This window comes from Streptomyces sp. NPDC059224, assembly GCF_042754285.1.
Classification (GTDB): domain Bacteria; phylum Actinomycetota; class Actinomycetes; order Streptomycetales; family Streptomycetaceae; genus Streptomyces.
In genome coordinates, this window is record NZ_JBHZAN010000018.1 from 114,100 (window position 1) to 171,770 (window position 57,671).

Consider the following 57,671-nt stretch of genomic DNA (forward strand, 5'->3'; position numbering starts at 1 on the left):
TACGCAGAGGGATCGGTATCGGCCGGTCCAGGGTTACCGGAGCCTGGTCCGCAGGGTGGTGAACAGGTAGGCACAGAGCAGCGCGGTCAGCGACAACGCCATTGCCCCGCCCACGGGTTGGGCCAGCACACGAACCGCCGCGAGCAGATAGCGCTCACCTCCGAAGGGCCACTGCAGCAGCAACGTCTCCCGCATCCGCATCGGAAGTCCGGCGGCCATCCGTACACCCGACCCTTGCAGCGCCTTGTGTACGACCGGCACGACGAGTACGGGTACGGCGAGCACCGCGGCGAGACCGGCCGTGGTGGACCGGAAGACGCCTGCCGCCAGCACGCCGGCCCAGGCACAGCCGACGACCAGTCCGAACCAACTGGCGGTCATCGAAAGCCAGTCCGACGGAACTCTCGCGAGTTCCCGGCCGTAGACGAGATAGAGCATTTCGGCGTCGCAGCCCAGGGTGAGGAACGAGAGCAGCACGGCGGTGGCGCCGGAGACCGCCAGCTTGGCGGTGAGCAGCCCCAGCCGCCTGGGCACCGTGCCGCGGTCCGCCGCCAGCGCAGGATGGCGGAACTCGTCTCCGAAGGCCAGCGCCCCGAGCAGTCCCGCACCGAGCGCCGCGGGCGGCAGCGGCAGCTCCCGCGGCCATGCGGCGAACAGCCGGGCCTGCGGGGTGTGCCCGAGCCGGGCGAGCAGGACGGCGATGACGGCGGACACCGCCAGGACAGCACCGCAGGTGACGAACCCGGCTCCGATCCCGGCGGCCCGGCGGAATTCGTAGCGCAGGGGGCGGAGGGGGCTGGGGGCGGAGCGGACGGCGATGGGGGGCGGGAGCGGTGACGAGTGGTCGAGAGCGGCGGCTCGAGACCGCCGCACGTGCCCGGCCGGAGTGGTGGCGGGCACGCCACCGACCGCCGCGGGGTCGCTTGGCTGCGACCTCCCGCCGAGTTGCCCGGCGGAGACCTCGGCGGTCGAGGCCGCACCGGACTGCGGCCGGTCGAGGGGGAGCTGGGTGGCCGGCGCCTCGCCGGACGCGGCACGCGTCGAAGGCTTGGTGGGATCGTCCGGAAGGGGACGGGGGGACGGCTGGGGGGATACGGCGAAGGTCTGCGGTTGGCCGGGGGCGGCCGACGCCTGTGGCCGGGCCGAGGCGGTGACCGCCGACGGGTGGGCGGACGGGGCGGCGGACGGCTGGGCCGAGTCGGCAGTGGACGGCGGCTGGGCGGGGACGGTGGCGGAGATCAGCTCGGGGGCCGCGGCTTGGCTCGGCGACTCGGCTGGGGTGGCCGGAGACGGTGCGGACGCGGTGCCGGCCGACGCCGGCCGGGCGACCGCGGAGGCGCCTGCGGACCGGGCCGAGAGCGCTGCGGCCGGAGTCTCGGTGCCGCTGGTGCCGCCCGGAGGTTCGGCGTGCGGAGACCCGGCCGGGACCGCCGGCCCTTCGGCACCCGCTCCGGTTGATTCGTGCCGCTGCTCGGCCGTGGCGGAGTGCTCCGCCGTCTTCGCGGGCAGGTCCTCGCCCGGCTCCTGGTCGGCGGTGCACGACTGACTCACCGACCTCCGTCCGGCCGACGTCCGAGGCTGCGGGGTGACCGGAGAACCACTCGCGTCCGGACGTCGATCGACTCCGGGTGTGTCCCGCCGGCCGGCGGCCGGTGCTCCGTCGGCCGCCTGCTGCCCCTCCGCCGCCGGCTCGTTCGCGTCCCGCTGCCGTCGTACGGCGTCCGTCGGCGGCTCCGTTCCCGCGCCCGCGCCCATGTCGCCGACCTCGTCAGCGAGTTGGTGGACGAGGATGCCGTGGCGGAACGCGGCCTCGCCGACCTCGGCCGTCGTGCTGCCGTACACCGACAGGCGGTTGCCGCCTTCGCTGACGACCTCCACCGAGCGGTGGGCCGTGCGGGCCTCCTTGGTGAGGAGCGCGGCGAGCCGCGCGGCGTGAGGGCTGCGGACGGCTACGCGTGGCCGCAGCCGGGTGCGGGCGAAGTCGCTGGCCTCCTGGTCCGCGACGAGCCTGCCGGCCTCCAGGGTGACCACGCGGTCGGCGGCGCGGGCGGCTTCCTTGGGGTCGGAGGTGGCGAACAGAACCGTGCCGCCCTGCGCGGCGTGCGCCTGGAGCATGCGGTGCAACCACTGGCCCTCACGGGCGGAGAGACCGTGCGCGGGTTCGTCCAGGACGAGGGTGTGCGGGTCGGGGAGCAGCGCGCAGGCCAGGCCCAGCCGGCGGTCCATGCCGCGCGACAGCGTGCCCAGGCGCTCCTCGCGCAGGCTGACGAGCCCGACCGCTTCGAGCACTTCGTCGGCACGCCGGACCGGGACCCCGGTCGCCGCGCACAGCATGCGCAGATGCCCGCGTACGGAGCGGGCCGGGTGACCCGGAACGTCACCGAGGAGGACGCCGACCTCACACGAGGGGTGGGCGATGCGGTGCAGGGGGCGGCCCTTGAAATAGGTGAGTCCACGGCCCTGTTCGAGTTCGAGCATCAGCCTGAGCGCCGTGGTCTTGCCCGCGCCCGCCCCGCCCAGGAGTGCGGTGACGCGACCCGCGCACGCTTCGAAGGTCACGTCGTCGACGGCGGGCGGGTGCGCCTTACGGGCAGTGCTGGTCAGTCCGAAGGCCTCGATCACCTTAGGGAAGATAGCGCGGAATGACCGTTTTTCCAGGTATAGAAGGGTTCAATCTCGGCGGTGTTCGCGCTGTCGGGCGGTCAGACCTCCGGTCGCAGCATCGGCGGGTTGAGGAGGGTGGCACCACCGGCGCGGAAGAGCTGGGCCGGACGGCCCCCCTGCCGGGTGGTCGTGCCACCGGTGGGGACGAGGAAGCCGGGCGTGCCGGTCACCTTGCGGTGGAAGTTGCGCGGGTCGAGCGCCACGCCCCACACCGCCTCATAGACCCGGCGCAGCTCACCGACCGTGAACTCGGGCGTGCAGAACGCGGTGGCCAGGGACGAGTATTCGATCTTGGAGCGGGCGCGCTCCACCCCGTCGGACAGAATCTGGGCGTGGTCGAAGGCGAGCGGGGCGACAGGTTCGCCGTCCCGGCCGTACCCGCCCTGCGCGAGCAGTTCCTCCACCGGTGCCCAGCGCGCGTTACTGGCGTCGCCGCCGGCCCGAGGTGCCGGGAGGTCGGGAGCGAGGGCGAGGTGGGCGACGCTGACCACGCGCATCCTGGGGTCGCGCTTGGGGTCGCCGTAGGTCGCCAGCTGCTCCAGATGGGCTCCGCCGTCCTGGGCGGGGGCGTCGGGGACGTGCGCGCACAGCCCGGTCTCCTCCGCGAGTTCCCGCGCCGCCGCCTGCGACAGATCCTCGTCGGCCCGCACGAAGCCGCCCGGCAGCGCCCAGCGCCCCTGGAACGGCTGCTCGCCTCTGCGTACCGCCAGCGCGCACAGGGCGTGGCGGCGCACAGTCAGCACGACCAGGTCCACGGTGACGGCGAAGGGCGGAAAGGCTGACGGGTCGTAGGGCATGCGGTGATCATAGTCGTCTGCCTGACGATAAACACTCCCTTCGTCGCCCGCTTCGACTGCTGATCCACTTCGCGCCGATACACGCCGCCCGGCGGTCCGTCCCGGCGCGCGTCCGACGTCCGGCAACCCGTTCGTCACGCCGATGACGTCGCCCGTCCTCGCCCGGGCGTCCCGGCCGCCACGCCCCCAACTGCAGGCCGCTCGCGGCCTCCTCGACCATTGCCAGGCCGAGCCGGCTGACCCGTATCGAGAAGGGTGCGCCCGCCACCCGCAGGCCTGTCAGACCCAGTTCGCCCAGGGGCGCGCTGTGGACGGGCCGCAGCGTGACGGTCCCGGACTGGGCATCGGGGCGGATACCGGCGAGCGTGGTGAGGAGCAGCACCCCGGAGGCGGCCGCCGTGGCTGCCCGACGGCAGGCTGCGGGGTGCGGAAGGGGGGCGCTCCCGTCGGTGCGCTGCTCGCCTGCGAACATCTCGGGCAGTCGGTAACCGAAGTGTTCGGCCGCCGCCAGCAGGCCGCGCAGCAGCCCGCCCGCCTCCTTCTCGTAGCCCGCGGAGGCCAGCCCGGCGACGGCGAGTGCCGTCTCCTGGACCCGGACGGCTCCGGCCCGGTGCCCGAACGGGTTGTGTCCCGCCTCCTTGACCCCGAGTCCGCGCAGCCCCCACCCCGAGTCCATGACCGCACCGCCGAGCAGCCGGGCGAGCTGCTCCGTCCGCACCTTGTCGAGCAGACCTACGGCCGGTCTGCCGCCGCCGAGCAGGCCGGTGTCGAGCAGGTGGACGGCGGCGGAGCCGAGGTGGGTCAGGGGTCGGCCGTCCGGAGTCAGCGCCGCCGCCGGAGGGCCGCCGCTTCTGTCCTCGGTCCAGAAGTCCGACTGGAACGCCGCCCTCAGCTCCCCCGCCCACTGCCGCAGCCCGGCGCCGCCGGGCCGGTGGTACGCGTCGAGGAGGTCCGCGCCGAGCAGCGCGGCCCGGTGGGCGTGAGCCTGGGTCTCACTGCGTGCTGGGCCGCCCGGCTGGGGGTCGCAGAGATAGGTGTGGTCGCCCACCGTGGTGCGCAGCCAGGTCAGGCAGCGCTCGGCCGCGGGCAGCAACTCCCGGATCTCCTGGTCCGGTAGCCCCCAGCGGCGGGCCTCCGCCAGCAGTGCGGGGAAGAGCAGGGTGGCCTCGGTGCCCGTGCAGCCCGGGGCAGATGTGCGCCGGCGTCACGGCGTGGGCCGGGGATCATGCCCGCGTGCGGTCCCGGACCTCGCAGTTGGGTGCGGGCGAGGGTGCGCAGGGTGCCCGCGGCGAGGCGGGTGCCGAGGGGCAGGGTCATCCGGGCGGCGGCGAGCGCCTCGGCCGGAGCCAGGCCACAGCGCCAGGGTGCCCCGGCCCCGAGGTAGGTGTCGGAGGGATGGGCAGGGTCACGGAGCAGCAGCGCCTGGAGATCCTCGATGCTGGTCCTGAGCAGCGCCGCGGCTCTCGGATCGTCACCCGCGGCCCTGGCGGGTGCCAGCGGGCTGGTCGCGGTGCGTCCCACGGCACGCAGGGGGCCCGTGCTGTCCGGACGCACCTGTAGTTCCACGCTCACCGTCGCGCCCGGGGCCAGTTCGAACTCCCAGCGCAGCAGCCCCGCGGAGGCCAGCGCGTCGGTGGGGGGCGGGTCCGCCGTGACCGACGAGCTGCCGGTGGGGGTGGTCCAGCGCAGCCCGGAGTCGGGGACGTTGGCCGGGAGTTCGGGTCCGGGGCTGCCGGAGGCGATGGCGCTCAGCTCCGCAAGGTCGGTGCCGAGCGCCACCTCCAGTGCGAGACGCAGCGGACGGCGCGCGGAGCTGCGCAGGGTGATGCGCTCGGTGCCGTCGGCGTGCCGGGCCCGTTCCACGACGACGTCCGGATCCGGGCCGGCTGCCGGGGAGGCCCGCAGGGTTCCCACGAAGTGTGCGCAGTCCGCCCCGGCCATCCGCGCCTGCACGGGGAGCGGTTCGCGGCCGGCAACCCGGACCTGACAGCGTGCGAGCAGCCGCCGGCCCGCCCGGTAGAACCCCTCCAGGCCGGCGCCGGTCAGCTGACCCTGCTCCGCGGAGATGGCGAGGCCGGGCAGTGCGACGCACATCAGCGCGGTGTGCGTGGGCGGCAGCCCACCGATGGGCCCCGTGCCCTTCGCCCCGGCGTCGATCGTGAGGGCGTGACCCGAGGCGTGCGGGTGCGTGGCTGCCCCGACGGGCCTTCCGGCCACGGGAGCCAGGCTGGGGGGCCGTCCCGGAGACGACGGTTGTCGTCGGCGGTGGAGGGCGGGCTCGGCTGATGCATGGCAGGCACCTCCTGCGCTCGGTGCGCCTGGGACGTGCTCGGCGCCGGATGAGAGGTTCCGGAGGGACAGGGGGCGTGGACGGGCGGCGGCACGACCCGTCCAGGCGTTCCGCCACTCAGGTGAACGGAGGAGGGCTCCTCCTGGTCACGCCCCCGTCCGTCGAACCCGCCGGACAACTGCGCGAGGAGACACCGTGCGGGCTGGTCGGCCCGCACTTCCCGGCACCGAAGAACTGCTGGCCGATGCGGCGCAGGCGGGCAGGCGGGCAGGCGGGCAGGCGGGTCCGGAACCGTTCCGGTCCGGTGAGGTTTCCTGTCCAGTGGCGGACAGCGCCTGCCCACGCCCGTCCGCATGCCGCCGCTGCCCGGCCCTCGTTCATTCGTCACCCTCGGCGTGGCCCTTCCGGGCGGGTGAGTCCGCCCGCGCCGCCCGACCGCCTCGGGTGTCGGTCTTCTGCGTCGCCCGGGTGCGTGTGCCGTCACCGGGCCTGGACGCACCCGGGCGGGTCCGGGCGCGACCTGAGCCCGTCGGACGGGTGCCCTCCGCCCGAGGCCGCCGCGGGTCGGGACTGTCTTCCGTGCGCGGACGGCGGCGACGCCTGACTTCGGAGGCGGCGGTCGGCTCGTGGCTGTCGCCCGCGTCGGCCGGGGCGCCGTCATCGGCGGCTTCCGCGTCGACCGCCGGCTCGTGCCCCGTGCGCCCCGTGCGCAGGCATCGGCGGATCGACTCGGGGTCCAGACCCTCGTTGCAGGCGTGGTGCAGCAGCCTGGCGAAGAGGTACTCGGGATCCGCGCCCAGGGCCATCGCCAGTGCCTCCCGCGCCTCCAGGTCGTCACCGGTCGACCAGGCGACCCAGCCGGCCAGCGTCAGGGGCGCGGCGGCGTGTTCGCCGTACGCACCGACGCAGCGGCGGGCGAGGGCGCGCCACAGGCGCAGGGCGGGTCCGGCCTCGTCGCCCTCCATCCAGGCGGCTGCCCGATCGCGGGTGGTGCGGTCCTGGAGTCCGAGGATCAGCAGCGCGGCTTCGCTGTGGGTGATCAGGGCGTCGTCGCGGAGGTCCGCCTGGTGGATGCCGGACACGGGGATCGCCGCGGCGTACCGGCTCATGACCTGCTCGGCGAGGGCGAGTGTCTCGTCGGCCACGTCCGCCCGGGAGGCGTCGTGGAGGATGCGGGGCACCATGGCGCTTCCCGCGCGGTCCAGGGCGGTCTCCTGTTCCAGCGCGGCACCGGATTCCCGGGGCTGCAGCCTGGCCCGCAGCTCGCGCAGGGTGCCGCGCACCTGGATGCCGGCGTAGGTGGCGGCCGCCGCGAGCACGGAGGTGCCGGGCAGGCCCATGGGGGCGCCCTCGGGAGGACAGCACTCGTCCGCCGGGCAGCAGTACGACCAGAATCGGCCCTCCGAGACGCACAGCGCCTCGATCACCGGCACGTCGAGGCGGCCGCACTCGGTGCGCAGCAGCTGGGCCAACGGAGCGAGCCGGCGCATGACGTCCCGGCCCGTCTCGCCGGGTGCGGGTTCCTGACAGACGTAGGCGACCATCTGCTCGGGGCGGCTTCCGCGGCGTTCGCTGCCCGTCATCAGGCCCTGCGCCAGCTGACGGGCGGCCGATTCCCAGTCGTCCGTGTGCGCCGGGATGCCGAGCCGGGCCCGTCCGCCGAACCGGCCGCGGCCGCCCCGGTCGTGCAGGGCGACCAGCACCATGCTGTCCTCGGGCCGGTACCCGAGCAGATAGGGCAGCGCGTCGGCCAGTTCGGCCGGGGTGCGCAGGGTGATCTGGGTGTCGTGGGCGGGACGGCCGAGCGGCTCCCCGCCTCCCGTGATGTCGCCGTTTTCGGAGGGTCCGGTGGTTTCGCTGTGATTCGTCATGCGCCGACGATCCCGCGGATATCGTGATTCCGGTTTTCCTGTGGATAAGTCCAATCAGGGACACACCAACGCCGTCCCGCCCGTCCACAGCCCGCCCGGCTGTCGGTCCCGTCCTGTTGTATGGACGCATGGAGCACACGAACAACGCGGAACTCCGGACGCGGGCGGATGCCGTCCTCGCCCGTCTCGTCGGCGACGACACGGGCACGGCCCGGTTGCGCGAGGACCAGTGGCGGGCCATCGAGGCGCTGGTCGCCGACCGGCGCCGGGCCCTGGTGGTGCAGCGCACCGGCTGGGGCAAATCCGCGGTGTACTTCGTGGCGACCTCGCTGCTGCGGGCCGCGGGCAGCGGTCCGACGGTCATCGTCTCCCCCCTGCTGGCGCTCATGCGCAACCAGGTGGGCGCCGCGGCCCGGGCCGGCATCCACGCCCGCACCATCAACTCCTCCAACACCGAGGACTGGGAGGCGATCCAGTCGGAGATCGCGGCAGGTGAGGTCGACGTCCTTCTGGTGTCCCCGGAGCGTCTCAACAACCCGGACTTCCGCGACGAGGTCCTGCCCAAGCTCGCCGCGGCGACCGGACTGCTCGTGGTCGACGAGGCCCACTGCATCTCGGACTGGGGACATGACTTCCGTCCGGACTACCGGCGGCTGCGCACCATGCTCGCCGAGCTGCCCCCGGGTGTGCCGGTGCTGGCCACCACCGCCACGGCCAACGCGCGCGTGACCGCCGATGTCGCCGAGCAACTCGGCACCGGTGGCGGCTCGGACGCACTGGTGCTGCGTGGTCCGCTGGACCGGGAGAGCCTGAGCCTGGGGGTGCTGCGGCTGCCGGACGCCGCCCACCGGATGGCGTGGCTCGCGGACCACCTGGACGAACTGCCGGGCTCCGGCATCGTCTACACCCTCACGGTGGCCGCCGCCGAGGAGGTCACCGCCTTCCTGCGGCAGCGCGGACACACCGTGGCCTCGTACACGGGGAAGACGGAGAACGCCGACCGGCAGCAGGCCGAGGACGACCTGATCGGCAACCGGGTCAAGGCCCTGATCGCCACCTCGGCCCTCGGCATGGGCTTCGACAAGCCCGATCTCGGATTCGTGGTGCACCTGGGCTCACCCTCCTCTCCCATCGCCTACTACCAGCAGGTCGGCCGCGCGGGGCGCGGTGTCGAGCACGCCGAGGTACTGCTGCTGCCGGGCCGGGAGGACGAGGCGATCTGGGAATACTTCGCCTCGCTCGCGTTCCCTTCGGAGGACCTGGTGCGCCGCACCCTGGACGTCCTGTCCCGGGCCGGCGGCCCCATGTCGCTGCCCGCGCTGGAGCCACTGGTGGAACTGCGCCGCTCCCGGCTGGAGACCATGCTGAAGGTTCTCGACGTGGACGGTGCGGTCAAGCGGGTCAAGGGCGGGTGGATCGCGACCGGGCAGCCGTGGACGTACGACTCGCAGCGGTACGCCTGGGTGGCACGGCAGCGGGCGGCCGAGCAGCAGGCGATGCGCGAGTACGCGGCCACGACGGACTGCCGGATGGAGTTCCTGCAGCGCCAGCTCGACGACGAGGGCGCGAAACCCTGCGGCCGCTGCGACAACTGCGACCGGTCGCGGTTCACGGCGGACACCTCCACGGCCGCGCTGGACGCCGCACGGGTCGACCTCGGCCGCGCGGGCGTCGAGGTGGAGCCCCGCCGGATGTGGCCGACCGGTCTGCCTGCCATCGGCATCGATCTCAAGGGCCGCATCCCGGCCGGTGAACAGGGTTCGGCGGGGCGCGCCCTGGGGCGGTTGTCGGACATCGGCTGGGGCAATCGGCTCCGCCCGCTGCTCGCTCCCCAGGCCCCGGACACGGCCGTGCCGGACGACGTCGCGCGCGCGGTGGTGGACGTGCTGGCCGACTGGGCGAAGGGCCCCGGCGGGTGGGCCCCGGGCGCGGCCGACGCACAGCCGCGGCCGGTGGGTGTCGTCACCATCGCCTCGCGCTCCCGTCCCCGGCTGATCGACTCCCTGGGCGCCCGCATCGCGGAGGTCGGCAGACTGCCCCTGCTGGGTTCCGTGACGTACGCGGGTGAGGCGCCGCACGTGTCGCGCAGCAACAGCGCCCAGCGTCTGAAGGCCCTCGACGGCGCGCTGACCGTGCCACCCGCCCTGTCCGCCGCGCTCGCCGCGGCCCAGGGTCCGGTGCTGCTGGTGGACGACTTCACCGAGACCGGCTGGACGCTGGCGGTCGCGGCACGCCTGCTGCGGAGGTCTGGGGCGAGTGGGGTGCTGCCGCTGGTCCTGGCTGTTCAGGGTTGATCCGCCAGGTGCTGTTCGAATACGGCACCGGGTACGGCGTGCGCACGTGACGTACCGAGACGTCGCAGAGTTCTCCGGTGCCTCCCTGGGTAGGGATATAAGCCACGCACCACCAGATAACCGTCGGTGGCCCCATTTGCTCGTTGCCGCAATCAAGTTCGGCAGGAAGAATTGAAGTCCGCTCCCCGCACGGCTCGTCCGTGATCCGGTTGGGCCTTACTGCGGTGCGCGCTCCCCCGAATCCGATCTCGCCCGCTGTGTGGGCGCGTAGCCGAAGGGAGGAACGTGACCTTCGGATTCGCTCCGTCCTCGGCAGCATCGTTGTCGACGTCCGCGTCCGCCGTTTCCGCCAGCCGCCTGCTCGAGCCCGCGGAGTGGGCAGACGCCGGAATACCGCTGCTCCGCAACCCCCGTGAGGTGGTCAGTGGACTGCACGCCCGGCACCGCCCCAAGCCGACTACAGCGATCGTGGCCGTCCTCGACCCGGAGGAACGGCTCTGCGCCAGCGCCTCGTTCACCCGGCGCTCGGCCCCGGCCGACGGCTGGATGTTCCGCAACGCGCTCCTGGCCCAGTTGCGCCGGGTGATCCCACACGACCTGCGCCGCCGCACCCCGGTGCGGACCGCCGTACTGCTCTACTGCCGCGAGGGGGACGCGCGTTGGACAGAGGAGGACGGTGCCTGGATGTGGGGATTGCGGGACGCCTGCACGCTGCACGGACTGCGCTGCGGGTCGTACATCACACTGACCCACGACGGCTGGCAGGTACTCGGTGAGGGCCGCGGCGGGCGGCGCCCGAACGCCGACTCGCCTCCCGAACCTCTCGCCCTGGCCGAGGCCACGCCTCTGTCGCCGCGCACCGGAGGTGCCGTGTCCGAGGTACTGCGCCGCGCCGCCGCCCGCTGAAGCCGGCCCCCGCGCAGGGGCGCCTGCCGAAGCACGCGCCGCCGGATACGGCCCCCTGAAACGGGCCGTACGCCGTGCTGCGGGGGCATTCACCACCTCCGGGCCATGACGGGCAGCCCCGTCTCCGACCACTCGACAGATCCGGCCCGGTGCCCGCGGTCCGGATCGTCCGTCCGTCGAACGGGGGGCCAGACGGCGAACGCTCCTCGCCCCGCGTGCGGGCATGCCGGAGGCACCACCGTGCGAGTCCGTCGCCACGGCTCCTTCCGTACCTCCGGAGTACCAGAGGCGCCGGAAGGGAGTCAGACGCCGACGCCGAGCACCGAGTTGATCTGCTGCGGGTCTCCGCAGACGATCAGCAGGGCACCGGCCCGGGACAGGGCCAGCGGCAGGGCGGTGGCCACGGTGTCGGAATCGCCGTTGACGGCGACGACGACCACGGGGCGGGTCGCGGCACGGGAGGCGACGGCGGCGTCCGTGTAGAAGACGTCGTCGCCCGCGTCGTGCTGCGCCCAGTAGGAGGCTTCGCCGAAGGACAGCTCGTGGTCGGCCCACGGATGCTGCGCGCCGGTGGTGATCACCAGCACGTCACCGGGGGCACGGCCCGAGTCGAGAAGCAGGTCCACCGCCTCCTCGGCGGAGTCGAGAGCGCTCTCGACCGATGCCGGGATCAGCTGGATCTGCGGGGCCGCCGCTGCCGCGGCGGGCACGGCCGGGCCGGACGGGCCTGGCTTGGCCACGTCACGCGGCGTGCGCTGCGCCGGCGGCGCAGGCCGCGGCGGGCCAGGACGACCGGGACGCGACGGAGCCGCGGGGCGGGGGCCGGGTACGGGACGGGGGGTCGGCGCGGTACGGCCACTGGCCGGAGTGGCGCGGGGACCCTGGGCACTCTCGTGAATCTGAGGCTCCTCGGGAATGAGAGGCATGAGCTGATATCTATCAAACGTTGGTGCAGGTCACGTGAACCGGGTGGCACAACAGTGCGACTGGGAGGTCAGAAGTCGAAGCCGAGCTGACCCTCGATCTCCGGAACGCTTCCCTCCGCCCAGCTGCGGACCTTCTTGAGGTGCTGCCACTGGGGCAGCGCATCAAGATACGCCCACGACAACCGGTGGTACGGGGTGGGCCCCCGCTCCTCCAGTGCGGCCTTGTGCACGGGCGACGGATACCCGGCGTTGTCCGCAAATCCGAAGTCTGCATGGTCGATACCCAGTTCGGCCATCATTTTGTCGCGCTGAACCTTGGCGATCACCGAGGCCGCCGCGACGGCCACGCACGATCGGTCACCCTTGATGACCGTACGCACCTGCCACGGGGTGCCGAGGTAGTCGTGCTTTCCGTCGAGGATGACCGCGTCCGGGCGGACCGGAAGGGCCTCCAGAGCACGGACGGCAGCCAGCCGCAGCGCGGCCGTCATCCCGAGACTGTCGATCTCCTCCGGCGAGGCGTGCCCCAGGGTGTAGGCCGTGACCCACGTCCGCAGCACCTCCGCGAGTTCCGTGCGGCGCTTGACGGTCAGGAGCTTGGAGTCGGTGAGGCCCTCGGGCGGTCGGCGAAGACCGGTGACCGCGGCGCAGACGGTGACGGGCCCGGCCCAGGCGCCGCGCCCCACTTCGTCGACACCGGCGATGACCTTCGCTCCGGTCGTGGCGCGGAGGGAGCGCTCGACGGTGTGAGTAGGCGGTTCGTACGGCATGGCGCCCTTAGACTACGCCGCGCCGATCCCCGAGCGACACCCCGGCTTCCCCAAGGGAGCCGGGGACCGACGAAGCGGTGGATCAGGCCTCGTGCGACAGCAGCAGCGGAAGCATGAACTGGTCGATCATCCGCTCGACCTCCTGATCGTTCCATTCGCTTCCAGAAATCTTGTTGCGGTACATCATCATGGCCGGAATGGCGTCGAGGACATAGTCGTTTGCCGCATCGGCGCGCACCTCTCCCCGCTCTATGCCACGGGCCACGATGTCACCGATCAGCCGGGTGGTCGGCCCCACGACGCCGTCGAAGATCACGCCATGGAACCGCTCGACCTGCGTCGGATCGCATTCGTGAATCACCGACCGCAGGGCGAAGCCGGGGCGCGAGAACATCGCGTCCCGGGCCTGCCGGCACAGGGCCAGCAGGTCTTCGCGCACACTTCCGAGGTCGGGGGCCTCCTCCAGACGCGGCAGACCCGCCTGCAGTGCGTCGGCGACCAGCTCTTCCTTCGAGGCCCAGCGCCGGTACACCGCGGCCTTCCCGGTCTGCGCGCCGGCGGCGACACCTTCCATGGTCAGGCCGTTCCAGCCGACCGTACTGAGCTGCTCCAAGGCGGCGTCCAGGATCGCGCGTTCGAGGACCGCACCGCGCCGACGAGGGGAGGCCGCCTGGGGAGGAGCGGCAGTCCAGCGCGAGGTAACCATCTGAGTTTCTCCAGCGAACGAGGGGAGCGGGGAGTCAGGAGCGGGGGACCAGGCACGGCGCGCGACGACAAGGGGGGACGCGGCACGCGACGCGCACTTAAGTGAACGCTTGCGTTCTCTACCGAGGACTCACTACCGTTGACGCGACAGTGAACGCGGGCGTTCACTAACACCTTCGTGGGGGATCCACAGTGACAACCTCTCAACTGATATCCGATCAGAAACCCGGCGCGGCCCGCAGGCAGGGGCGCCCCGGCATCGCACTCACCGTGATTGCCGCCTGCCAGCTCATGGTCGTACTTGACGCGACGATTGTGAACATCGCACTCCCGCACATTCAAGACGCACTCAAGTTCAGCACCACGGACCTCACCTGGGTGGTCAGCGCCTACACGCTCACCTTCGGCGGTCTGCTCCTGCTCGGTGCGCGAGCCGGTGACATCCTCGGCCGGCGCCGGGTGTTCATGACCGGGATCCTGCTGTTCACCTTCGCCTCGCTCCTCGGCGGCCTCGCCCAGGAACCCTGGCAACTGCTGGCAGCCCGCGCCCTCCAGGGCATGGGTGGCGCGATCGCGTCGCCGACCTCGCTGGCCCTGATCACCACCACCTTCCCGGAAGGCCCCGAGCGCAACCGGGCGTTCGGAGTGTTCGCCGCCGTCTCCGCGGGCGGTGGTGCCATCGGTCTGCTGGCCGGCGGCATGCTCACCGACTGGCTCGACTGGCGTTGGGTGTTCTTCGTCAATGTGCCGATCGGCCTGCTGATCGTCGCCCTCACCCCGCAGTACATCAACGAGTCCGAACGGCATCCCGGACGCTTCGACATCGCGGGTGCGCTGACCTCCACGCTGGGCATGGTCTCCCTGGTGTACGGCTTCATCCGGGCCGCGGAGGAGGGCTGGCGCGACGCTCTGACGCTCGGCTCCTTCGGTGTCGCGGTCGTCCTCCTGCTGGCCTTCGTGTTCATCGAGACCAGGGCGAAGGAACCCATCACCCCGCTGCGGATGTTCGCCGACCGCAACCGCTCCGGCACCTACGTGATCATGCTGAGCCTGGCCGCTGCAATGTTCGGCATGTTCTTCTACATCGTGCTGTTCGTGCAGAACGTGCTGGGCTACAGCCCGATCCGGGCCGGTCTGGCCTTCCTGCCCGTGACGGTGGCGATCGCCGTCGGCGCCGGGCTGTCGCAGCGGTTCCTGCCCGCCCTCGGCCCGAAGCCGTTCATGATGACCGGCTCCGCGCTCGTGGTCGTCGGCCTGACCTGGCAGACGTTCATCAATCCGGACAGCTCGTATCTCGGCGGGGTTCTCGGACCCATGCTGATCTTCGGCTTCGGCATGGGTCTGAACTTCGTCACCGCGACCGTCACCGCGGTGTCCGGGGTCGCCCCGCACGAGGCCGGTGCGGCCTCCGGACTGCTCAACGCCATGCAGCAGGTGGGCGGTTCGCTGGGCCTGTCCATCCTGACCACGGTCTTCGGCTCGGCCAGCAAGGACGAGGCGAAGAAGCAGCTGCCGAAGCTCCTCGCCGACGGTTCGCCACAGCAGAAGGCGGAGTTCGCCAGGTCCCACCAGCTGCCCGCGCCCTGGGGGCACGAGGTGCTCGCGCACGGGATCTCGACCGCGTTCATCCCCGCCGCCGCCATGGCCGCGCTCGGCCTGCTCACCGCCTGGCTGGTGATCAAGGTCCGGAAGAGCGACCTCGAAGCCCTCGCCGGCACGGCCGGCCCCGGGCTGGGCTGACCCCACCGGCTCCACGGCAGCCGCGGATGGCCGGACCGCCGCCAGGGGACAGACGGCAGAGGCAGAGGTCCGGCCATCCGCAGCAGGGCAGGCCGACAGCGACACGGACACCACCAGAACGGCCTTTACGACCCACACCACCGACACCTTGCCCCCCGCGACTCCGCTTCCCTCCCAGCCGTCCGCACTCGGACGGAGCGCGGAGCGGATACCGGGAAAACGGCCGACAGTCACGGAGAGTTCCCGTCGGCAACATAGAGTCTCGATCGCGCCGAAGGCGCCCGGCCCCGGAGAGTCGAGACCACCAGGGTTCCCGAGAGTCATCAGGGCGCCGAGACGCCGAGACGGCCGAGGCCACCGCACCGAGCAGCACCGCAGGAGCCTCCGAGCCGGGGTTCTCGCGCACCAGGAAAGCCGGACCGAACCGCTTCGCGCGCAGGAGACCGTCCGCCGCCGGCTTTCATGCGCTGAGACCCGTCGACAGCCGACGACGGCCTTCCTACGCCGACGGCAGTCCGCCGACCGCGGTCCCCGTACCCTTCGGCGCCCACTCCGGCAGCGCCTCCGTCCGTTCCGTCCATGCGGCCGGGGGCGCTCCCGCCGTGCCGGCCGCGAGCACGCCGCCGACGATGGCGCAGGTGGTGTCCACGTCGCCGCCCACCCGGGCGGTCGCCCAGAACGCCGTCTCGTAGTCGGCGAGGGCACGTGCCGCCGACCAGAGGGCGAACGGGACGGTGTCATGGGCGCTCGTACGCCGTCCGCAGCCAAGGACGGCCGCCACGGTGCCCGCGTCCTCGTAGTCGAGCATGTCGCGGGCGCGTCGCAGGCCCTGCCCGACGGCGCTCCTGGGGACGAGCGCGACGACCCCGTCGAGGAGCGCCTCGGGGGTCGGCCGGCCACCGGGTGCCGCCACCAGTGCCGCCGCCGCGGCGACCGCCATGGCCCCGACCACCGCCTCGCGGTGCTGGTGCGTGGGGTAGGCCGAGATCTCGGCCTGGTGGGTGGCCTGCTCCGGATCGTCCGCGTACCAGGCGCCCAGGGGCGCGATTCGCATCGCCGCGCCGTTGCCCCACGAGCCGCGCCCGCCGAAGAGTGCGGCGGCCAGCTCGCGCCAGTCGCCCCCCTCCCTGACGAGCCGGAGCAGCCGGTTGACGGCGGGACCGTAGCCTCGGTCGAAGTCGTGGTGTGCGGCGAAGGAGTGGGCCAGCGCGTCCTGGTCGATGCGGTGGTGGGCGGCGAGGACGGCGACGACGGAACAGGCCATCTCCGTGTCGTCGGTCCACTGCCAGGTGCCCGGCGGCAGCTCGCGGCGCTGGAGCAGCGGATAGTTCACGGGAACGAAGAACTGGGAGCCCAGCGCGTCGCCGGTGGCGAGTCCGCGCAGGCTGGCCAGGGCGCGGTCCAGGCGCCCGGCGTTCGGAGTGTCGGAGGAAAAGGTCATCTCGGTCAGCCTAGCCGCTCATCCAGGGGGCCTCCGGGTCCCGCCAGCGGTCGAAGGGCCGGTCGAGCGTGTACTTGCCGTCCTCACCGAGAACGAGCATCCGCATCTCGGCGTTCCCCGGGTTGGACAGCGACTCGAAGTCCGCGACCGTCCAGTGGAACCAGCGCATGCAGAACAGCCGCATCGCCAGGCCATGGGTCACCAGGAGCACGTTGGGCGGGTGGTCCGGCGCCTCGAAGCTGCGGAACAGGCTCTCCAGGAAGCCGCCGACCCGGTCGTACACGTCGGCCCCGGACTCGCCCTGGGGGAAGCGGAAGAAGAAGTGCCCGTACGCGTCCCGGTAGGTCTTCTGCAGCCGGACGTCGTCGCGGTCCTGCCAGTTTCCCCAGTCCTGCTCGCGCAGCCGGGGCTCCTCGCGTACGCGTATGAGGTCCGGGTCGAGGTGGAAGGCGCGGAGGGTCTCATGCGTACGTCGGTACGGGGAGACGTACACGCTGACGGGCTCCCGGCCGAAGATCTCCCGGATGCGTTTTCCGGTCTCCTCGGCCTGCCGCCAGCCCCGCTCGGTCAGGGCCAGTGAGTGGTCGGGTTCCCGCTCGTACACGGAGTCGTCGACATTGCCGGTTGACTCGCCGTGCCGGACAAGGACGATGCGCCGTGGTCGTGCCATGCCAAAACCCTAGATCGAGTGACGGAAAGTCGAGCACTCGGATGGGCTCCATACAGCGTAGGTCACACAAATCGAGGGTTGGAGAATCAAACGATCCAGCTCGGTTCGAGCTCCACGATGTCGCCCGTGAGGGCCGCGATGTCGGTCTCGGTCTGGGCGCGCAACGCCAGACGCTCCACCCGCTCGGTGCGGTATTTACCGTGTTCGGCCGCCGATCGCCACATCGAAAGGATCATGAACTCGTTCGCCGGGGCCTCCGCGAACATGCCTCGGATCATGCCGGGCGAGCCGGCCATCGCCGGGTTCCAGACCTTCTCCTGCATGAGCGTGAAGTGCTCGACGCGCTCCTCGTGCACCCGGCAGAGGGCCACCCGGACCAGATCGGAGTCCGTGAACCGCGGTTCGAAGCCGGTCTTCACATCGAACCGGTACTCGAACAGTTTGACCTGCTGGTCCTTGTACGTGCCGGACTGGGACGCGGCCAGACGATCATGTGAGCGCGCCATGAAGGAGTCGTAGAAGGCACGGCTCTCCCAGAAGGCGAAGGTGTGCGCCACCCCCGCTCGCTGCCGACTCCAGCCCCCGCCCTGTCCCCGAAACCCCGGCTCCCCCAGAAGCCCCGCCCATTTCCGCTGCCCCCGCTCGAACCCGCGGCGGTCCACCACGGTGCAGCGAATCCACTTGACCAGCACCGCGCCATCGTAAGGCCATGGGACGTGGCGCCGGTCACGCTCCGGCGGAGATCACCCGCGCATGCGCCCCGGCGCAGGTGGCACGATGGGTAAAGAGCCTTGGCAGCCGATCAGTTGGGGCAGGGACCTCTAGGGGGAAAGGGACGCGTGATGAGCGCTTTCAGCAAGGCGATCAGCAAGGTCGAGGTCGCACTGAAGTGGGATCCCAGCCCGGCCGGGCAGCCGCCCACCGATCTCGACATCATCGCCGGTACCTACACGGCGGGCGACCCGTACGGGACGGCGGCCTATCTCGTGCACTTCGACAGCCGCTCACCGGACGGCACGATCTTCCTCAACCGGGACAGCCAGGACGGCAAGGGCTTCGGCTGGGACGAGGTGATGACGCTCGAACTCGACCGGCTCGACGCCCGGTACACGCGCGTGGTGGTCGGGGCCGTCATACAACAGCGGTCCGCGCACCGGACGTTCGTGAACGTCCTGAACCCGGAAGTGCGCGTCCGGGAGGGTTACAACGTGCTGGCCGAGGACGACTTCGGCTCCGTCCTCGGAGCGACGGCCGCCGCCGTCGCGGAGTTCGTACGCGACGGATCCGGCGACTGGAGCTTCCGGCCCGGTCTGCACGGCTTCGAGGACGACCCCGTGGTCTTCACCCGCGCCATGGGCGGCCTCGGCCGGCCGTGACGGCAGGCGACCAGGAACAGCGGTAAGGGGCGTCGGCCGCGGCCGACGCCCCTTACCTCACTTCATGTCAACCCGTCAGCTGCAGCCGCTGGTCGAGCCACAGCCCTCGCAGATGTAGCAGGAACCGGCCCGCTGCATCTTCGTACCGCAGGAGAAGCAGAGCGGGGCGTCGGCCTGGATGCCCAGCTGCATCTCCACCAGCTCGGCGCTGGTGTGGGCCTGCCTGGGGGCGGGCTTGGCCACCACGGCCTCGGTCTTCGGGGAGGCGACGGCCTTCAGCTCCTGAGTGCGCGGTGCCGACTGGGCCAGGCCCTCGACGTCGACCTCGTCCTCGGACGGCTCGTAGGAACCCGTCTCCAGGTGACGCTGGCGCTCCGGGGCGGAGTGGATACCGAGCGCGGAGCGCGTCTCGAACGGCAGGAAGTCCAGCGCCAGGCGGCGGAAGATGTAGTCGACGATCGACTGCGCCATCCGCACGTCCGGGTCGTCCGTCATGCCGGCCGGCTCGAAGCGCATGTTGGTGAACTTCGAGACGTACGTCTCCAGCGGCACGCCGTACTGGAGGCCGACGGAGACCGCGATGGAGAAGGCGTCCATCATGCCCGCGAGGGTGGAGCCCTGCTTGGACATCTTCAGGAAGACCTCACCCAGACCGTCGTCGGGGTAGGAGTTGGCCGTCATGTAGCCCTCGGCGCCACCGACGGTGAAGGACGTGGTGATGCCGGGACGACCCTTCGGGAGGCGCTTGCGGACCGGGCGGTACTCGATGACCTTCTCGACCGTCTCGCGGATGGTCGCCTCGGCCTTCTCGGTGACCTCGGCCTTCTCCTTCTCCTTGGTCTTCGCGGAGAGGGGCTGGCCTACCTTGCAGTTGTCACGGTAGATCGCGAGCGCCTTGACGCCGAGCTTCCAGGCCTCGAAGTAGATCTCCTCGACCTCCTCGACGGTCGCCGTCTCCGGCATGTTGACCGTCTTGGAGATGGCGCCGGAGATCCAGGGCTGGATCGCGGCCATCATGCGGACGTGGCCCATCGGGGAGATGGCACGCTCGCCCATGGCGCAGTCGAAGACCTCGTAGTGCTCGGGCCTGAGCCCGGGGGCGTCGATCACATTGCCGTTCTCGGCGATGTGGGCGACGATCGCCTCGATCTGCTCCTCCTGGTAGGCCAGGCGGCGCAGGGCCTGCGGGACCGTGCCGTTGACGATCTGCATCGAGCCGCCACCGACCAGCTTCTTGAACTTCACCAGCGCCAGGTCGGGCTCGACACCGGTGGTGTCGCAGGACATCGCCAGACCGATGGTGCCGGTGGGGGCGAGGACGGACGCCTGGGAGTTACGGAAACCGTTCTTCTCACCGAGGCGGACCACGTCCTGCCAGGCCTCCGTGGCGGCGGCCCACACCGGGGAGTCCAGGTCGTCCATGCGGACGGCCGCCGTGTTGGCGTCCGCGTGCTGCTTCATGACGCGGTTGTGGGCGTCCGCGTTGCGGGCGTAGCCGTCGTACGGGCCGACGACCGCGGCAAGCTCGGCGGAGCGCTTGTACGCCGTGCCGGTCATCAGGGAGGTGATGGCACCGGCCAGCGCGCGGCCGCCGTCGGAGTCGTAGGCGTGGCCGGTCGCCATCAGCAGCGCGCCGAGGTTGGCGTAGCCGATGCCGAGCTGGCGGAAAGCGCGGGTGTTCTCGCCGATCTTCTGGGTCGGGAAGTCCGCGAAGCAGATGGAGATGTCCATCGCGGTGATGACCAGCTCGACGACCTTCGCGAAGCGCTCGACCTCGAAGGACTGGTGGCCCTGGCCGTCGTCCTTCAGGAACTTCATCAGGTTCAGCGAGGCGAGGTTGCAGGACGTGTTGTCCAGGTGCATGTACTCGCTGCAGGGGTTCGAGCCGTTGATCCGGCCGGACTCCGGGCAGGTGTGCCAGTGGTTGATCGTGTCGTCGTACTGGATGCCGGGGTCGGCGCAGGCCCAGGCGGCCTCGGCCATCTTGCGGAACAGGCTCTTGGCCTGGACCTCCTCGATGACCTCGCCCGTCATCCGGGCGCGCAGGCCGAACTGGCCGCCCTGGTCGACCGCCTTCATGAACTCGTCGTTCACACGGACCGAGTTGTTGGCGTTCTGGTACTGGACGGACGTGATGTCGTCGCCACCCAGGTCCATGTCGAAGCCCGCGTCGCGGAGGGCGCGGATCTTCTCCTCCTCCTTGACCTTGGTCTCGATGAAGTCCTCGATGTCGGGGTGGTCGACGTCGAGGATGACCATCTTGGCGGCGCGGCGGGTGGCACCACCGGACTTGATGGTGCCGGCGGAGGCGTCGGCACCACGCATGAAGGAGACCGGGCCGGAGGCGTTGCCGCCGGAGGAGAGCAGCTCCTTGGAGGAGCGGATCCGGGAGAGGTTCAGGCCGGCACCGGAGCCGCCCTTGAAGATCATGCCCTCTTCCTTGTACCAGTCGAGGATCGACTCCATGGAGTCGTCGACGGACAGGATGAAGCAGGCGGAGACCTGCTGGGGCTGCGGCGTGCCCACGTTGAACCACACGGGGCTGTTGAAGCTGAAGATCTGGTGCAGGAGCGCGTAGGCCAGCTCGTGCTCGAAGATCTCGGCGTCGGCGGGCGAGGCGAAGTACTTGTGGTCCTCGCCGGCCTTCCGGTACGTCTTCACGATGCGGTCGATCAGCTGCTTGAGGCCGGTCTCGCGCTGCGGGGTGCCGACGGCACCCCGGAAGTACTTGCTGGTGACGATGTTGACCGCGTTCACCGACCAGAAGTCGGGGAACTCGACGCCACGCTGCTCGAAATTGACCGAGCCGTCGCGCCAGTTGGTCATGACGACGTCACGGCGCTCCCAGCTCACCTCGTCGTACGGGTGTACGCCGGGGGTGGTGTGGATGCGCTCGATACGCAGACCCTTGGTGGCCTTGGTCCCCTTCGCGCGGGAACTCCGTGCCGGACCGCTCGCCGTCTCTGTCATGCCGCCTCCCTCTACGGGCTAAAACGCCCTGAAATGCCACGATGTTCCCGTGACACGCTGTTCTGTAGTCACGCCGCGGGCACCCTCAGCTGCCACCCGCGACAAGTCCTGGATCACCGTCCGACAACCGGATCCGAGTCCTCTGCCCGGTTCCGGTCCGCCCGTCAGCCGGCGAGGTGGACGGGCTCGGGCGTCCGAGTGGCACCGCCCGGCCCGTGATCGTCTTCCTGGCTCCCCGCTTCCGCGTCTTCGTCGTCCGCGACGGGGCCCCGTGCCGCCTGCCTCAGCTCCGCGATCGCGGCCTCGAAGTCGTCGAGCGAGTCGAAAGCCCGGTAGACGGAGGCGAATCGCAGGTAGGCGACCAGGTCGAGTTCCTGCAATGGGCCGAGTATGGCCAGCCCCACGTCGTGGGTGGTCAGCTCGGCGCTTCCGGTGGCCCGCACCGCCTCCTCGACCCGCTGGCCGAGCTGGGCGAGTGCGTCCTCGGTGACAGGCCGCCCCTGGCACGCCTTGCGCACGCCATTGATGACCTTGGTACGGCTGAATGGCTCGGTCACTCCGGACCGCTTCACCACCATGAGCGAGCACGTCTCCACGGTCGTGAAACGACGGGAGCAGTCGGGACACTGGCGGCGCCTGCGGATCGACGTGCCGTCGTCGGTCGTACGGCTGTCGACCACACGGCTGTCGGGGTGCCTGCAGAAGGGGCAGTGCATGATCTCCAACCCTCCTCACAGCAGACTCAATGACCTCGCTGGACCACCCGGGCCCCACGAAGCAGCCCCAAGCATAGGCGATCTCAGAGCCACCGGAGACCGGGGGGACCACAACTTGTGGGCTGCCTCGAGAATCCAACCACTAGATGTGGTGATTGGCTGATACATCGCCAGGTTGCGCGTGTCGCACACGTACCGCTACGGCGGATACGGAGATACCGTGGGCGCCGCACGGAGGTCACGTGCGACTCCGGAGCAGATGGGGACGGCCGTCCCGGCCGGCGGCGGTCCGGATGGCAGACTGAGCACACCCGCCGGACCATCGGCCCGGCGGTGAAGATTACAGCGATGGAACCTTTTGTCTGCCGGGTACCGCGTGAGCCATACACCCAGACATGCGATCGCGTACGGTGAACCGCGTTTTTTCACTCGAACGTGTGTTTGGCGCAACCTTTCGAAAGCAACTACCGTTGTCCAGCAGGGAGACCATCGAGAGGGGCCGACGTGACCACGACCGCAGACAGTGCCACCATCACCGCCCAGGACCGCTCCCAGGGCCGACTCGACCCGGTGCATGCCATGAACGAAGCCGTGAACCCCGAGGGACACAAGCGTTCCCTACCGGGCCGACCTCCAGGCATCCGGGCGGACAGCTCGGGCCTCACCGACCGTCAGCGCCGCGTGATCGAGGTGATCAGGGATTCGGTGCAGCGGCGGGGTTACCCGCCGTCGATGCGGGAGATCGGCCAGGCCGTCGGCCTGTCCAGCACGTCCTCGGTGGCACACCAGCTGATGGCACTGGAGCGCAAGGGCTTCCTGCGCCGCGACCCGCACCGCCCGCGCGCGTACGAGGTCCGCGGCTCCGACCAGGCGGTGTCCGTGCAGCCCACGGACACCGCTGGCAAGCCCGCGGCGTCGTACGTCCCGCTGGTCGGCCGGATCGCCGCCGGCGGCCCGATCCTCGCCGAGGAGTCGGTCGAGGACGTCTTCCCTCTCCCTCGGCAGCTGGTCGGCGACGGCGAGCTGTTCGTCCTCAAGGTCGTCGGTGACTCCATGATCGAGGCCGCGATCTGTGACGGCGACTGGGTGACCGTCCGCCGCCAGCCGGTCGCCGAGAACGGCGACATCGTCGCCGCCATGCTCGACGGCGAGGCCACCGTCAAGCGCTTCAAGCGCGAGGACGGCCACGTCTGGCTCCTCCCCCACAACTCGGCCTACGAGCCGATCCCCGGCGACGACGCCACCATCCTGGGCAAGGTCGTCGCGGTACTGCGGCGCGTCTGACGCCTGCGGCGGGCGGTCATTCCGCCCGCCCTCCGATCGGGCCCCGGAACCCCTGCGCCGGTTCCGGGGTCTTGCACTGTCCGGAGCCCTTGTGGCCGCCTCTGGCCGCCCCTTCGGAACGTGGGTCGGCCTGACCCGGCGCGGGTCAGGCCGACCCACGATCAGTTCGTCTCCGCCTGTCGAGCCGTCGCGTCGATGGCGGCAAGCGACTTGCGGACCTGGTTACGGTCCGTGGTGTACCAGAAGTCGGGCAGTGACGACTTCAGGTAACCGCCGTACCGCGCGGTGGCCAGCCGTTGATCGAGTACGGCGACCACTCCCCGGTCCCCGGACGCCCGGACCAGCCGGCCCGCACCCTGGGCCATCAGAAGCGCGGCATGGGTGGCGGCGACCGCCATGAAGCCGTTGCCGCCGGCGTCCTCGACGGCCTTCTGCCGGGCACTCATCAGCGGGTCGTCAGGGCGCGGGAACGGAATCTTGTCCATGACGACGAGCTGGCAGCTGGGGCCCGGGACGTCCACCCCCTGCCACAGGGACAGCGTGCCGAAGAGACAGGTCCGGGGGTCCGCCGCGAAGTTCTTGATCAGCTCGCCGAGGGTCTCCTCACCCTGCAGCAGGATCGGGAACTCGGGGATCCGGACGCGCAGTTCCTCGGCGGCCTGCTGAGCGGCCCGCATCGAGGAGAAGAGGCCGAGGGTGCGGCCTCCGGCCGCCTGGATCAGTTCGGTCAGTTCATCGAGCATGTCTGCGCGGTCGCCGTCCCGCGCGGGGCGTGACAGATGCTTGGCGACATAGAGGATGCCCTGCTTCGGGTAGTCGAAGGGCGAACCGACGTCGACGCCCTTCCACTGCGGGAGGTCGTCGCCCTCGGTGCCCTCGGGGGCGAGGCCCAGGGAGGCACCCACGCCGTTGAAGTCGCCGCCGAGTTTGAGGGTCGCGGAGGTGAGGGTGACCGAGCGGTCCGCGAAGAGCTTCTCCCTCAGCAGGCCCGAGACCGACATCGGGGCGACCCGCACGGAGGCCCCGAAACGGTCGTGGCGTTCGTACCAGACGACGTCCCACTCCGAGCCGTTCACGATCCGCTCCGCCACGTCGTGCACCGCCTCCACCGAGGCCAGGGCCTGCTTGCGGACCGCGTCCTCGTCCTGGACCGACTTGTCGCGGGTCGTCCCGATCGCGGAGATCACGCTGCGGGCGGCGTCCCTGAGGGCGGCCAGGGCGTAGCCGAGATCCTCCGGGATCTCCTCCAGGCGGCCCGGCAGGGCCAGCTCCATCAGCCGCTCGAAGCCCTCGGCGGCGGTCTGGAGCTGGTCGGCGGCCTTCTCGTCGACCAGTTTGGCGGCGCGCCGGACGGCACGGTTGACCTGACCCGGGGTGAGCTCGCCGGTGGCGACGCCGGTGACCCGCGAGACCAGTTCGTGTGCCTCGTCCACGATCAGCACCTCGTGCTGCGGGAGCACCGGGGCTCCCTCGATGGCGTCGATCGCGAGCAGCGCGTGGTTGGTGACGACGACGTCCGCGAGCTTGGCCCGCTCACGGGCCGTCTCGGCGAAGCACTCGGCGCCGTAGGCGCACTTGGACGCACCCAGGCACTCCCGCGAGGAGACCGACACCTGGGCCCAGGCCTTGTCGGAGACACCCGGAGTGAGTCCGTCACGGTCACCGGTCTCGGTCTCGTCCGACCAGTCCCGCAGCCGCAACAGGTCCTGGCCGAGCTTGCTGGTCGGTGCCGCCGCCTCGAACTGGTCGAAGAGTCCCTCCTCCTCGTCCTGCGGCACACCCTCGTGCAGCCGGTGCAGACACAGGTAGTTCGACCTGCCCTTGAGCATCGCGAACTCCGGGCGCCGGCGCAGCAGCGGGTGCAGGGCGTCGACGGTACGCGGCAGATCCCGCTCCACGAGCTGTCTCTGCAGAGCGAGGGTCGCCGTCGCCACGACGACCCGCTCCCCGTGGGCCAGCGCGGGCACCAGATAGCCGAGCGACTTTCCGGTGCCGGTGCCGGCCTGGACCAGCAGATGGGATCCGTCGTCGATCGCTTCGGCGACCGATTCGGCCATGGTCACCTGGCCGGGGCGCTCCGTACCGCCGACAGCTGTGACAGCGGCATGCAGGAGTTCAGGGAGTGAGGGCTTCGTCATAGCGCGACCACCCTACGGCCCGGCACTGACAATCGGGCGATCAAGGCGAGGACGAGGGGCGGGATCAAGCGGGGCGCTCCTGGACGGGTGGGCTGAGCCGGGGCCCCGAGGACACCGTGGCGGCGCCGCGCAGGGAAGGGCAGGCCAGGGTGTTCGCCCGTGTCGTTTCCTGCCGTCCTCATGTCCTCATGTCCTCCAATCGTCCAGTCGTCCTGGATGGCCGGAACGCGCCGGAACGCAGGCTCTGCCGAATTCTTCCGGGACCCGGGAACTTGATCGGCGGCCGCTTCGTACTACATGTGTACGCGCCATCACTCAGCGCTACATCAGATGACGTAGGGACCGGTCCCGGATCATGAGGACGGCTCGTTTGGCAGGCAGGTCGAGCTCGGTGGCGTAGCGGAAGCCCGCACCGAGGAAGGCGGCCACGGAGGGGGTGTTGCGAAGATCGGGCTCCGCGACGACGCGCGCGCAGGCGGGGCGGTGATCGAGTACGAGATCGGCGGTGGCTCTGAGCAGGGCGGATCCCAGTCCGCGCCCACGGTCGGCGGCGTTGCCGATGAGGACGTGGATCCCGGTGTCGTGCGGGCGGGCCGGGTAGTGGCGGGCCAGCGAGTCCAGGTCGGCCCGGTAGATCTCCCAGTAGCTCATCGGCGTGCCGTCGAGGCTGCCCAGGCAGGGCACGCTGCGTCCGTCTCCCGCGAGTTGGGCGCGCAGATGGTCCTCCGTCTGCGCCTGTGGACCGGCCAGCTGCCAGAACGCGGCGACGGCGGGGTCGTTCATCCAGCGGCTGATGATCGGCAGGTCGCGTTCGACGTGGGCCGGCACGAGGTGGAAGGTGCCGACGGGGGTGTCGGTGGGGCCCCAGTTGGCCGGTTGATCGAGCAGGTCGAGCGTGTCCAGTGGGCCGAGCTGGTCTTGGGAGGAGGTCTGTCCGTCGTGGCTGGGCGCGGCAGAGTTCGCCTTCCCGGCGAAAAGGGCGAGGAGATCGGCGGGCAGCCGGAGGTCCAGGGTGTCCTCGCAGTCCCGGGTGTCTTCGGCGGGACCTGAGCGGGCGGGATGGACGGGGTGGACCGGTACGGGGCCTGCGTCGGCGCTCGCGTCGGTGGGAGGCATGGTGCGCTCCTCTCAGGAGACGAGGTGGGTCATGTTCCTCGGTCGGCGAGGTGAATGGAGGTCGGTGATTGAAGGTCGGTGCATGACGGGCGATGGGAGACGGACGGGCGGTGGCCGACGGTGGATGGAGGGCAGTTGTCGGAAGCACCTGGTCGACGCCGGGGATGGTCGAAGGGGCAGAGGTCGGACGGGCGGAGGGCCGGAGATGAAGTCGGCGTGGGCAGGACGGCCGCTGGGTCGGACGGTCAGGGGTGGAGGGGGTTGGTGATGGTCACGTAGACGGACTGGGTGTCGACGGGGCCGACGAGTTCGTCGAGGCCGTGCAGTCGGGTCAGCAGGTTGGCCTTGCAGCGCAGGACCGGTGAGTCGAGCAGGCGACCGGGCAGGGTGGTGGGCAGCCGGGCGGGTCCGCAAGCCACGTCGGTGAGGAACCGCCGGAAGGCCGCCAGCAGCAGGCGTTCGTCGGCGAGCCGTTGTGAGCCGAACGCGCCGATCAGACCGAGCACGTTGTTGATGCCGAGGTAGTAGGCGAGGCGTTCGTCGACGACCTCGTCGGAGACGAAGGTGTCGCTGTACTCTCCGACGCCGGGCAGCCGGGCGTCGAGTTCCGTCCGCCGGGACTCGCGGAAGTAGTAGCCCTGGTTGTCCCGGTAGCGCCCGCCGGCTGGCCAGCCGTCGGTGTCCAGCAGAAGCAGGGTGTTCTGCTGGTGCGCCTCCAAGGCGATACCGGCCTCGCCGTCGAGCCAGAGCACCGGGCGGACGACTTGTTCCAGGTACCGCAGGAACCACTCGGCGCTGACGGCACCGACGGGGCGGCTGGTGCGTTGGGCGAGCCGGGCGACCACCTGGGCGAGCCGGGACCGGTTCGGCCGGGTACCGCCGTCCCCCGCCCGGGAGTCGACGGGGACGGGTGCGGTCAGTCCGGCGAGGCAGGACACGTCCTCGGCCGGGGTGAACGGGTTGTGCCGGATCACCACGTCCAGTCCGGGCACCGGCCGGCCGTCCTGGCCATCCACGCCCAGCCAGGCGGGGTCGCGCACGATGTCGAAGCCCGGGTGGACGGTCTGCCACTGCTTGGCGAGGCCGGTGCGCAACAGACGGTGCATCTCCACACCGCGGTGGAGCTCCTTGCGGAGGTTCTCCCGCCGCGAGTTGGTGATGTGCAGCCCCAGCGACAGCTTGAGCATCGCGGGGGCACCGGTGCGGTGAACGGTTCGTACGGAGGAGGTGGCATGCCAGGGTGCGCCGAGGGGGCCCAGGTCGCGCAGGAGTCCGGCGTCGAGCAGGGCGGCCGTCGCCTCGCGATGACGGACCTCACGGGCCTGCCAGGGGTGCAGGGGCAGGGCGGCGGCACAGCCGTCGGGCAGGGGTAGGGCCGTACCGGCCAGGCTTTCCATGAGGTGCGGCACGGGGACGGGGCGCCCGCGCTCGGTCCAGGCCGAGTCGGTGGCGAGCAGGGAGGAGGCGACCGCCATCCAGTGCAGGGGAAAGGAGCCACGCAACTCCGGCGAGTAGCGCCGGGCTTCGGAGTCGGTCAGCCCCTCGCGGCTCTTGGGGGTCGGGTGCAGCGGATGACCCAGCAGGAGGGCCTGCTCGGCGGCGAGAAACCGGTCGGGGCCGTCGGCGGGGCGGGCTCGCCGGTCCGCGATGAAGGTGACCGTGCGGCGCAGGGAGTCGGCGACGCGGGCCACGAGGTCGCCGGCGTCGGGGGCGGCGGCCTGGCCGCGGGGAGCGTCTTCGGCGGGGCGGGGTCGGTCGTCGGGCTGGAAGGGACCGCCGTTGACGCGGGGCGGTTCGCCGCCGAGACGGAGGAGGCCGCCATCGGCTCGGGCGAGGTTGCCGTCGACCGGACCGGCGCCGTCGGCTTTGCCGCCGCTGCCACCGGCCTGGCCGTGAACACCGTCGACCGGACGGGCGCCGCCATCGGCCTGACCGGGGACGCCGTAGATCGGACCGGGGACAGTCTCGGGTCGGCCTGCCATGCCCCCAGCCGCGCCCGCCGTCTCCCTGCCGAGCAGGGCCGCGAGGGTGAGCGCGTCGACGGGTGGGGCGGGGACGCCGGCCAGGCGGGGTGGGCCGAAGCGGTGCCAGCCGGTCGGGGACCAGTGGCGGACCGGAGTGATCAGGGCCGTACCGCTGGCGGGCAGGGGGATGCGGAGGGTGCCGGTGTCGGGTGCGGGAAGGTTCGTCTCGCGCACCCAGCAGCGCAGCAGGTTCTCCACGGCGGCGGCCTGGGCGGCGACGTGCGGGTCGGGGTGTTCCAGAAGGTCCCCGGTCTCGTCGTGGGGCTGCTCGGGCGGGATGGCGCGACTGCGTTGCTGGGGAACCGACTCGGCGAGCGGAACGGGGCGTCCCTGCGGACCTTGGTCTGCGTGGTCGTCTGGGGCGGGTGTGGCGTTCAAGGCGTTCCTCGGGGCTGGGCGGTGCGGGGCCGGCCGTCGGTCGCCGGCCGTCGCCTACGGCGAACTCGGCTGTCTCGGGGGTGGGTTAGGTGCTGGTTGTCCTTGCGAGAGAGAGGTGGACGATGTGGGGTTTCAGGCGCGGCCCGGTCGGGTCGGGCCGCTCGGGTCGCGCACATCGGGCGGCTGATTCGGTTCGGCGGCGGGCAGCCGGCCTGTTCACGGCGGTCCGGGAGTACCGGGGTGCGGGTCGGCCGGGCAGGGTTCGGTGGGGGTGCGCCGTCCAGGTGGTCCGGGGAGCCGGTCCCCTCCGAGCGGGCCGTTCGGCTCGTCCGTCTCGGGGCCGGCGGCCGGTCGGCCTGCTCCGGGTGGGCGGGCTAGCCGGCCGGCTCCTTGCGGCCGTCGGGCCGGCGGGGCAGTCCGACGCCGTGGGCGGCCGGGTCGCGGGCCACCGCGGCCACGGCGTCGGCGAGGCGGTCCAGGACGGCGGTGGCCTGTTCGTCGGTGATGGTCAGGGGCGGCAGGAGCCGTACGACACCGGCGTGGCGACCGCCGAGCTCGACGATCAGTCCGCGGTCCAGACATGCGCGCTGCACCGCGGTGGCCAGTTCGGGAGCGGCCGGAAGCGGCCGTGGCCGGCCCGCACCGTCCCTCCCGCTCACCGCACCCTCACCGTCCCGCGGGGCCCCCACGCGCCGCTCGTCCTCCGCCACGGCCCGTGCGTATCCGTCCTGCGCGACCCCCGGCCCCCGGTCTCGCTCCGGGTCCACCAGTTCCACCCCGATCATCAGCCCACGCCCCCGCACATCGCCGACGCACGCGAACTCCGATTGCAGGGTCCGCAGATGGGAGAGCATGCGGGTGCCGAGCCGGCCCGCGCGTTCGGCGAGGCCGTTCTCCCGGACGTGGGCGAGGGTGGCCGTGCCGGCGGCCATGGCGAGTTGGTTGCCGCGGAACGTGCCCGCGTGGGCGCCGGGTTCCCAGACGTCGAGGTCGTCGCGGTAGACGACGACGGCGAGCGGGAGGCTGCCGCCGATGGCCTTGGAAAGGACCATCACGTCGGGGGTGACCCCGCTGTGCTCGACGGCCCAGAAAGCGCCGGTCCTGCCCACCCCGGTCTGGATCTCGTCCGCGACGAGCGGGATGGAGCGGTCCGCGGTGAGCCGTCGCATCCGCCGGAGCCAGTCGTCGGGCGCCGGAATCACGCCGCCCTCGCCCTGGACGGGTTCGAGGATCATCCCGGCGGGCAAGGGGACGCCGGACTTGGGGTCGTCGAGGACGGACTCGGTCCAGCGGGCGGCGAGTTCGGCGCCGCCCGGGCCGCCGACACCGAATGGGCAGCGGTAGTCCTGGGGGTAGGGCAGCCGGGCGACCCGTACGTCGCAGGCCCCGCCGGAGGCGGCCAGCGCGCCGCTGGTCATGCCGTGGTAGGCGCCGGTGAAGGCCAGGATGCCGGTGCGGCCGGTCGCGGCTCGGACCAGTTTGAAGGCGGCCTCGACGGCGTCCGTCCCGGCGGGCCCGCAGAACTGCACGCGGGCCCGATCCGCGAGGCCGGGCGGCAGGGTCCGGAACAGTTCGGTGATGAAGGCGTCCTTGACGGGGGTGGCCAGGTCGAGGACGGAGAGCGGGGCGCCGGAGTCGAGGACCTTGCGGATCGCCTCCAGCACGACCGGGTGGTTGTGGCCGAGCGCGAGGGTACCGGCGCCGGAGAGGCAGTCCAGGTAGCGGCGGCCGTCCGCGCCCTCGATGGTCAGGCCGCGAGCCCGCACCGGCACGATGGGGAGGGCGCGCGCATACGTCCGCGCCCGCGACTCGCGCGACGATTGACGTCTCAGGATCCCCTCGTGCGCCTCGTGCGCTCCCCCGGACGTCTCCCCGGTCACCGACTCCGTAAAGGCCACGGCTCGCTGTCCTCCCCGCTGTCCAGAGGCGAGTTGATCGGTGGGCACCGGGCACAGGCAGCGGGACCCCCACCGCTACCAACCCTCGACCGGCCGACGGGTTACGGGTTGCCTCAAGATCCTTGCCGAGACCGGACCGACGAACACCGGCGCCGGCCCCGGCGCGGCGCCCGACGAAGACGCGGGTACCGACGGGCCGTCTCCGCTGCGAGCGTGCGCATCCGCTCCGAGCGCGGGCGTCCGCACCCGGCCCACTGGTCCGCCGGCGCGGCAGGCAGACAGGCAGACGGTCGGCGGTGGCATGCGGTAGGTGACCGGCTCGCGCCCCCGCCGCCCTCGGCGTGGCCGTCGCCTCCGAAACGCACCGAAGTCTGCGCCGGGAGGCCCGTCCGACCAGGTGCCGCGGGCGTGCCGCGAGGTGGTACCGGAGAGCGCCAGGGCCGCGGTGGGCCGCTCTCGCGGCACGCCCTGCACGGCGATGACAGCGCCCCGGCGGGGCTGGCGCGCCGGGCGGAGCACGAGGGACAGTGCCCGGCCCGCCCGTAGCGAAACCGTTGCCCTTCCGTGGGTGGGCCCGCACAGCGACCGCATACTGTGACGCTGAAGTTCCTTACCGACAGGGGGAGTCACCAGCATGCGATCCATCCGGCCGTCGTTCACCCGTCGAAGGGGCGCGCCCCGGGCGCTGGCGGCCGTCGCCCTCGCTTCGGCGCTGGCACTGACCGCCACCGCCTGCGACAGCTCCGGCGACGACAACGCGGGCGGCCCGGCGGCCGCGTCCGCCACGGCCGACACCGGCGACGGCAAGATCAAGATCCCGGACGACATCAAGAACAAGCTCAAAGAGCACGGGATCGACGTCGACAAGTGGAAGAACGGCGCCTGGCGGAACTGGAACAGGGACGACTGGCTGCGCGAGGCCAACGACTTCATCAACCCCATCATCAAGGGCCTGTGGGACCCGGACCGGATGCGGGACGCCGACGACCCGGACAAGGACAAGGGCGTCGACGACAACGACCTCTCGGGTGACCAGGGGGTGACGGACCCGACGCCGGACCCGGTCGAGGCGAAGGCCGTGCGGCCGGCGTACCACGCCAACGCGGCCACCGCGGGGAAGGTGTTCTTCGACTCCCCCGAGGGCACGATGGTCTGCTCGGCGACGGTGGTGGAGGACCCGGCACACCCGGGCAAGTCCAACCTGGTGTGGACGGCGGGCCATTGTGTACATGCCGGCAAGAACGGCGGCTGGTACCGCAACATCGCGTTCGTGCCGTCGTACAACGATCAGGGGCTGACGGGCACCGCGCTCACCCAGGCGACGCGCTCCCGGATAGCGCCGTACGGGGTCTGGTGGGGTGACGGGGCGCAGACCTCGCAGCAGTGGATCGACCAGGGCGGGGAGACGGGCGGCGACGGCGCGTCGTACGACTACGCCGTGATCCATGTGACACCGGAGCAGGGCAGTGGCGGCAAGTCCCTTGAGGAGACGGTCGGTTCGGCGCTTCCGGTGAACTTCGCCGGTCCGGCCGTGCCGAAGGTGTCGCGCATCACGGCCACCGGGTATCCGGCGGCGAAGCCGTACGACGGGTCGCTGCTGTACCAGTGCGCGGACAGGCCGGGGCGGCTGTCGGTGGATGCGTCGGCGCCGACGATGTACCGGATCGGTTGCACGATGACCGGCGGGGCGTCGGGCGGCGGCTGGGTGGAGACGGGTGCCGACGGGAAGGCGGCGCTGGTGTCCAACACGTCGATCGGACCGGTGGGTTCGGGGTGGCTGGCCGGGCCGCGGTTCGGTGACGTGGCCAAGGGCGTGTACGAGGGGGTCAGCAAGGAGTTCGCTGATCGGTGAGGGGGTGAGTCCCGCCCTCGCGCCGCGATGGACGAGGTGCGTCGGCGGGTCACTCGTCATCGTGGTTGACCGCAGGGTTCCCCGCGCCCCCAGGTAGGCGAATGGGCCGCCCCCCGAAAAAAGGGGGGCGGCCCATTCGCTACGGTCTGTCACGCAGCCGGAGCCGCCACGTACGGCGTCAGTTCCGCCGCGAGTTCCTCGTGGACCCGGACCTTGAGCAGGGTGCCCTCGGCGGTGTGCGCCTCGGAGAGGACCTCGCCCTCGTTGTGGGCGCGGGCGACCAGCTTGCCGTGGGTGTAGGGGACGAGCGCCTCGATCTCGACCGACGGGCGGGGCAGCTCGTCGTCGATCAGGGCGAGCAGCTCCTGGATGCCCTGGCCGGTGCGGGCCGAGACAGCGATGGAGCGCTTCTCGTTGCGCAGCAGCCGCTGGAGGACCAGGGGGTCCGCCGCGTCCGCCTTGTTGATCACCACGAATTCGGGTACGTCGGTGGCACCGACGTCCCTGATCACCTCGCGCACGGCGGCCAGCTGCTCCTCCGGCACCGGGTGCGAGCCGTCGACCACGTGCAGGATCAGGTCGGCGTCGCCGACCTCCTCCATCGTGGAGCGGAACGCCTCGACCAGGTGGTGGGGCAGATGGCGCACGAAGCCGACGGTGTCGGCCAGCGTGTAGAGCCTGCCGCTCGGGGTCTCCGCGCGGCGGACCGTCGGGTCCAGGGTCGCGAACAGGGCGTTCTCGACCAGGACACCTGCGCCGGTGAGGCGGTTGAGCAGGGAGGACTTGCCCGCGTTGGTGTAGCCCGCGATGGCGACGGACGGCACCTTGTGGCGCTTGCGCTCCTGGCGCTTGATGTCGCGGCCGGTCTTCATCTCCGCGATCTCCCGGCGCATCTTCGCCATCTTCTCGCGGATCCGCCGCCGGTCCGTCTCGATCTTGGTCTCACCGGGGCCACGGGTGGCGAGGCCGCCGCCCGAGCCGCCGCCCATCTGCCGGGACAGCGACTGACCCCAGCCGCGCAGTCGCGGCAGCATGTACTGCATCTGCGCGAGCGCGACCTGCGCCTTGCCCTCCCGGGACTTGGCGTGCTGGGCGAAGATGTCCAGGATCAGGGCGGTCCGGTCGATGACCTTGACCTTGACGACGTCCTCCAGCTGGATCAGCTGGCCCGGGCTCAGCTCACCGTCGCAGATGACGGTGTCCGCGCCCGTCTCGACGACGATGTCGCGCAGCTCCAGGGCCTTGCCGGAGCCGATGTAGGTGGCCGCGTCGGGCTTGTCGCGGCGCTGGATGACACCGTCGAGCACCAGCGCGCCCGCCGTCTCGGCGAGGGCGGCCAGCTCCGCGAGGGAGTTGTCCGCGTCCTGCACGGTGCCCGTGGTCCACACCCCGACCAGCACGACCCGCTCCAGGCGCAGCTGTCGGTACTCGACCTCGGTGACGTCCTCGAGTTCGGTGGAGAGGCCCACCACGCGGCGCAGGGCCGCGCGCTCGGAGCGGTCGAGCTGGTCGCCGTCCCGCTCTCCGTCGATCTCGTGGCTCCAGGCGACGTCCTCTTCCATCAGGGCATCGGCCCGAAGACCTTCGGGGTAGTCCTGCGCGAGGCGCCTGGTGTCCTGGGAAGGGGAAGAAGAGGAGGTCATTGGGTCCTTACGTAGCTGGGATGCCGAAATCGGCGTTCACTTTCTCAACGTACGAGTACCCCGGGAGATTCCCCGTGACCCGTACGGTGCCGACCTCATGATGGTCGCACGGTACGCACTCGTGGGGCACCGTGTTATTCGGGGGGTCGCCCGGCGGTCACTTCCTGGTGTGTTTGGCCGGTGCCGGGGTCTGCTTCCAGTCCGGGTGGCCGGGCATCGGCGGGGTCTTCTCGCCGTACAGCCAGGCGTCGAAGAAGCCGGTGAGGTCGCGGTTGGCGATGGCGGAGGCGAGCTGGACGTAGTCGGCGGTGGTGGCACTGGCGTCCTTGTGGCGCTGCACCCAGATCCGCTCCAGCCGCTCGAAGGCGGGTCTGCCGATCTCCTGGCGCAGGGCGTAGAGGGCGAGGGCGGCGCCGTCGTAGATGCCGGGGCGGAAGATGCTGATCTTCTGGCCGGGGACGGGGACCTTGGGCCGGGCCGGCGGCCCGCCGGCGGCGCGCCAGCGGTCGGAGGCGCCGTAGGCGGCCTTCATGCGGTTGATCATGGGCTGCTTGCCCTTCTCCTCCGCGTACAGCGCCTCGTACCAGGTGGCGTGGCCCTCGTTCAGCCAGACGTCCGACCAGACGCGCGGGCTGACGCTGTCGCCGAACCACTGGTGGGACAGCTCGTGCACCATGATCGACTCGATGTACCACTTGGGGTACGCGGGTTCGGTGAACAGACCCTTCTCGAAGAGGGAGAGAGTCTGGGTCTCCAGTTCGAAGCCGGTGGACGCCTGCGCCATGAGCACGCCGTACGTCTCGAAGGGGTAGGTCCCGACCTTGCCCTCCAGCCAGGCGATCTGGTCCGGGGTCTTGGCGAGCCACGGCTCCAGTTTCTTGGCGTCGGCGCTCGGGACGACGTCCCGGACGGGGAGGCCGTGCGGTCCGGTGCGGTGCAGTACGGCGGAGCGGCCGATGGAGACCTGGGCCAGTTCGGTGGCCATGGGGTGCTGGGTGCGGTAGGTCCAGGTGGTCTGGCCGCCAACCCGGACGGACTCGGTGCGCAGGCCGTTGGCGACCGCGGTGTAGCCGTTCGGGGCGGTGACGTGGAAGGTGAACATCGCCTTGTCGGACGGGTGGTCGTTGCACGGGAAGACCAGGTGGGCGGCGTCGGCCTGGTTGGCCATGGCGAGCCCGTCGGTGGTCTGCACCCAGCCGCCGTCCTGGCCCTTGGCCGCCACCGGGTCGCTGGTGTGCTTGACGGTGATCCGCGTCCAGCCGCCCCGTCGCAGCGGCTGGTCCGGGGTGACGACCAGGTCCTCACCGGCGCTGTCGAAGGTGGCGGCCCGGCCGTCGACCTCCACGGACTCGACCTTGCCGTGCGCGAAGTCCAGGTTGATCCGGTCCAGGTCGGTGGTGGCCCAGGCCTCGATGGTGGTGACGGCCTGGAGCGGCTTGTCGTTGCTGCCGGGATAGGTGAAGGAGAGGTCGTACGACGCCACGTCGTACCCCGGGTTTCCGAGGTACGGGAAGAGCCGGTCGCCGATGCCCAGCGGCGCCGGCGGGGCGCTCGCGCCGAGCAGGGCGACGGAGACGGCGGAAGCGAGCAGCGCGGCGTGCCGGCGCCGGGGCCGACGGGCGCGGAGGGTGAGCGACATGGATCACCGCTACCAGCGCGCTAACGGCTCACGGCGACGCGGCCCACCTAATCCACTCGAACGGGTACTTACTGGTGTTGCGCTCGGTCCACGTCGTACACCCCGGCCACGTTGCGCATCGCACGCATCAGGGCGGGGAGGTGGGCCGCGTCGGGCAGTTCGACGGTGTACGTGTGGCGGACCCGCTGCTGGGTGGGGGGTTCGACGGTCGCCGAGACGATCTCGGCGCCCTCCTGGGCCATCGCCTCGGTGAGGTCGGCGAGCAGATGCGGACGACCGAACGATTCGGCGACCAGGGTGACCCGGCAGGCGGTGCTGTCGCCCCAGCTGACGACGGTCTCGGGCCGGCCGGTGCCCTTCATGTGGGCCACCGAGGCGCAGGCCACCCGGTGCACGGTGACCACTCCGCCGCGCACCGCGAAGCCGGTGACCTCGTCGGGCGGTACGGGGGTGCAGCAGCCGGCCAGCCGTACGGTCGCGTCGGGCCGGTCGACGACCACGGCGCTGGCGGTGCGCGGCGTGACGGCCTGGGGCTCCGGGACCGGGCGCGTGGGTACGGTCACCGGGGCGTGGGGTTCTTCGGCGCTGTCCGGATGGGTGGCCAGCCAGCGCTGGATCGCGATGCGCGCGGCGGGCGTGTGCGCGTGCTCCAGCCACTCCCGGGAGGGTTCGGAGGCCGGGTCCTGGCCCATCAGCAGCTGGACGGTGTCGCCGTCCTTGAGGACGGTGCTGAGGGTGGCCAGACGGCCGTTGACCCGGGCGCCGATGCAGGCGTGCGCGTCCTCGCCGTACTGGGCGTAGGCGGCGTCGACGCAGGTGGCGCCCTCGGGGAGGCCGAGGGTGCCGCCGTCCGGGCGGAAAACGGTGATCTCGCGGTCCTGGGCGAGGTCCTCGCGGAGGGTGGACCAGAAGGTGTCGGTGTCGGGGGCGGCCTTCTGCCAGTCGAGGAGGCGGGAGAGCCAGCCGGGACGCGTCGGGTCGGCGCGCTCGCCGTCGGCCGGGGCGTCGGAGACGGCCGCGTCGGCGGCCGGGGCGTAGGGGTTGCCGAGGGCGACGACGCCGGCCTCGGCGACCTTGTGCATCTGGTGGGTGCGGATGAGGACTTCGGCGACCTGCCCGTCGGCACGGGCGACCGCCGTGTGCAGCGACTGGTAGAGGTTGAACTTCGGTACGGCGATGAAGTCCTTGAACTCCGAGACGACCGGGGTCAGACAGGTGTGCAGTTCACCGAGGACGGCGTAACAGTCCGCGTCCTCGTTGACCAGCACCAGCAGCCGGCCGAAGTCGGCGCCGCGCAGTTCGCCGCGTTTGCGGCTGACGCGGTGGACGGAGACGAAGTGCCGTGGCCGGATGAGCACTTCGGCGGGGATGTCGGCCTCGCGCAGCACCCCGCGCACCTCGTCGGAGATCTCGGCGAGGGGGTCGTCGGCGCGGGCCGCGTTCTCGGCGATCAGATCCCTGGTGCGGGTGTACTCCTCGGGGTGCAGGATGGCGAAGACCAGGTCCTCCAGCTCGGTCTTCAGTGCCTGCACGCCGAGCCGTTCGGCGAGCGGGATGAGGACGTCACGGGTGACCTTGGCGATGCGCTCCTGCTTCTCGGGGCGCATCACACCGAGGGTGCGCATGTTGTGCAGCCGGTCGGCGAGCTTGATCGACATCACCCGGACGTCGCTGCCGGTGGCGACGAGCATCTTGCGGAACGTCTCGGGTTCGGCGGCGGCCCCGTAGTCGACCTTCTCGAGTTTCGTCACCCCGTCGACCAGATAGCGGACCTCCTCGCCGAACTGTTCCCGCACCTGGTCGAGGGTCACGTCGGTGTCCTCGACGGTGTCGTGGAGCAGTGAGGCCGTCAGGGTCGTGGTCTCGGCGCCCAGTTCGGCGAGGATCAGGGTGACCGCGAGGGGGTGGGTGATGTACGGCTCACCGCTCTTGCGCATCTGGCCGCGGTGCGAGGACTCGGCCAGTACGTAGGCACGCCGCAGGGGTTCCAGGTCGGCGTCGGGGTAGTGGGCGCGGTGGGCCTCCGCGACATGGCCGATGGCGTCGGGGAGTTTGCCGCGGGCCGCGTTGCCGAGCAGCGCCGCCCGGCCGAGCCGGCGCAGGTCGATCCGTGGGCGGGCCTTCCTGCGGGCCGCTGTGGGCACTACAGGTCCGGGCGTCGCAGGGTTCGTGGCCTCCGCACTCATGGGCACCTCCGGCTCGTGACCGGCGGACTGGGCCCCAGGGCATACATGGCTCAGGGATTGGTGACGTTCCCCCGTCCGTGCCGGTGCTTGATGCTACCGAGCCCAACACGCCCGACTGACCGCCTCCCGCCGAGCGTGAAACGGATCACCCATTCGAGCGACGACTTGGAGGTTTACGTTTTTGCGCCACCTGTTCGGGGGGTGGCCGAAGTTTCCTGCCACCAGAGGCAACGGGGGCCGTGGATCCGGGTGTTGCACGACGGCCCGGACCACGGTTCACGTCGTCCGACCGGTTCAGCGGGCGGCGTTTTCCAGCCATTCGGCGTCGATCCCGCCCTCGGCCACGATCACGGCGGGCCCGGTCATCTCGATCTCGCCGTCGGGCCGTTCCGTGATGACGAGGCGTCCGCCGGGCACATCCACGGTGTACGTCACCGGGGTTCCGGAGACGGCCGGGTCGGTGCCGTCGCGGCGGGCGGTGGCCACGGCGACCGCGCAGGCGCCGGTGCCGCAGGAGCGGGTCTCGCCGGAGCCGCGCTCGTGCACGCGCATCGCGACGTGACGGGGGCCGCGGTCGACGACGAACTCGACGTTGACCCCGTCGGGGTAGGCCGAGGGCGGGCTGAAGGGCGGCGGCGTGTGGAGGTCGCCGGCGTCCGCGAGGTCCGCGACGAAGGCGACGGCGTGCGGGTTGCCCATGTTCACGTTCCGGGCCGGCCAGGTGCGGTCGCCGACGCTCACCGTGACCTCGCCCTCGGGCAGCCGGGCGTGGCCCATGCCGACCGTGATGTCGCCCTCCTTGGCGATGTGGACGGCCTTCACACCACCGCGGGTGGCGACGGCGACGTCGCCCTCCGTGACCTGGCCTGCGTGCTGGAGGTAGCGGGCGAAGACGCGGACGCCGTTGCCGCACATCTCGGCGATCGAGCCGTCGCCGTTGCGGTAGTCCATGAACCACTCCGCGTCGGCGGCCATCCCCTTGGCCTCGGGGTGCGCGGCGCTCCGTACGACGTGCAGCACGCCGTCCGCGCCGATGCCTGACCGGCGGTCGCACAGGGCGGCCACGGCGGCCGGGGTGAGGTCCAGGGCGTTGTCCGGGTCCGGAACGATCACGAAGTCGTTCTCGGTGCCGTGACCCTTGAGGAAGGGGATGCGCATCCTTCGAGGGTACGGGAGCGCTGCGTGGTGCTCCGGCCGCGGGCCGGCGGGGGCTGAACGTGCCCCCACCCGGCGCAGCCGTGGTCCGAGACGGCCCCGCGCCCGCCAGGGGGCGCCTCAGCGCAGTCGCGCCACTCGCCACACGGCCAGGACGACCACGATCGCGACCAGAGCCACGTAACCGATCACCACGCGCCAGTCGGGCCTGCGGCCCGAGCCCTTCACCGGGAAGCCCGGCAGGGTGTAGCCCACCCGGCGCGCTGCCATCATGCCCCAGCCGGCCGCGCAGGAGCAGATCAGCAGACCCAGCATCGCGATCACCGCACCGCTGTCGCCGAAGTCGAAGGCCAGCGGGAAGGCGAACATCAGGGAGCCCACCGCGGCCAGACCCACGATCGGGGCCAGCTGCCACAGGCGCAGCCGCCGCTGCGGGCGGAGCTCCACCTCGACCTCGGGGCCGCTGGTGAACATCTCCTCCGGCTCCGGGCCGTCGGCGGTCACCCCGCCGCCCACCGTGTCGTCCGGACCGTCCGGTGTCAGTCGGTCCTCGCCCTCGTCCGGATCACCCGGTTCCACGACGACGTGCTCGGTGTCTCGTGCGGTGTCGCGAGGGCCGGCCTCCATCGCCACGCGCCCTCCCAACTAGGACTCCACTTGCGATCGAAGCTCGATGATGGCACGGCGCCGGAGGCCCCGATGACCGGTGGCGCATCCCGATGCCAGGACGTGATCAGGCTGTGACCGGTCGTTCGAGCAACGCCAGAGCCAGCCGCGGAAGTTCCTCGCGGTCCGCCGCGGCCCCACTCAACCAGTGCACCCGGGGGTCGCGCCTGAACCACGAATCCTGCCGGCGCGCGAAGCGCTTGGTGGCACGGACGGTCTCGGTGCGCGCCTGCGTTTCCGTGCACTCCCCGGCGAGCGCCGCGAGGACCTGCTGGTAGCCGAGCGCACGCGACGCCGTACGGCCCTCGCGCAGCCCCCGCGCCTCCAGGGCGCGCACCTCGTCCACGAGCCCGGCCTCCCACATCCGGTCGACGCGCAGGGCGATGCGCTCGTCGAGCTCGGGGCGGGCCACGTCCACGCCGATCTGGACGGTGTCGTAGACCGAGTCGTGGCCGGGCAGGTTGGCGGTGAAGGGCCGGCCGGTGATCTCGATCACCTCCAGGGCCCTGACGATACGGCGGCCGTTACTGGGCAGGATGGCGCGGCCCGCCTCCGGGTCGGCGGCGCACAGCCGGGCGTGCAGGGCACCGGAGCCGCGCAGTGCGAGTTCCTCCTCCAGACGGGCCCTGACCTCGGGGTCGGTGCCGGGGAACTCCAGGTTGTCGACGGCACCGCGGATGTAGAGCCCGGAACCGCCGACCAGGATCGGCCAGCGGCCCTCGGCGAGCAGCGCGTCGATGCGGGCCCGGGCGAGCCGCTGGTACTCGGCGACGGAGGCCGTGACGGTCACGTCCCAGACGTCGAGCAGGTGGTGCGGGACGTCGGCGCGCTCCTCGGGCGTCAGCTTGGCGGTGCCGATGTCCATCCCCTGGTACAGCTGCATGGAGTCGGCGTTGACGACCTCGCCGCCGAGCCGTTGCGCCAGGAAGACGCCGAGGTCGGACTTTCCGGCCGCGGTGGGGCCGACGACGGCGATGACACGGGGGGCGGGGGGTGCGCTGCTCACCGCACCAGTCTCGCAAACCTCGGCGGCGGCTCTCGAACGAGTTACGTGACAGTCCGTGTCCGCCTTCGTTGCCCGTTGCGAGGTTCCCGCCGCCGGAGAAAGGCGGTGACCGCGGTGGCGCAAACGGACGCACCGGGTCACGCGGGATTTCGCTCGCACGAGTAACGTATGGAGTGGATATGGGCGTTTTTGCACGGCTCCTCGGAAAGAAGCCGAAGGTCACGGAGGAGCCGGACACCGAGGCACCGGCCACCGCCGAGCCGGACGGGTTCGCGACGGAGAACACACCGGAGGGCGCGGCGGAGAACATGGCGGAGGAGGCGGCCGGGGCCTCGGTGGCGAAGGGGCCCGGTGAGGACGGCGGCGGGAGCGTGGCGGCACGGACCACACCCGACCCCGTCGCGGCCACCGGCGCCGAGAGCACCGAGATCCCCCAGCAGCAGTCCGCCAAGGAGGCCGCCGACAACGAGGTCGGCGAGGGCGCCCGCACATAGCGGCCCGCGAGGGAAGCCACAGGGAAGGTAGCCATGGGTCTTTTGGACAATTTGAAGGCCAAGCTCGGCCCGGCCAGGGACCGGGTCTCTGATCTCGCGCAGCAGCACGAGGACAAGATCGACAAGCTCCAGCACGGCATCGACAAGGCCGCGCGGGTCGTCGACGAGAAGACCAAGGGCAAGTACAGCGACAAGATCCAGACGGGTACGGGCAGGGCCAAGGACGCCATGGACCGGTTTGTGCACCCGGACGAGCCCACCGCCCCGACCCGGCCGGAGGACCGGCCACCGGCTCCCTGAGCCGGGCGCACCACGCAGATCGGCGGACGGCCGAGAGTCACCCGACTCCCGGCCGTCCGCCGTTTCCCGGGACGTTCAGGACCAGGTGGCCACGAGGTAGCAGACCCCGTAGGGCGCGTCGTCGTGGAGCAGTGCACCGGCGAGGCCCGCGTCCTCGGCCGCGCCGGCCAGGACCTGCCAGGGAGCCCGGCCCGATGCCTTGAGCCGGCAGGCCAGGTCGGCGTCCAGGTCCATGATCGCAGCGAGGTCGGCGGTGCCGAGCGCTCGGGCCGCCTCGGCGTCGAAAGGGGCCGCCCGCTCGTCGAGGTAGCCGGGCGCCTTGAGGGTGCGGCAGGCGCTGGCGTCGCCCATGACCAGCATCGCCACCCGCGCGGCCCGGCCGGCGATCTCCCGGCCGGTACGCACGCACCGCTCGGCCTCCAGGGGCTCGCCCACGCCCAGCCCCTCGATCGGCGCGTCGGCCCAGCCGGTGCGCGCCAGCAGCCAGGCCCCGACGGCGAGCGAGGGCGGCAGCTCCCGCTCACCGGCCTCGCCGCTGCCCAGCCGTACGTCGACGTCGACGCCGAAGCCCCGGAAGGATCCCCGGCTGCCCTGCGGGAACACCCCCCGCCCGGACTTCTCCGCGGGCCCGACCACCACGAGCAGGTCGGGCCGGGCCGCGGCGAGCACGCCCAGAGCGTCGGCACAGGCGTCCCGGGCGGTGTCCAGCTCGGGGGCGGCACCCGCGGCGACCTCGGGCACGAGGAGCGGCGGGCAGGGGCAGACTGCTGCGGCGACAAGCATGATCGGCAGGGTAGCGGGCGACGGCCGCCCGGGGTCAGCCCCCGATCTGCGCGCCACGCACACCGGTCATGGCGAGGACCTGCACGTCGGGCGCGCTCCCGTCGGTCAGTCGCAGCCGCAGCCGCTCCCCGCGGCCACCGGCAGCGGCTCGGGTACGCCGATCTTGGGCAGCCCGAGCAGTACGCCCGCGGGCTTGGCCGCCTCGGCGGCGTTGCGCTTCTCCCAGGCGTCGCCCGCGCGGGTGCGGCGCACGTCCAGGACGGCGCCCTCGGCGAGGAGGTGGTGCGGGGCCGCGTAGGTGATCTCGACCGTGACGACGTCGCCGGGCCGGACCTCCTGGTCGGGCTTGGTGAAGTGGACGAGGCGGTTGTCGGGGGCGCGGCCGGACAGACGGTGGGTGGCGCCGTCCTTGCGGCCCTCGCCCTCGGCGACCATCAGCTCCAGGGTGCGGCCGACCTGCTTCTTGTTCTCGTCCCAGGAGATCTCCTCCTGGAGGGCGACGAGACGCTCGTAGCGCGCCTGGACGACCTCCTTGGGGATCTGGTTCTCCATGGTGGCGGCCGGGGTGCCGGGCCGCTTGGAGTACTGGAAGGTGAAGGCCTGGGTGAAGCGGGCCTCGCGGACCACGTGCATGGTCTGCTCGAAGTCCTCCTCGGTCTCGCCGGGGAAGCCCACGATGATGTCCGTGGTGATCGCGGCGTGCGGGATGGCTGCCCGGACCTTCTCGATTATCCCGAGGTACCGGTCCTGCCGGTAGGAGCGGCGCATCGCCTTGAGCACGGTGTCCGAACCGGACTGCAGCGGCATGTGCAGCTGCGGCATCACGTTCGGCGTCTCGGCCATGGCGGCGATCACGTCGTCGGTGAAGTCACGGGGGTGCGGGGAGGTGAAGCGCACCCGCTCCAGGCCCTCGATGCCCCCGCAGGCGCGCAGCAGCTTGCTGAAGGCCTCGCGGTCGCCGATGTCGGAGCCGTACGCGTTGACGTTCTGGCCGAGCAGGGTGATCTCGGAGACGCCCTCGCCGACCAGCGCCTCGATCTCGGCCAGGATGTCGCCGGTGCGCCGGTCCTTCTCCTTGCCGCGCAGGGCCGGGACGATGCAGAAGGTGCAGGTGTTGTTGCAGCCCACGGAGACCGACACCCAGGCCGCGTACGCGCTCTCGCGCCGGGTCGGCAGCGTGGAGGGGAAGGCCTCCAGCGACTCGGCGATCTCGACCTGCGCCTCCTCCTGCACCCGGGCGCGCTCCAGGAGGACCGGCAGTTTGCCGATGTTGTGCGTACCGAAGACGACGTCGACCCAGGGGGCCCTCTTCACGATGGTGTCGCGGTCCTTCTGGGCGAGGCAGCCGCCGACCGCGATCTGCATGCCGGGGCGCTTCGTCTTCATCGGGGCGAGGCGGCCGAGGTTGCCGTAGAGCCGGTTGTCGGCGTTCTCCCGGACGGCGCAGGTGTTGAAGACGACGACGTCGGCATCGCCGTCCGCCCCCTCGGGCGCGCGCACGTACCCCGCGCCCTCCAGCAGCCCGGACAATCGCTCGGAGTCGTGGACGTTCATCTGGCACCCGTAGGTGCGGATTTCGTAGGTTTTGGATGAACGAGGGTCCACTGCCGGGCTCCGGTCGCTGTTGCTGGTCATGCCTAAAGGGTAGGCGGTCCTCTCAGTGCCCCACCCCGGCACCGTCGCTCGTGCCGCGCACGGCATCGGCCCGCGGTCGCTCCGGGGCGCCGCACGCGGTGCCCGCGGTGCGTGTCGGCGCGGGATCCCGCGCACCGGCCGGTTCCGGCCGGACCCGGGCGACACGGCCACGGCCCTCTCGTGATCTCCTCGGGCGCCCGCGGGACGGCGGGCGAAGGTCCATACCGGTCATGTCAAGGGTTGTAGAAGCAGGAGATCCGGAGCCGTCCGAACGGTCGGGAACTGAAGGCTGGGCGCGCGTGCTGCGCCACACCAGCTCCCGGATCAGCGCCGAGAGGTCGACGCGGTGGAAACTGCGTTGATTTCGGCTTCAGTTGTTGACGGCGGACATCGGTGGGTCTACAACCCGAGGGAGCGCTCTCATGACTGCTGTTGCTCCATCCCCACACACGCCGAAACGGCTTGAGGAGACATCGCATGCAGAGTTCCGCAGGCGCCCCCACCCGCAGACCACCGGCCGGCGCCGTACGCCCCCGCGCGGCTCTCGGCCTGGCCGTCGTCCTGATCGCCGCCTTCTTCGCGGTCCTCGCGCCGTCCCCCGCGCACGCCGCGGACCAGTTGCTGTCCCAGGGCAGACCGGCGACCGCCTCCTCGACCGAGAACGCGTCCTTCCCCGCGAGTGCGGCGGTCGACGGCAACACCGGCACCCGCTGGTCGTCGGCCTTCTCCGACCCGCAGTGGCTCCAGGTCGACCTCGGGTCCGTCCAGCAGCTCAGCCGGGTCACCCTGACCTGGGAGGCCGCCTACGCGACCGCCTTCCAGATCCAGACCTCCACCGACGCCGCCACCTGGACCACCGTCCACTCCACCAGCACCGCCACAGGCGGCACCCAGAACCTGACGATCACCGGCAGCGGACGTTACGTCCGCCTCTACGGCACCGCGCGGGCCACCCCGTACGGCTACTCCCTGTGGGAGTTCCAGGTCTACGGCCCCGGGTCCACCACCCCTCCGGACGACTTCTGGGGCAGCACCGCCGACATCCCGGCGGCGCACAACGCCGTCGAGGTGAAGATCCTCAACCGCACCAACGGCACGTACCCCGACAGCCAGGTGTACTGGAGCTTCAACGGCCAGACGCACTCCATCGCCGAGCAGCCCTACCTCGACATGCCGGCCAACTCCGCCGGCCGCATGTACTTCTACCTCGGCTCACCCACCAGTGCGTACTACGACTTCATCGAGTTCACGGTCGGCAACAACGTCTTCAACGGCAACACCACCCGGGTCGACGCCTTCGGCCTGAAGCTGGCCATGCGTCTGCACAGCAAGGACGGCTACGACGTCGAGGTCGGCGAGAACCGGCAGACCTTCGCCGAGGACCGCGCCGCCACGTTCCAGCGGTTCACCGACGCGGTGCCCTCCCAGTTCGACGTACTGGCCCAGGCCCAGGCGCCGTACCGGATCATCGCCCCCGGCAGCGACCCGAGCTTCCGCGCGGGCGGTGCCAACGCGAACTACTTCACCTCCTACGCCCAGTCGGTGGGCGTGACCGCGGCCACCTCCGACATCTTCGGCTGCGCGGCCTCCCTGGCGGGAAACCCGAACATGTGCGCCGCCCTCAACCGCCATGTCGCCACCCTGCCGGCCTCCCAGCAGTCCGACCCGGCCAGGTTCTACACGGCGGCCCCGGCGAACTACTACGCCAGGTTCTGGCACGACAACGCCATCAACCACCTCGCCTACGGCTTCCCCTACGACGACGTGTCGGGCCAGTCCTCCTTCATCTCCCACGCCGACCCGCAGTGGCTGGTGGTCGCCGTCGGCTGGTAGCAGATCCGGCGGCACGGGTGTCGAACCCATGTCCCTCGGACCCCATATCCCCCACATCCCCACCGCCCGACGGGCCCCGCCGGGTCACACCCGACCCGGCGGGGCCCGTCGGCTGCCGGCTCCGGGGCCCCGGCACCGCACCGACGCCGCCTGCCCGGCCCTCTGTCCGGCGCGTGACTCTCGTCGGCGGGCGTGATGGCATGGCGGCATGGAGTTGCGGGAGCTGCGGGCGTTCGTGGCGGTGGTGGAGGAGGGCGGGCTGTCCGCCGCCGCCCGGCGGCTGCATCTGAGTCAGCCCGCCCTGTCCCAGACGATCAGCGGGCTGGAACGGCAGCTGGGTGTGCGGCTGCTGGTACGCGGACACGCCGGGGTGCGGGCCACGGAGGCGGGAACGGCGCTGGCCGGCGAGGCACGAGCGGTGCTCGCCCAACACGATCGGGCGCTGCGCGTGATGGCTGAATACGCGGGTCCGGGCGGCGGAGCGCTACGCATCGGCATCCCTCTTGAGCTGCCGTCCGGGCTGCTCGACGCGGCGCTCGCCGAACTCGCCGAGGCGCATCCGGAGACGCGGGTACAGGCTCGGCACCTGTCCTCGGCCGAACAGCTGACCGCGCTGCGCGCCGGTGAGCTCGATGTCGGCTTCCTCCGCGAGCGGCCGTCGGGGCCGGAGTTCGACGCGCTGCTCGTCGTACGGGAGAAGCTCGGCGTACTGATCGCCGCCGACCAGGCCGCCGAGCTGGCCGGGCCCGACGGCATCCCGCTCGACGCGCTCGGCACACTGCGCTGGGTCGGGTTCCCGCGGGCGGGAAGCCCCGCCTGGTTCGACGAGCTGACCGCGATCCTGCGCGGGCACGGTCTCGATCTCGGTCCGGAGGCGCCCGACGGTCAGGCGCTGATCGCCGACGTGAAGCTGGCCGCCGTCGCCTCCGGACAGGCCTTTGCACTGGCTCCGCCGGGCTGGCCGCAGCCGTTGCCCGGTCGGGTGACCTGGTCACCGCTGATCGGCCACCCCTTGGTGCGCCGCACCTGGGCGGTGTGGCCGTCCGACTCCCGCCGCCGCGACCTGGGCCGCTTCATCACGGCCCTGGACCGGGCGGTACGGGAGTGAATCACGCGGCGCCGGCACCGACGTGGGACGCGTCCGCTCCCGGATGTCAGACGGCCGTGCGGCCGCCGTCGACCGGCAGGATCGCGCCCTGTACGAAGCCGGCCGCGTCGCTCGCCAGGTAGGCGATCGCCTCGGCGATCTCCCCCGGTTCGCCGGGCCGGCCGGCGGGCGCCTGTGCTGCCAGGGCGTCGAGGGCGTCGCCCATGGCGGCCGTGCCCTCGGTACGGGTCGGGCCGGGCTCCACGGCGTTCACCCGCACGCCTCGCGGGCCGAACTCGGCGGCCCATGCCTTGGTCAGCAGGTTGACCGCCGCCTTGCTCGACCCGTACAGCGCCATGCCCGCGACGCCGTACTCGGCGACCATCGTGCTGACATTGACGATCGCGCCCTGCCCGCGCTCGGCCATGCCCGGTGCCAACTCGGCGACCAGGTAGAACGGCGCCTTCACGTTCAGGTCGTAGACCGCGTCCACATCGGAGGCCGGGGTGTCGGCCGTCGAACCGAACGGGAAGATGCCCGCGCTGTTGACGAGGATGTCCACCCGGCCGCCGCCCAGTTCGACGGCCCGCCCGGCCAGCTGCCGTACCGAGTCGGCGTCCCGCAGCTCGGCCGCCAGGAAGTCGGCCTTGCCACCGCGTTCCCGTACGGCCGTGACCACCTGGTCACCGCGCACCGCGTCCCGTCCCGCGACCAGCACGTGGGCGCCCCGTTCGGCGAGCAGGGCGGCGGTCGCGGCGCCGATACCGCTGGTGGCACCGGTCAGCAGGGCCACGCGTCCGGTCAGATCAACAGATCCCATGAGATGTCCTCAGATGTGCAGTGCGGGGCGACCCGGTCGCCCCGTCGCCTCGTCCGTGAGGTGACGGAAGTTCTCAAGCGCCCGGGAGCCCCGTGGCTTCCGGCCCGGCCATCGGCTGATCCGATGGCCCCCATAAGGGCGCGGACCGGTCCCGTGTTCCGGCCGTCACCGGCCCTGCCGTACCGCGTTCGCGCGGCTTCGGCCCGGCCTCGCGCCGTTCCCCGCGGTCAGCGAGATCCGGGTGTTCCCGGTCGGCGCGTACCGGCGCCGGCGCCGGCGGCGCGACGCCGGCTGAGCCGCCCGGACACCTACCCGGCGGACGCCCGGGGCGGGTCAGCCCGTGGCGGGCCGGGGCTGGTCCGACTCGGGCGTCCGCCGGAAGAGTTCGTTCAAATCCGTCTGTGTGATCTGGTGCTCGGCATAGGAGAAGGTGCCCCGGTCCGCCAGCTCCTTCGCCGCGCCGAGCAGCTGCGCGTACATCGCCCGGGCGATGCTGCCGCCCACCGTGACCCGCCGCACCCCGAGGTCGCGCAGGTCGGCCAGCGAGAGGGCATTGCCGGTCAGGCCCATCACCACGTTCAGCGGGCCATCGATCTCGCGCACCAGGGTGCCGATCGTCTCCGCGTCCGCCGCGCCCGGCACGAAGGCGCAGTCCGCGCCGGCCGCCAGGTAGGCGTTGGCCCGCTGGACGGCCGCGTCGAGCTTTCCTCCGGTGAGCAGCACGTCGGTGCGGCCGACCAGGACGAACGGCTCACCGGTCGTGTCGACGGCCTCCCGGGCGGCGCGGATGCGGTCCGCCGACAGTTCCGGGTCGTAGAGCGGGCGGGAGCGGTCGCCGGTGAAGTCCTCGACGTTGCCGCCGGCGGCTCCGGCCGTGAGGGTCATGGAGATGGTCTCGGCCACGGTCTCGGGCGCCTCGCCGAACCCGTCCTCCAGGTCCGCGCTCACCGGGACCCGTACCTCGGCGGCGATCTGACCGATCCGGCCGATCATGGCCGTACGGCCGACCCGGTCCCCGGCCGACGACGGGTCGACGTAGTCATGGTCCGGGCGGCCCAGCGAGAAGGCAATCCCCGCGCTGGTGGTGGCCACGGCCGGGAAACCGGCCGACTCCAGGACGCGGGCACTTCCCGCGTCCCAGGCGTTGGGGAGCAGGAAGCAGCCCTCCCGATGCAGTTCGACGAAGCGTGCCGCCAGTTCACGACGTTGAGTGTCCACGACGCCCAGCCTGTCAGCCGCCACTGACAACGGCGCCGCCGCACGGCGTACTGTCGTGCCCGTCCGGCACCCGTTCTCGATGGACGTCCAGGAGGAATCGCCCCGTGACCTGCCGAGTCGTCCTCGTAGCCCCGGCGATCACCCCCTCGATGCGGCGGGCCCGCTTCGACGACGGTGACTCCATCGAGAACCCGGAGTCCGTGGCGTTGTCCCTGCCCGCCGGGCGGCCCGTCAGCTCACCCAGCGTGCGCTGCCGTGAGACGGCCGCCGCACTGGGGCTGGACGCCGTGGCGGAGCCCGCGCTGTCGGGCCTGGACGCGGGCCGCTGGCGGGGCCGGACCCTGGGAGAGGTCGGCGCCGCCGAGCCCGAGGCACTGGTCCGCTGGCTGTCCGACCCGGGGGCCGCGCCGCACGGAGGCGAAACGGTACGGGAGTTCTGCGCGCGGGTGACCGGGTGGCTGGAGACGGCGGGCCGCACCACCGGCCGGACGATCGCGGTGGTGGAGCCGGAGGTGGTACGGGCCGTGGTGCTGCACGCGCTCGGAGCTCCGGAGGCGGCGTTCTGGCGCGTGGACGTCCCGCCACTGGCGGCGACGGAGGTCACGGGCGGCCCCGGCCGCTGGAACCTGCGCCTCGGCCAGGCCGGCGCCTAGGCCCTGCCCCTGAAGTGGCCACGGCGGCCTGAAGTCGTCGTGGTTCAGGTCACGTTGGGCTGTGGCCGGATTGTGGAGCCCAGGTGTCGGCGGCCGTGGCATGCTCGGGGCCACATCGAGTTACCGCCCGGTTCTACCTGTCGGTAACAACCGTTGGTGTCTCTTCCTCACCCCCCACCCTCAGGACCGACCTTGCGCAGACGCACGAGGCCCGGGCATGCCCTCCTGCCCGCCTTCGCCGTGACCGCCCTCCTTCTCACCGTGGGCTGCTCCGCACCCCAGCACCAGAGTCCCGCCGCCGACCGCTCCCAGGACACCGCGCGGATCTCCGACGACACCACTGCCGCCGCCCGCACGGACGGCAAGGCGCTTGCCGTCGCCGCCGCGCCCGCCGCGACCCCGACCGCGGCCACCGGTTCGCCGGGATCGGGCCGCCCGGCGCACCGCACCACGCTCACCGTCAGCTCCTACGACGGCAGGACCCGACGAGCCGTCATATCCAAGGTCGCCAAGGGCAAGCCGGCGGCCCCGACCGCGTCCCCCGGCACCTCGGCGTCACCCGCGCCCTCGGCGTCGGCCGCGGCCGGGCAGGCCGCCGTCGGTGACGTGATCGCCAGCGCCCCCGCGCCCGGCGCTCCGGACGGACTGCTCGCCAAGGTCACCCGGGTGATCGGCGAGACCGCCGGGGGCACCGAGGTGCAGACCGAGCCCGCCACGCTCGACGCCCTGCTCGGCGACGACACCGCGAAGGGCACCGTGCCGGTCGCCCCGGACGCCTTCGACGTGGACGCACTGCTCCCCGACGTCAAGGTGTCCTGGGCCAAGTCCGGTGACGTGCGCGTCGGCCCGAAGGGCGCCACCGTGCCGCTCGGCAGCCTCCGGCTGGACGTCGACGCCGACATCCCGACCGCCGCGGGTGCTCCGGCCTCCGCCTCGGCCACGGTGTCCGGCTTCGTCCAGGTCGCTCCGCAGGTCCACTTCGCCTACGGCGGCGCGGGCACCGGCAGTGCGCCGGGCTCCGCCTACCTCGGTGTCTCCGGCGAATGGAACTCCGGCTGGGCGGTCCGGGGCCGGGCCGCGGCGGCCACGGCCACCCCGCTGCGTGTCCCCTTCGCCGAACTGCACGCCGACCCCGTCCTCCAGGTCGGCCCGGTCCCCGTCGTGGTCAACCTCGACCTGACCTGCTACCTCCAGATCTCCGGCGACGGCAGGATCACCGTCGACGTGGAGCAGAGCGTCAAGGGCGACTTCAGGGCGGGCGGCACCTTCGGCGCGGCCCAGGGCTGGACGCCGGTGAGCAGCTCCGACATGACGAGCACGCCGGTGCGCACCTCGATGACCACCGCCGGCAGCGTCAGGACCGCCCTGGGCGCCGAAGCCTCGGTCGGCCTCTACGGGACCGTGGGCGTCACCGCCGACCTGGCCCCCTATCTGCGCGGCGAGGCTTCCGGCACGGTCACCGACGCGTCCGTGACCCCGGGTGCGGACACCCAGGGCGCCTGGAGCCTGTACGGCGGTGTCGACCTCTCCGGCACGCTGCGCCTCCAGCTGTCGGTCTTCGGTACGCCGGTGCTGCAGCGGAGCATCCCCCTGGGCGCCCTGCACCGCGAGTGGAAGCTGGCGGGCGGCACGCTCTGAGCCCTGGGTCAGGCCTCGCCGCCCGGTATCCAGCCCTGGCGGCGCAGCTCGGCCGAGACGTCCGGAGCCCGGTAGTGCTCACCCTTCAGCACCTTGCCGTCGGCCCGGCGGGCGACCTGTCCGTCGGGCCCCAGCTTGCTCATGTTGGACCGGTGGATCTCGGCGATCACCGCGTCGAGGTCGATGCCGTGCACCAGAGCGGTCCCGTACGCCACGTAGACCACGTCCGCCAGTTCGTGCGCGAGCCGGTCGAGGGGCCCGGCGACGGCCACCTCGGCGACCTCCGCGGCTTCCTCGGCGAGCAGCTCCCCCCGGTGCGCGGCCAGCTCGGGGGAGACCTCCGCCGGCGTGGTGCGGGTGTCCAGGCCGAAGGCGCGGTGGAACTCTCGGACGAGGGGGGCGGGTGAGGAGCTGGTCATGCGAACGACTGTAGCGGCCGCCACTGACACTCCCGGTCCGCCGAGCGCCCGGCCCTGGTCAGGAACGGGACCGGCTGGCAGGATCGCGCGCATGTCAAAGGTGTTTCCCCGGGTCGGCCGGCGTCGCGCCCTGCGGGGCTCGGCGGCCGCCGCCGTCGCGTTCGGCCTGCTGCTGTGGTGGCTGCTGCCGCTAGGCGAGAAGCCGCCGAGCGGCACGATCACCTTCAGCACGGGAACGCTGCGCGGGGTCTACCAGGAGTACGGCAAACGGCTGCGCACCGAGCTGGGCCGGGACATGCCGGGCCTGAAGGTGAAGCTGATCCAGAGCGCGGGGTCGTACGAGAACGTCCAGCGGGTGGCGACCGGCCAGGCGGACTTCACCATAGCGGCCGCCGACGCGGTGGAGACGTACAACCTGAACAAAGGCCGGGGCGCCGGCCGGATGCGCGGGGTGGCACGGCTCTACGACGACTACGTCCAGCTCGTCGTGGCACGCGACTCCGGCATCACCAGCGTCGCGCAACTGCGGCACAAGCGGGTGGCGATAGGACTGCCCGACTCGGGTGTGAGGCTGATCGCCAACCGGGTGCTCAGGGCCGCGGGGATCGACCCCGCGAAGGACGTCACCCCGCTGGCCGACGGCATCGACACCGGACCCGACCGGCTGCGGCAGGGCAAGATCGATGCGTTCTTCTGGTCGGGCGGACTGCCCACGAAGGGTCTGCTGGACCTCGCGGAGAAGTTCAGCTTCAGGTTCGTGCCGATAGACGGCAGCCTCGTCAGCAAGCTGCACTCCGAGGGCCGGGCGGCGCTCTACTACCGGGCGACGAACATGCCCGAGTCGGCTTATTCGTCGGTGCAGCAGGGCACGACGGTGCCGACGATCGCGGTCTCCAACCTCCTGATGACCCGCAAGGACATGGATCCGCGTCTCACCGAGTGGGTGACCCGTACGGTCATCAAGAGCCGGGACGACATCGGCGCCCACGTCCACTCGGCCCAGCTGGTGGACCTGCGCACCGCCATCTACACGGACCCGTTGCCGCTCCAGGAGGGCGCACGGCGGTACTACCGCTCGGTGAAACCCTGAGGAGGGTCCTCACCTGCTCCGCGGCACCGAAACGGTCACCCGCAGCCCCCGCGGTTCATGGTGCTCGTACGCCAACGAGCCCCCGCCCGCCGCCAGCAGCGCCCGCGTGATCGACAGCCCCAGGCCCGACCCCTTCACGTTCTGATGCCGTCCGCTCCGCCAGAACCGGTCCCCCACGCGTGCGAGTTCCTCGTCCGTCAGCCCCGGACCGGTGTCGGTGACCACGACCGTCGACACATCGCCGTCGGCCGCGACGCCCACCTCCACCGAACCCCCCTCGGGCGTGAACTTCACCGCGTTGTCGATCACCGCGTCCAGCGCACTGGACAGCGTGATCGGGTCGGCCCACCCGGTGGTCGCCGGGCACTCCCCGCTCAGCCGGACCCCTTTCGCCGTCGCGGCCGGTGCCCACGCCGCGACCCGCTCCGCCGCCAGCCGCCCGATGTCCGTCAGCATCAGGTCCGCCTCGGCGTGTTCGGCCAGGGCCAGGTCGAGCAGGTCGTCGAGCACGTGGGCGAGCCGCTTGCCCTCGGTGCGGACCGAGGCGATCTCCTCGTTGCCCTCGGGGAGTTCGAGGGCGAGCAGTTCGATGCGCAGCAGCAGCGCCGCCAGGGGGTTGCGCAGCTGATGGGAGGCGTCGGCGACGAACGCGCGCTGCTGCTCCAGCACGTCCTCGACGTTGTCCGCCATCTCGTTGAACGCCCGGGCCAGCCGCCTGAGTTCCGGCGGACCGCCGGCCGCCGCGACCCGGGACTTGAGCCGACCGCTGGCGATCGCGTGGGTGGTGGCGTCGAGCACCCGTACGGGCCGCAGCACCCACCCGGTCAGCCGCAGCGCCGCACCGACGGCGAGCAGCATCGCGGCGCTCTCGCCGGCGCCGATCAGCAGCCAGCCGCGCAGGGTCCGTGACCGCATCGGCCCGGTGGGCGAGTCGGTGACCACCACGGCGACGACATCGCCGTCGCGGATCACCGGCGAGGCCACCACGAGCCGGTTGCGCTGCCAGGGCCAGACCTGCTGCGGGTCGTGGCTGCGCCGGCTGAGCAGTGCCTCGTCGTAGGCGGCGCGCACCTCGCCCGTCTTCGGCAGCACCCAGTCGTCGGGCGCGTTGGCCATGGAGGACGCGTTGCGGTAGAAGACGCCCGCGCGGATGCCGTACACCTCGTAGTAGCTGATGAGTTCGCGGTGCAGGGTCTCCTGCCGGTCGTCCGTGCGCATGGGCCGCGAGACGACGGTGGTGCCGTCGACGAACTGGGCGAGGGCCGCGAACCGCGCGGTGTCGTCGATCCGGTCCACGACGACCTTCTGCTGCTGGGCGGCGGCCACGCTGACGGCGAGGGGGACGCCGAGCGCGAGCAGGACGGCCGCCATCAGCACGATGAGCAGCGGGAGCAGACGTGTGCGCACCCGGGCCCGCTACCCGGCCGGGGTGACGAGCCGGTAGCCCACGCCGCGTACCGTCTCGATGAGCGCGGGCATGCGCAGCTTCGCGCGCAGGGAGGCGACATGCACCTCCAGGGTGCGCCCGGTCCCCTCCCAGCTGGTGCGCCAGACCTCGCTGATGATCTGTTCCCGGCGGAAGACCACACCGGGCCGCTGGGCGAGCAGCGCCAGTAGGTCGAACTCCTTGCGGGTGAGCTGGACGGCCTTGCCGTCCACGATGACCTGGCGGGTGGGCAGTTCGATGTGGACGGGGCCGAGCCGGAGCGCGTCGTCGCCGTCGGCCGGACCGTCCTCGTGGTGGGTGCGCCGGCTGACGGCGTGGATCCGGGCGAGCAGTTCCCCGGTGTCGTACGGCTTCACCACGTAGTCGTCCGCGCCCAGGTTGAGGCCGTGGATGCGGGAGCGGACGTCGGCACGGGCGGTGACCATGATGACCGGGGTGCTGGTGCGCTTGCGGATCTTTCCGCAGACCTCGTATCCGTCCTGGTCGGGCAGTCCGAGGTCGAGCAGGACGACGTCGTAGCAGTCGCCCTCCGGGACGAGCGCCTGGAGGGCCTCCTCGCCGCTGCGGGCGTGGGTGACGGAGAACCCGTGCCGGGCCAGGACCGCGGAGAGTGCGGCGGCGACGTGGTTGTCGTCCTCGACGAGCAGCAGTCTCATCCCGGCCCCCTCCGGTTCAACGTTCGTTTCGTCCTGGTTCGTTCTCGACTTGCCCGCGCGGAACCCGCGCCCGGTGGAAATCGCGCGCACGCACGCGTGCACGATGGCAGTCACGCTGATGGACGACGACGGCGTCAAGTGGGATTCGGCGGCGCGCGGGTTCCGTTACCCGGCCGATACGCGCACAGGCCACGACCACTACGACATGTGCCCGAATGCTATCGGATCGTGATGCTCAGATCTCCCTCAGATGTAATGACGCTGGTCATCCGGGCTCACTACATTCCTCCGAAACCGAGGAGGACGGAGCCCGATAGCGATGACCGAAGTATCGGTGGCCAAGGAAGACGTGGCCGCGACCGGCGAACTGGTCGTCCTGAAGAGCGTCAACAAGCACTTCGGCGCGTTGCACGTGCTCCAGGACATCGACCTGACGATCGCCCGCGGCGAGGTCGTCGTGGTCATCGGGCCCTCCGGGTCCGGTAAGTCGACCCTCTGCCGCACCGTCAACCGCCTGGAGACCATCGACTCCGGCACGATCACGATCGACGGCAGGCCGCTGCCCCAGGAGGGCAAGGAGCTGGCCCGGCTGCGCGCCGACGTCGGCATGGTCTTCCAGTCCTTCAATCTCTTCGCGCACAAGACGGTGCTCGAGAACGTGATGCTCGGTCAGGTGAAGGTCCGCAGGACGGACAAGAAACAGGCCGAGGAGAAGGCCCGCACCCTGCTCGACCGGGTCGGCGTGGGCACCCAGGCCGACAAGTACCCCGCACAGCTCTCCGGTGGCCAGCAGCAGCGCGTGGCGATCGCGCGGGCGCTGGCGATGGACCCGAAGGTCATGCTCTTCGACGAGCCGACCTCGGCCCTGGACCCCGAGATGATCAACGAGGTCCTGGAGGTCATGCAGCAGCTGGCCCAGGACGGCATGACCATGATCGTCGTCACCCACGAGATGGGCTTCGCGCGCTCGGCCGCGAACCGGGTGGTCTTCATGGCGGACGGCCGGATCGTCGAAGAGGCCACGCCCGACCAGTTCTTCAGCAACCCGCGCAGCGACCGGGCCAAGGACTTCCTGTCGAAGATCCTGCACCACTGAGCCGCCGCGGGACCCGCTTCCTTTTCACAGTCGTCTTCACCGAACGAGGGATGTTCATCATGCAGCTCCGCAAGGTCACCGCCGTCTCGGCCGCCGTGCTCGCGCTCGCCCTGTCCGCCACGGCGTGCGGCGGCAGCGACAAGGACGACGACAGCAAGGGTTCCGGCGGCGGCAAGATCAAGATCGGCATCAAGTACGACCAGCCCGGCCTCGGCCTCCAGGAGCCGGACGGCTCCTTCTCGGGCTTCGACGTGGACGTGGCCACGTACGTCGCCGGACAGCTCGGTTACAAGCCGGACCAGATCGAGTTCGTGCAGACCAAGAGCGCCGACCGGGAGAACGCCCTCGCGCGCGGTGACGTGAAGTTCATCGCGGCCACCTACTCGATCACCGACGAGCGCAAGCAGAAGGTGGACTTCGCCGGCCCGTACCTGCTGGCCCACCAGGACCTGCTGGTCAAGAAGGACTCGACGATCGCCAAGGGCACGGACCTCAACGGCAAGAAGCTCTGTTCCGTGACCGGTTCGACCTCGGCGCAGAACCTCCACGACACGATCGCGCCGAAGGCCAACCTCAAGGAGGTCAGCACCTACTCGGAGTGCATCGCCGGCCTCCAGAGCGGGTCCGTCGACGCCGTGACCACGGACGACTCGATCCTCGCGGGCTTCGCCGCGCAGGACAAGTACAAGGGCCAGTTCAAGCTCGCGGGCCTGAAGCTGAGCAACGAGAACTACGGCGTCGGCGTCAAGAAGGGCGACTCCGCCACCCTCGACAAGATCAACAAGGCGCTGGAGAAGATGGTCGGCGACGGCTCGTGGCAGAAGGCGGTCGACGCCAACTTCGGCCCGGCCGAGTACAAGAACGAGCCCGCCCCGAAGATCGGCGTGATCGTCAAGTAAGGCGCGGTTCCGCGCGCCCCGCGGAACTTCGCCGACGCAGGGATCCGGCAGGTCGCACGGTTCCTCGGGCGCGCCGCCGCCGCCGCTTCCCCTGGCGGCGGCGCGCCATGCCCTCCACCTACGCCACACACCCGGAAGCGCGGGAAATCGTGTTCGACTTTCTTCAAGGCTACGACGTCCTAGGGGCGTTCTGGACGACGGTGAAACTGACCGTCTTCTCCGCCGTGGGCTCCCTGGTCTGGGGCACCCTGCTGGCCGCGATGCGGGTCAGCCCGGTCCCGCTGATGCGCGGGTTCGGCACGGCCTACGTCAACATCGTCCGGAACATCCCCCTGACGGTCATCATCATCTTCACCTCGCTCGGCCTCGCCGACATCTTCGGCGTCACCCTGGGCGCCGAAGACTTCGCGGTCCAGGGCTTCCGGCTGGCCGTGCTCGGTCTCATCGCCTACACCGCGGCCTTCGTCTGCGAGGCGATCCGC

Annotated in this window: 45 protein-coding genes and 1 pseudogene (1 of these 46 running past the window's edge); 17 read left to right on the top strand and 29 right to left on the bottom strand. The window is 71.5% G+C overall.

What is annotated here, in order from left to right; genetic code table 11:
- Positions 1–33: 33 nt before the first annotated feature.
- The 4 genes and pseudogenes from ACFXI4_RS21215 to ACFXI4_RS21230 all read right to left on the bottom strand — a co-directional run bounded on the left by ACFXI4_RS21215 (position 34) and on the right by ACFXI4_RS21230 (position 7,622).
- Positions 34–2,622 (bottom strand): ATP-binding cassette domain-containing protein, encoded by a 2,589-nt coding sequence (locus ACFXI4_RS21215; protein WP_384993074.1) that lies wholly within the window; start codon positions 2,620–2,622, stop codon positions 34–36.
- 80 nt (positions 2,623–2,702) lie between these two features.
- Entirely contained in the window at positions 2,703–3,461 is a 759-nt protein-coding gene (locus tag ACFXI4_RS21220; protein WP_362721031.1) for an NUDIX hydrolase, read from the bottom strand.
- Between the two features lie 181 nt (positions 3,462–3,642).
- Positions 3,643–5,555: pseudogene (locus tag ACFXI4_RS21225) on the bottom strand (glycogen debranching N-terminal domain-containing protein); the annotation flags it as partial.
- A 573-nt stretch (positions 5,556–6,128) separates the two neighbouring features.
- Positions 6,129–7,622 carry a DUF4192 domain-containing protein gene (locus ACFXI4_RS21230; RefSeq protein WP_384993077.1) on the bottom strand — a complete coding sequence of 498 codons (1,494 nt, stop codon included), beginning with the start codon at positions 7,620–7,622 and terminating at the stop codon, positions 6,129–6,131.
- A gap of 128 nt (positions 7,623–7,750) precedes the next feature.
- Between ACFXI4_RS21230 and ACFXI4_RS21235 the strand changes: the two genes are divergently transcribed.
- Entirely contained in the window at positions 7,751–9,916 is a 2,166-nt protein-coding gene (locus ACFXI4_RS21235) for a RecQ family ATP-dependent DNA helicase (RefSeq protein ID WP_384993080.1), read from the top strand.
- 285 nt (positions 9,917–10,201) lie between these two features.
- On the top strand, positions 10,202–10,822 hold the full coding sequence (locus ACFXI4_RS21240; RefSeq protein WP_384993083.1) for a hypothetical protein: 621 nt from the start codon (positions 10,202–10,204) through the stop codon (positions 10,820–10,822).
- Positions 10,823–11,124: 302 nt separating this feature from the next.
- Here ACFXI4_RS21240 and ACFXI4_RS21245 read toward each other — a convergent pair whose 3' ends face one another.
- The 3 genes from ACFXI4_RS21245 to ACFXI4_RS21255 form a co-directional block, all read right to left on the bottom strand.
- The gene (locus ACFXI4_RS21245; protein WP_384993084.1) at positions 11,125–11,748 is read right to left on the bottom strand and encodes a hypothetical protein; all 624 of its coding nucleotides are present in this window, start codon (positions 11,746–11,748) and stop codon (positions 11,125–11,127) included.
- Between the two features lie 68 nt (positions 11,749–11,816).
- A complete protein-coding gene (locus ACFXI4_RS21250) occupies positions 11,817–12,518 on the bottom strand; it encodes a ribonuclease HII (RefSeq protein WP_384993087.1) in 702 nt (233 codons plus the stop codon).
- 82 nt (positions 12,519–12,600) lie between these two features.
- Entirely contained in the window at positions 12,601–13,224 is a 624-nt protein-coding gene (locus tag ACFXI4_RS21255; RefSeq protein WP_362718056.1) for a TetR/AcrR family transcriptional regulator, read from the bottom strand.
- A gap of 191 nt (positions 13,225–13,415) precedes the next feature.
- On the opposite strand from ACFXI4_RS21255, the gene ACFXI4_RS21260 reads away from it, so the two are divergent.
- A complete protein-coding gene (locus tag ACFXI4_RS21260) occupies positions 13,416–14,963 on the top strand; it encodes an MFS transporter (RefSeq protein WP_384993091.1) in 1,548 nt (515 codons plus the stop codon).
- A gap of 499 nt (positions 14,964–15,462) precedes the next feature.
- Here the strand turns inward: ACFXI4_RS21260 and ACFXI4_RS21265 are convergent, their stop codons facing one another.
- From ACFXI4_RS21265 to ACFXI4_RS21275, 3 genes are all read right to left on the bottom strand, one after another.
- Complete coding sequence (locus ACFXI4_RS21265) at positions 15,463–16,404, bottom strand: ADP-ribosylglycohydrolase family protein (RefSeq protein WP_384993094.1); 942 nt, start codon at positions 16,402–16,404, stop codon at positions 15,463–15,465.
- A 10-nt stretch (positions 16,405–16,414) separates the two neighbouring features.
- Complete coding sequence (locus ACFXI4_RS21270; RefSeq protein ID WP_362718065.1) at positions 16,415–17,074, bottom strand: histidine phosphatase family protein; 660 nt, start codon at positions 17,072–17,074, stop codon at positions 16,415–16,417.
- Between the two features lie 86 nt (positions 17,075–17,160).
- A complete protein-coding gene (locus tag ACFXI4_RS21275; RefSeq protein ID WP_362718068.1) occupies positions 17,161–17,766 on the bottom strand; it encodes a YdbC family protein in 606 nt (201 codons plus the stop codon).
- 150 nt (positions 17,767–17,916) lie between these two features.
- Between ACFXI4_RS21275 and ACFXI4_RS21280 the strand changes: the two genes are divergently transcribed.
- The gene (locus ACFXI4_RS21280; protein ID WP_384993098.1) at positions 17,917–18,450 is read left to right on the top strand and encodes a TerD family protein; all 534 of its coding nucleotides are present in this window, start codon (positions 17,917–17,919) and stop codon (positions 18,448–18,450) included.
- Positions 18,451–18,525: 75 nt separating this feature from the next.
- Here the strand turns inward: ACFXI4_RS21280 and ACFXI4_RS21285 are convergent, their stop codons facing one another.
- Both ACFXI4_RS21285 and nrdR read right to left on the bottom strand, forming a co-directional pair.
- Positions 18,526–21,420 carry a vitamin B12-dependent ribonucleotide reductase gene (locus ACFXI4_RS21285; protein WP_384993101.1) on the bottom strand — a complete coding sequence of 965 codons (2,895 nt, stop codon included), beginning with the start codon at positions 21,418–21,420 and terminating at the stop codon, positions 18,526–18,528.
- 164 nt (positions 21,421–21,584) lie between these two features.
- Entirely contained in the window at positions 21,585–22,136 is a 552-nt protein-coding gene (gene nrdR / locus ACFXI4_RS21290) for a transcriptional regulator NrdR (protein WP_384993104.1), read from the bottom strand.
- 504 nt (positions 22,137–22,640) lie between these two features.
- Here nrdR and lexA point away from each other — a divergent pair.
- On the top strand, positions 22,641–23,420 hold the full coding sequence (gene lexA / locus ACFXI4_RS21295) for a transcriptional repressor LexA (protein WP_362579448.1): 780 nt from the start codon (positions 22,641–22,643) through the stop codon (positions 23,418–23,420).
- A 161-nt stretch (positions 23,421–23,581) separates the two neighbouring features.
- Here the strand turns inward: lexA and ACFXI4_RS21300 are convergent, their stop codons facing one another.
- From ACFXI4_RS21300 to ACFXI4_RS21315, 4 genes are all read right to left on the bottom strand, one after another.
- Positions 23,582–25,558 (bottom strand): ATP-dependent DNA helicase, encoded by a 1,977-nt coding sequence (locus tag ACFXI4_RS21300; RefSeq protein WP_384993107.1) that lies wholly within the window; start codon positions 25,556–25,558, stop codon positions 23,582–23,584.
- 321 nt (positions 25,559–25,879) lie between these two features.
- On the bottom strand, positions 25,880–26,674 hold the full coding sequence (locus ACFXI4_RS21305) for a GNAT family N-acetyltransferase (protein WP_384993109.1): 795 nt from the start codon (positions 26,672–26,674) through the stop codon (positions 25,880–25,882).
- 245 nt (positions 26,675–26,919) lie between these two features.
- Complete coding sequence (locus ACFXI4_RS21310) at positions 26,920–29,076, bottom strand: IucA/IucC family protein (protein WP_384993112.1); 2,157 nt, start codon at positions 29,074–29,076, stop codon at positions 26,920–26,922.
- Between the two features lie 374 nt (positions 29,077–29,450).
- Positions 29,451–30,974, bottom strand: a complete 1,524-nt coding sequence (locus tag ACFXI4_RS21315; RefSeq protein WP_384993115.1) for a diaminobutyrate--2-oxoglutarate transaminase family protein — start codon at positions 30,972–30,974, stop codon at positions 29,451–29,453.
- Positions 30,975–31,608: 634 nt separating this feature from the next.
- On the opposite strand from ACFXI4_RS21315, the gene ACFXI4_RS21320 reads away from it, so the two are divergent.
- Positions 31,609–32,826, top strand: coding sequence for a trypsin-like serine peptidase (locus ACFXI4_RS21320; RefSeq protein WP_384993117.1), 1,218 nt, complete (start codon positions 31,609–31,611; stop codon positions 32,824–32,826).
- Between the two features lie 149 nt (positions 32,827–32,975).
- On the opposite strand, the gene hflX is transcribed toward ACFXI4_RS21320, so the two are convergent.
- The 6 genes from hflX to miaA form a co-directional block, all read right to left on the bottom strand.
- Positions 32,976–34,469 carry a GTPase HflX gene (gene hflX, locus ACFXI4_RS21325; RefSeq protein WP_384993120.1) on the bottom strand — a complete coding sequence of 498 codons (1,494 nt, stop codon included), beginning with the start codon at positions 34,467–34,469 and terminating at the stop codon, positions 32,976–32,978.
- 157 nt (positions 34,470–34,626) lie between these two features.
- Positions 34,627–36,108 carry a M1 family metallopeptidase gene (locus ACFXI4_RS21330; protein WP_384993122.1) on the bottom strand — a complete coding sequence of 494 codons (1,482 nt, stop codon included), beginning with the start codon at positions 36,106–36,108 and terminating at the stop codon, positions 34,627–34,629.
- 68 nt (positions 36,109–36,176) lie between these two features.
- Positions 36,177–38,294 carry a RelA/SpoT family protein gene (locus ACFXI4_RS21335; protein WP_384993124.1) on the bottom strand — a complete coding sequence of 706 codons (2,118 nt, stop codon included), beginning with the start codon at positions 38,292–38,294 and terminating at the stop codon, positions 36,177–36,179.
- A gap of 294 nt (positions 38,295–38,588) precedes the next feature.
- A complete protein-coding gene (gene dapF, locus ACFXI4_RS21340; protein WP_384993127.1) occupies positions 38,589–39,452 on the bottom strand; it encodes a diaminopimelate epimerase in 864 nt (287 codons plus the stop codon).
- A gap of 117 nt (positions 39,453–39,569) precedes the next feature.
- Entirely contained in the window at positions 39,570–40,076 is a 507-nt protein-coding gene (locus tag ACFXI4_RS21345) for a hypothetical protein (protein WP_362720928.1), read from the bottom strand.
- A gap of 106 nt (positions 40,077–40,182) precedes the next feature.
- Positions 40,183–41,121 carry a tRNA (adenosine(37)-N6)-dimethylallyltransferase MiaA gene (gene miaA / locus ACFXI4_RS21350; protein WP_362720919.1) on the bottom strand — a complete coding sequence of 313 codons (939 nt, stop codon included), beginning with the start codon at positions 41,119–41,121 and terminating at the stop codon, positions 40,183–40,185.
- Between the two features lie 179 nt (positions 41,122–41,300).
- On the opposite strand from miaA, the gene ACFXI4_RS21355 reads away from it, so the two are divergent.
- Together ACFXI4_RS21355 and ACFXI4_RS21360 are read left to right on the top strand one after the other, a co-directional pair.
- Positions 41,301–41,615: a hypothetical protein gene (locus ACFXI4_RS21355; RefSeq protein WP_384993131.1), complete on the top strand. Its 315-nt coding sequence runs from the start codon at positions 41,301–41,303 to the stop codon at positions 41,613–41,615.
- Positions 41,616–41,648: 33 nt separating this feature from the next.
- On the top strand, positions 41,649–41,915 hold the full coding sequence (locus tag ACFXI4_RS21360) for an antitoxin (RefSeq protein ID WP_384993134.1): 267 nt from the start codon (positions 41,649–41,651) through the stop codon (positions 41,913–41,915).
- 75 nt (positions 41,916–41,990) lie between these two features.
- Here the strand turns inward: ACFXI4_RS21360 and ACFXI4_RS21365 are convergent, their stop codons facing one another.
- Both ACFXI4_RS21365 and miaB read right to left on the bottom strand, forming a co-directional pair.
- Positions 41,991–42,698 (bottom strand): class III extradiol dioxygenase subunit B-like domain-containing protein, encoded by a 708-nt coding sequence (locus ACFXI4_RS21365; RefSeq protein ID WP_384993137.1) that lies wholly within the window; start codon positions 42,696–42,698, stop codon positions 41,991–41,993.
- 105 nt (positions 42,699–42,803) lie between these two features.
- Entirely contained in the window at positions 42,804–44,333 is a 1,530-nt protein-coding gene (gene miaB / locus ACFXI4_RS21370; protein WP_384993140.1) for a tRNA (N6-isopentenyl adenosine(37)-C2)-methylthiotransferase MiaB, read from the bottom strand.
- A 477-nt stretch (positions 44,334–44,810) separates the two neighbouring features.
- Between miaB and ACFXI4_RS21375 the strand changes: the two genes are divergently transcribed.
- Together ACFXI4_RS21375 and ACFXI4_RS21380 are read left to right on the top strand one after the other, a co-directional pair.
- Complete coding sequence (locus tag ACFXI4_RS21375) at positions 44,811–46,166, top strand: beta-1,3-glucanase family protein (RefSeq protein ID WP_384993142.1); 1,356 nt, start codon at positions 44,811–44,813, stop codon at positions 46,164–46,166.
- A 208-nt stretch (positions 46,167–46,374) separates the two neighbouring features.
- Positions 46,375–47,274 carry a LysR family transcriptional regulator gene (locus tag ACFXI4_RS21380; protein WP_384993145.1) on the top strand — a complete coding sequence of 300 codons (900 nt, stop codon included), beginning with the start codon at positions 46,375–46,377 and terminating at the stop codon, positions 47,272–47,274.
- 46 nt (positions 47,275–47,320) lie between these two features.
- On the opposite strand, the gene ACFXI4_RS21385 is transcribed toward ACFXI4_RS21380, so the two are convergent.
- Together ACFXI4_RS21385 and ACFXI4_RS21390 are read right to left on the bottom strand one after the other, a co-directional pair.
- Complete coding sequence (locus tag ACFXI4_RS21385; protein ID WP_362729510.1) at positions 47,321–48,073, bottom strand: SDR family oxidoreductase; 753 nt, start codon at positions 48,071–48,073, stop codon at positions 47,321–47,323.
- A 333-nt stretch (positions 48,074–48,406) separates the two neighbouring features.
- Positions 48,407–49,291, bottom strand: a complete 885-nt coding sequence (locus ACFXI4_RS21390; RefSeq protein ID WP_384993148.1) for an isocitrate lyase/phosphoenolpyruvate mutase family protein — start codon at positions 49,289–49,291, stop codon at positions 48,407–48,409.
- Positions 49,292–49,395: 104 nt separating this feature from the next.
- Here ACFXI4_RS21390 and ACFXI4_RS21395 point away from each other — a divergent pair, with 104 nt between their 5' ends.
- Both ACFXI4_RS21395 and ACFXI4_RS21400 read left to right on the top strand, forming a co-directional pair.
- The gene (locus tag ACFXI4_RS21395; RefSeq protein ID WP_384993151.1) at positions 49,396–49,944 is read left to right on the top strand and encodes a histidine phosphatase family protein; all 549 of its coding nucleotides are present in this window, start codon (positions 49,396–49,398) and stop codon (positions 49,942–49,944) included.
- Positions 49,945–50,136: 192 nt separating this feature from the next.
- Positions 50,137–51,582, top strand: a complete 1,446-nt coding sequence (locus tag ACFXI4_RS21400) for a hypothetical protein (RefSeq protein WP_384993154.1) — start codon at positions 50,137–50,139, stop codon at positions 51,580–51,582.
- A gap of 8 nt (positions 51,583–51,590) precedes the next feature.
- Here ACFXI4_RS21400 and ACFXI4_RS21405 read toward each other — a convergent pair whose 3' ends face one another.
- Positions 51,591–52,001: a MazG nucleotide pyrophosphohydrolase domain-containing protein gene (locus ACFXI4_RS21405; protein WP_384993157.1), complete on the bottom strand. Its 411-nt coding sequence runs from the start codon at positions 51,999–52,001 to the stop codon at positions 51,591–51,593.
- Positions 52,002–52,092: 91 nt separating this feature from the next.
- On the opposite strand from ACFXI4_RS21405, the gene ACFXI4_RS21410 reads away from it, so the two are divergent.
- A complete protein-coding gene (locus tag ACFXI4_RS21410) occupies positions 52,093–53,091 on the top strand; it encodes a TAXI family TRAP transporter solute-binding subunit (protein WP_384993160.1) in 999 nt (332 codons plus the stop codon).
- A gap of 9 nt (positions 53,092–53,100) precedes the next feature.
- Here the strand turns inward: ACFXI4_RS21410 and ACFXI4_RS21415 are convergent, their stop codons facing one another.
- Positions 53,101–54,498 carry an ATP-binding protein gene (locus ACFXI4_RS21415; RefSeq protein WP_384993163.1) on the bottom strand — a complete coding sequence of 466 codons (1,398 nt, stop codon included), beginning with the start codon at positions 54,496–54,498 and terminating at the stop codon, positions 53,101–53,103.
- A gap of 9 nt (positions 54,499–54,507) precedes the next feature.
- Positions 54,508–55,194, bottom strand: a complete 687-nt coding sequence (locus ACFXI4_RS21420) for a response regulator transcription factor (protein ID WP_362721509.1) — start codon at positions 55,192–55,194, stop codon at positions 54,508–54,510.
- A gap of 103 nt (positions 55,195–55,297) precedes the next feature.
- Here ACFXI4_RS21420 and ACFXI4_RS21425 point away from each other — a divergent pair, with 103 nt between their 5' ends.
- The 4 genes from ACFXI4_RS21425 to ACFXI4_RS21440 form a co-directional block, all read left to right on the top strand.
- Positions 55,298–55,426, top strand: a complete 129-nt coding sequence (locus ACFXI4_RS21425; RefSeq protein ID WP_384993167.1) for a hypothetical protein — start codon at positions 55,298–55,300, stop codon at positions 55,424–55,426.
- An 87-nt stretch (positions 55,427–55,513) separates the two neighbouring features.
- Positions 55,514–56,290 (top strand): amino acid ABC transporter ATP-binding protein, encoded by a 777-nt coding sequence (locus ACFXI4_RS21430; protein ID WP_384993170.1) that lies wholly within the window; start codon positions 55,514–55,516, stop codon positions 56,288–56,290.
- Positions 56,291–56,349: 59 nt separating this feature from the next.
- Positions 56,350–57,189, top strand: coding sequence for a glutamate ABC transporter substrate-binding protein (locus tag ACFXI4_RS21435; protein ID WP_362721503.1), 840 nt, complete (start codon positions 56,350–56,352; stop codon positions 57,187–57,189).
- A 149-nt stretch (positions 57,190–57,338) separates the two neighbouring features.
- Positions 57,339–57,671 carry the start of an amino acid ABC transporter permease gene (locus ACFXI4_RS21440; protein ID WP_362721520.1) on the top strand. The gene runs 333 nt beyond the window's last position, so the window shows 333 of its 666 coding nt (coding positions 1–333); the start codon lies at positions 57,339–57,341; its stop codon lies beyond the right edge, outside the window.

Coding starts and splice junctions, on each gene's coding strand:
- ACFXI4_RS21420 (WP_362721509.1), bottom strand. CDS start 55,194: ATGAGACTGCTGCTCGTCGAGGACGACAACCACGTCGCCGCCGCACTC.
- ACFXI4_RS21220 (WP_362721031.1), bottom strand. CDS start 3,461: ATGCCCTACGACCCGTCAGCCTTTCCGCCCTTCGCCGTCACCGTGGAC.
- ACFXI4_RS21375 (WP_384993142.1), top strand. CDS start 44,811: ATGCAGAGTTCCGCAGGCGCCCCCACCCGCAGACCACCGGCCGGCGCC.
- ACFXI4_RS21250 (WP_384993087.1), bottom strand. CDS start 12,518: ATGCCGTACGAACCGCCTACTCACACCGTCGAGCGCTCCCTCCGCGCC.
- ACFXI4_RS21235 (WP_384993080.1), top strand. CDS start 7,751: ATGGAGCACACGAACAACGCGGAACTCCGGACGCGGGCGGATGCCGTC.
- miaB (WP_384993140.1), bottom strand. CDS start 44,333: ATGACCAGCAACAGCGACCGGAGCCCGGCAGTGGACCCTCGTTCATCC.
- ACFXI4_RS21365 (WP_384993137.1), bottom strand. CDS start 42,698: ATGCTTGTCGCCGCAGCAGTCTGCCCCTGCCCGCCGCTCCTCGTGCCC.
- ACFXI4_RS21345 (WP_362720928.1), bottom strand. CDS start 40,076: ATGGAGGCCGGCCCTCGCGACACCGCACGAGACACCGAGCACGTCGTC.
- ACFXI4_RS21425 (WP_384993167.1), top strand. CDS start 55,298: ATGGCAGTCACGCTGATGGACGACGACGGCGTCAAGTGGGATTCGGCG.
- ACFXI4_RS21285 (WP_384993101.1), bottom strand. CDS start 21,420: ATGACAGAGACGGCGAGCGGTCCGGCACGGAGTTCCCGCGCGAAGGGG.
- ACFXI4_RS21305 (WP_384993109.1), bottom strand. CDS start 26,674: ATGCCTCCCACCGACGCGAGCGCCGACGCAGGCCCCGTACCGGTCCAC.
- ACFXI4_RS21410 (WP_384993160.1), top strand. CDS start 52,093: ATGTCAAAGGTGTTTCCCCGGGTCGGCCGGCGTCGCGCCCTGCGGGGC.
- ACFXI4_RS21230 (WP_384993077.1), bottom strand. CDS start 7,622: ATGACGAATCACAGCGAAACCACCGGACCCTCCGAAAACGGCGACATC.
- ACFXI4_RS21280 (WP_384993098.1), top strand. CDS start 17,917: ATGAGCGCTTTCAGCAAGGCGATCAGCAAGGTCGAGGTCGCACTGAAG.
- ACFXI4_RS21405 (WP_384993157.1), bottom strand. CDS start 52,001: ATGACCAGCTCCTCACCCGCCCCCCTCGTCCGAGAGTTCCACCGCGCC.
- ACFXI4_RS21380 (WP_384993145.1), top strand. CDS start 46,375: ATGGAGTTGCGGGAGCTGCGGGCGTTCGTGGCGGTGGTGGAGGAGGGC.
- ACFXI4_RS21435 (WP_362721503.1), top strand. CDS start 56,350: ATGCAGCTCCGCAAGGTCACCGCCGTCTCGGCCGCCGTGCTCGCGCTC.
- ACFXI4_RS21330 (WP_384993122.1), bottom strand. CDS start 36,108: ATGTCGCTCACCCTCCGCGCCCGTCGGCCCCGGCGCCGGCACGCCGCG.
- nrdR (WP_384993104.1), bottom strand. CDS start 22,136: ATGCACTGCCCCTTCTGCAGGCACCCCGACAGCCGTGTGGTCGACAGC.
- ACFXI4_RS21300 (WP_384993107.1), bottom strand. CDS start 25,558: ATGACGAAGCCCTCACTCCCTGAACTCCTGCATGCCGCTGTCACAGCT.
- ACFXI4_RS21255 (WP_362718056.1), bottom strand. CDS start 13,224: ATGGTTACCTCGCGCTGGACTGCCGCTCCTCCCCAGGCGGCCTCCCCT.
- ACFXI4_RS21270 (WP_362718065.1), bottom strand. CDS start 17,074: ATGGCACGACCACGGCGCATCGTCCTTGTCCGGCACGGCGAGTCAACC.
- hflX (WP_384993120.1), bottom strand. CDS start 34,469: ATGACCTCCTCTTCTTCCCCTTCCCAGGACACCAGGCGCCTCGCGCAG.
- ACFXI4_RS21320 (WP_384993117.1), top strand. CDS start 31,609: ATGCGATCCATCCGGCCGTCGTTCACCCGTCGAAGGGGCGCGCCCCGG.
- ACFXI4_RS21355 (WP_384993131.1), top strand. CDS start 41,301: ATGGGCGTTTTTGCACGGCTCCTCGGAAAGAAGCCGAAGGTCACGGAG.
- dapF (WP_384993127.1), bottom strand. CDS start 39,452: ATGCGCATCCCCTTCCTCAAGGGTCACGGCACCGAGAACGACTTCGTG.
- ACFXI4_RS21335 (WP_384993124.1), bottom strand. CDS start 38,294: ATGAGTGCGGAGGCCACGAACCCTGCGACGCCCGGACCTGTAGTGCCC.
- ACFXI4_RS21430 (WP_384993170.1), top strand. CDS start 55,514: ATGACCGAAGTATCGGTGGCCAAGGAAGACGTGGCCGCGACCGGCGAA.
- ACFXI4_RS21360 (WP_384993134.1), top strand. CDS start 41,649: ATGGGTCTTTTGGACAATTTGAAGGCCAAGCTCGGCCCGGCCAGGGAC.
- ACFXI4_RS21385 (WP_362729510.1), bottom strand. CDS start 48,073: ATGGGATCTGTTGATCTGACCGGACGCGTGGCCCTGCTGACCGGTGCC.
- ACFXI4_RS21265 (WP_384993094.1), bottom strand. CDS start 16,404: ATGACCTTTTCCTCCGACACTCCGAACGCCGGGCGCCTGGACCGCGCC.
- ACFXI4_RS21245 (WP_384993084.1), bottom strand. CDS start 11,748: ATGCCTCTCATTCCCGAGGAGCCTCAGATTCACGAGAGTGCCCAGGGT.